A 54,983-nucleotide genomic window follows, 5' to 3' on the forward strand; every position below is an offset into this window, starting at 1 on the left:
AACCAACAAGAGCCAATCTAAGCCAACATTAGCGGGGGTAGTCAGATAGGGTAAACCCCCGCCTGAACAAGGAAAACACCAGTTCAAGACGGGGGTAGAAAAAGCGCCCCCAGAAGGATTCGAACCCACTCCTGAATACGCCCTGACCAGCAGAAACACGCGCAAAAACCGGCAAACCGCTGCATTTCCGCTGCATTAAATCACGCCACGCAGCTGCTCATCCATCACGTCCGCCACCGCATCCAAATCCCCATCAAACAAATCCGCGTAGGTATCAAGCGTCATTACCGCACTCGCATGCCCCAACTGCGACTGCACAACCTTCACCGACGCGCCAGACCCAACCATCAACCCCGCCGCCACATGCCGCAGACCATGCGGCGTCACATACGGAAACCCCTTATTCGCCTTCATTACGCGTTCAAGGTTCCCGTAGTACCAATCCGGCTTCGACGGTGTCGGCAGTGGCCCGCCATTGCCTGCCGGCCACAACAGCGCATCCGGCAGCTTATCCTTCAGCAGTGGCTGAAGCATCCGCATGACCTTTTTCGGCACTGCCACTGTGCGCTGCTCGTGTGTTTTCGGTGTGCCGATAATGACTTTGCTGCCGACGGTGACGGCATTGCGTTCCACGTGTACACGGCCGCGCAGAACGTTGACGTCACGAACTCGTAGCGCTGCGGCTTCGCCCCACCGCAGCCCGGTGGTAGCGAGCAGCCAGATGAGCTCAGGACGCTTAGAATCTTTGGCTAGGGTCTTGACCTGCTCGGCGGTCAAATACACCTTTTTCGCCTTCGGTTTGCGCGGCAGGCGTACGCCACGCGCCGGGTTGGAAGCCAGCACTCCATCACCAACAGCGACATCGAGAACCTGCGCGAGACAAGCGTGCGCCTTCCTCACCGTCGACGCACCAGCGCTGAACTCGGCCAGCCAGGCTTGCACATCAGAGCGCTTAATCCGGCCAATCTGCCACCCACCCCAGTACGGCTCCACATGCACACGCCATGTGGACTCAGTGGTGCGATACGTCGACGGCTTGAGATGCGTCTGCGCCGCCAGCCACGCAGTACCAAGATCATGCACGGTGCGGCGACGCTCAGTTTCCGGCGACCAGGTGCCACGGCCGATGTTGATGGTGTTGGCTGCAGCCCACGCTTCGGCTTCATTCTTGGTGCGGAACCCTTGTTTTGACTGGTTGGACCCATCTGGTGCGCGGTACTGCACCCGCCACCCGTAGCCCTTGCTTTTCTTGTAGCGCTTAATGCTGGCCACTGCTAATCTCTTTCTTGTCGCTGGTTGGTTGAGCCACCCCCCCCCGGTTCCCACGGCGGCACTTGTGGGGGCGCTCCCTGATGTGGTGTCGGGTCGAGCGCCCCCTGCTTTTGCGTCTACTTATCTAAACGGCGCAGCAACAACGCTGTCCGATCATCGTCAATATCGAAGTCCACAGGACGCGCAGCACCGTCCTTATCGACAACCACGGCACAGTGATAGTAGTGACGCACAGGAGTGCCGAACCCGTTTACGAGGTCAGCTTCCCCATCTACCCAAACGGCATACTCGCCAGGTTCCGCACCTGCCGTATTCTCGTTTGCCCCGTCGGTGCTGTTGATGGCGGGCTCGCCGGGGTAGGTGATTCCTCCGGGGTATTTGGCGTATTGCTCGATTTTGTTTTTGCAGCTGGTGTACGCAGCGTCTTCGGCGTCCACGATCTTTTTGGCTTCGATGGCGCAGTATGCGAGGAACGCGAGGATGAGTGCGAGGATGACAGTGATGGTGATGAACCACCAGCGCTTATAGAACGGTTTCTTAGTAGTCGGCTGTGTGGTGTGGTCTTCAAACGTCATGTTCTTTGTCTTTCGTATGTGTCTCGCCATACGGCGAGTAGGTGAGTAGTTACGCCGAGCTCACGGGCAATAGCGCCCTGGTGAGCGCCGTAGAGCGCTTCCGCTGCGGCGTAGTCGGTGTGAGAGATAAGCAGTTCGGCGGCTATCTGGTCAGCCGCACGTTCGGCACGCGCATCGAAATGCGGATTACCGCAGGGGATGTCGCCCCGGATTGCGTGAGCCAACTCGTGGGCTAGGGTGCAGCGCCGGTTTACAGCGCCAAGTGTGGGGTCGAGCAGGATTAGCCGATGGTGGTGGATGTACCCGCCGAGGTCGCCGGGGTGCAGGTGCCCGTGGTGGTCGTCCTCGACGGTGATACCCAGGGTTTCGGCTAGCTGCTCAAGCTCCGTCTCCGTAATCGTCGTCTCCTTCCTCCGGTTCCGGTCTGCCGCGCTTGGCGGCGTACCTGAGATGTGTATCAGGTTGGGCGGATTCAGTGTTCGAACGTCGTTGCGCAACCTCATCGACAGGCTCATCAAAAGCCTTCGAGCCAGCCTTCAGCCTGCGTAGAACCTCATCGGTTAGCTGCTCATCGGATGCGAGACGGAGCGCGCCGGTGATGTTCGGCACCTTCTCCCACGCGCGGCTGATGATTTCGAAGTACAGCATCGTCTCGATTGGGCTGACCCCATAGGTTGATGAGATCTCCAGCAGGTTTTCAATGCTCGGTTTGTCGTTAGCGAGCTGGTATTGGAGCGTGCGCCGGGGGATGCCGGTACGTCGTGAAACTTCGGCTATTGAGTCCTCGGTGATGGTGGATAGCCAGTCTTGGAATGTCATGCCCTCATAGTAACCGCACTTAGGCAATTGCGCAATAGTTGCACACCCTACTACCTGCGGAAACAAGAACTTTCCGTGAAAGACTTGCGCTATTTGGCAACGGTGTGCAATGATTGCGTTGCAAGCGCAACAAATTGCGTCGATGGAATTACACAGGAGGAATACGGTGGACTACCTGCTAGACCCGTCAGTCCTGGATGATGCCCGTCGCCTGGGTGGATACACCTCGGATGAGAAGTTGGCTGCGGCAATCGGGATGACCGGTACGGCAGTGCGAAACTTGCGCCACGGGCGCAACTCTCCGTCGGTAGCCACGCTGGTGAAGCTACGTGGTATCTCCGGCAGGCCGTTGGATGGGATGTTAATCCAGCAGCCAAAAATCGCATAAGAAAAGCCCCGCCGAAGCGGGGCAATCCAAGAAAGTTAAAGAAAGTATAACACATGTCAGAACTAATCCCCATTCAAGATAATGAGGGTGTGCAGGCGGTCATGGGCCGCGACCTACACGCCTTCCTCGAAGTTGGAGCGGAGTACCGCCACTGGTTCCCGCGCATGGTCGCCTACGGCTTTGAAGAGGGGAAAGACTACACGGTCAAAAATGACCGGGTACAAGATTCCCTCGGTCGTGAGCGCGAAGCCATCAATCACATCGTCAGTCTGGACATGGCAAAAGAGATTTCCATGATCCAGCGTACCGATAAGGGTAAGCAGGCTCGCCAGTACTTCATCGAATGCGAGAAGAAGGCACGGGCGCAGGCCCCGGCTATCCCTCAAACCTATGCGGAAGCATTGCGCGCGGCAGCGGAGCAGTACGAGCGGGCAGAGGCAGCCGCGTTAGAGGCGAAGCGGAGCGCTAAGCGTCTCGAACTTGCAGCGCCCAAGATCGCTAAAGCGGATGCACATTCGGAGGTCAAAGAGTGGAAGCGCCGCCAAGACTTCTACCGCGAAGTGCAGCAATACGGCGACACGCACGGACTTGATATCAAACAAGGTGCTGTCCGCGACCTGCTGACCCGTAAGGGGATGCTGATTGCCGCGGGACGCTCGGATTCGGGGCAGATTACCCGGCAGGCCGCCCGCAGTGGTTGGGGCCGTAACTACAAAGGTGTTGCCGAAAATGGGCACGCATTCACAACACCGCAACTATCACCAAAAGGCCAGGATATCGCCTGGAAATGGATTGTAAAAGCAATTGATGAGTTTGGGGCTGAGCTGAACCCCAGGAAGGTCGCTTAAATGAAGGAAAACAGCCTATACCGTGCTCATATCGTCGAAGAACCACAGTTCGAGGCCTACTACGCGTTCGATGAGCGCTTCCCAGGGGAGCGCATCGAGTGGGGGAAGCCAATCGGGTGGGAGCCGTCGCCTGAGTATGTGGAGCGGTTTAAGACAAATAAGTGGATTGAGCCTGCCACTGATAAGTGGTTTAAGTCCAGGTCGTCTGCGGCCGCTCGTGTGAAGCTGCTTGAGGATGCGGGTTATCGGGCAATTGTGCAGAAGTCCGCTCCGGTGCAGTGGCCGAACGGTGACGCGAAGGCGGTCAGCGAGTCTGATGCGTCTGAGGTGTTGGACGCGATCAAGGTTCTTATTCGACATGGGGTGATTCGGTCTGCTGATGATGTTCTTTAACGTCACTGTGACGTAAATAGCCCAAGAGGTAGCCAGGCCTCCGTGGTTGGTTCAACGCCAGCCGTGGGCGCTGGAAATAGAACACTTGTTCGGTTTCCGTGTGTTATTTGAAGAATTTCATAGGGAATAGCGCCGATTGATACTTACCGGCCTGCGAGCAGAACTGCAGCTGTATGCGCTGCCATAACCAGGTTTGGGCGTTGGAACTCACATGTAAACGCAATCCGTGTGAAGGGAACGAGTCGGCGCGGAAATAAATCACAAGGTCTTGAAAGTTGGTTTGCCCCCTTGCCTTTTGGCTCGACAACGGAAGCGGAGGGCGCGGGTTCGATTCCCGCCAAGACCACCAGGGCGCGTCAACGTCACCACCAGGCAACCCCTTTTTTCCTTGCTTTCAAGGGGGAATGGGTTGAGGACCGTCAGCCCCGCCTGCGTGGAGCGAAGCCGAGGCGACCTTCCCGCGTGGATCCTTTCAGCACGCGAGCCACGGCTGCGCGCCCTACCAAACCACAAGAAATATAAAGGAGGACAAATGTCTATCGTCGCAGCAATTATCAGCGTAATTAGTGCATTTATCAGCGGGTATTTCGCAATGAAACACCGACGTTAAAAACTCGGTGGTCTCACTGTTGGAATCCCAATGTCAGAGAAATCAAAGCACTGGCGGTCGGGTAGGCTGGCGCCTTTTCTGTAGACCTCGCAGCGGAGGTCATCCCCGGAAACAGGCCGCCTAATCAAAGGAACACTTTTAAATTCGCCTGCGCTGAGGTTCCTAATCTCTAACGGGTGTTTGCCGACTGCGTAGTTTTCGACAATTACGCGGTCTAAATCAGCTATTCCAGGATTCCAAATCCGCAGTGTGCTGTGGTCTGTGGAATCAACATGAAGGCGCTGATTAATTCTGGCTTCCTTCATGGCAACCGCATGCGCCTGCTTTTTAGAAGCATCAGCGCTTTGAGCATTAAGCGTCTGTGCTCGTGAAGATTGCCAGACAGAAACAGCGGCGAAGGCCGCCGAAACAACAGCCGCTCCTGCAGATACCCAAGCAGAGAGATCCATACCTTCAACTTTCAGAACTCGCCCCTCGTCCCTGCTGCAACCAGGAAACGAGGGGCTTCTTTTACTACCTAGAGAGGGGTAGCAATGAAAACTTTATCAGGGGTCAAGTATCTAAGCCCCAAGGAAGTCTCGGAAATTACTCAATATAGCGAGGCGGAAATCCGCAAGTTCTGCCGCGAAGGTGAGCTGGAGTACCGCCAGCGAGCACCGGGCTGCAACATCAACATCCCAGAGCACGCCATTGACCCGTGGCTCCAAGGGCGGACCTTCTACGGCGGTGATGCAGCATGAGCCAGCATGATGATTTGTTTGACCTGGTGGATGCGTGCGACCTGCGAGTACCGGACAAGCGGGCGATTGATGAGCGGCCGGACCTACTTGAGCTGTATACGCGACGTCCGCGTCGTATCGAACCGCGCCACATCAAATCGGACTGGTGGGCAGCCGTCGCGTTCTGTATCGCGTTCGGCACCATCATTTTCATGTCCCTGGTGATGTGCCTGTGAAAACCATGACCCGGCAGAAAACCTGCGCCATCCCCGGCTGCCACCGACTACCCGCAGCAAAAGGGAAATGCACCCACCACCTCGGACTGATTACTAACGGACAAATAGCAAGCCGTCACCTGCGAATGAAGGAGGAGACCATGGCGCCGCGACAATTTGAGTTTTTCGATGAGCCTCCTCGGAGCGTGAACCGCAGACAGGAGCTCACAGCAGAGCTACGTGAGTTTGCTGAAGCACTGCAGGCTAACGCTGGCCGGTGGGCACAGTTGCCCCCGGATTTGATTAATCCACGTTGGGATTCACTGACTGGTGAGGAAAAGGCGTCAGAGGTGGCACGTCTTACCCGGGCAATTACTAAGGGCGCTGCGTGGCGGATGCCTGGCGGCCATTTCCGTGCTTCCCGAGTGAATGGGAGCGTGTGGGCCACGTGGGTTGAGTATGACGGGGTGAGGCCATGACGCTCCGTCGATTAACCGACGCTGAGCGCGTGCAGATCCGCAGTGACTACCGGCAGCTCCGCCGCCAAAGATTATCTTTCCGCGGTACTGTGCGCCGCATTGCCGAAGCCCGCCAGGTGCTACCCGAGGTCGTCACACACATCTGCGGTGACCTCATCGACGCCGACCAACCACGAGGCGGTGACCGGTGAGCAAAGAAGCCTACGTAGAGCACCTGGCGCACCGCGCGCTCTACGACGAGTACGCACGCCCCGGAGTCGGCTGCCACCCAGTACTCAAACGTTTGCTGTATGAGCGCGGCTGGGCCGACCCAGCAAACGGGCGACTGACCGACGCAGGACGCCGCCACATGACCCATCTCATCAACCAGCACATCATCAGCGGTGCACCAATCCCAGGAGATCCATATGAATCCTGCTGAATTCCCCGATGTCCGCCCGCCGGCTGGAAGGCACTATCCCGAAGACGACGTGTCTGACATCGCTGTGTCTATCGGCTGCTCGACCGCAGTGGTCGCAGCCATTTTGATTGTCATTTTTATCTCCAATTTGTAAAGGAGCCGTCGTGCAGAGTTACAGGAACCGCAGTGGTGACGTCGTTATCGATGAGCATTTTCTCGATGAGGACGTGGTTGTCACTGCTACCAGTCAGAAGGTCACGTGCCCGGTGTCCGTCTATCTCGGCGACAACAGCCACGACCTGACCTCAGGAGAAGCTCGCTGGCTTGGAACCGCCCTGATTAAATCAGCGAACCTAGCCGAAAGGGGAGAGGAGTGACACAGCTTCAAATCCCCAACCGGCTGCACGTTGTGAAAGACCCGGCGCCACCCGGCACACCTGAGTGGGCTCGCCTGGTCACTGCATCGAAGGTCGCCGGCATTGTCGGCGAGTCCGCCTACGCGACGCCGTATAGCGTGTGGAACACGATGCGGGGCATCAGGGTTGAGCCTTCCGGTATGGAGGACCGGTTCTTGACTGGCCATGCGATGGAGCATGCCCTGGCCTACTGGTGGGCGCAGAAGAACCCAGACTGGCGACTATCGAGGGGAGAGGTGCAGGTCACCAACCCGCACCTACCGTTCCCTAACGCTGCCACGCTTGACCGCATTGCCACCAGGAAAGGTCACGTCCGTAGCCCGAAGCATTCCCGGTGTGTGCAGTTCAAAACTGTTAGTGGCTGGGAGGAGTATCAGAATCTGACGCCGGAGACGATTCCAGCGGATTGGCTCGTCCAAGAGACCATCGAGATGTTGTTCTCCGGGCTAGTACAGATGTCTGCGCTGATTGTGGTGTGCGGGCCGTTCTACGAGTGGAAGCAGCTGGAAGTGCCGTGGCTACCCGAGTTCGCCATCGAGCTCGTTGAGTCGACGGAGCACCACCTGGCACTCGAGGAACCACCAGCCCCGACCGCACCGAACGATTACAAGATCGCGAAGCTTCGTCACCCGGATATCGACGATGACGCCGACCCGGTAACCATCGATGCGGATACTGCTGCCGAGTGGGATGTGCAGAAGACCGCGGCGAAAGCAGCTGGCACCACGCAACGAGCAGCCACTAAGTCCGCTGAGGTGGCCGGGGCGAAACTACTGGAAGCAATGGGTACAGCCGCGACCGCCATCAACCCGGACGGATACGTCATCGCTAAGCGAGTCGCCACGAAGAAGGGCGTGCAGCTACGTCACGTGCCGCTGCCGGAGGAGAAATAAATGACACAGAAACCAACCACCACAACTACCCGCGCTGAAAACAGTGCGGGTTTTCCTATCCCAGAAGGAGAAACCATGAACCTACCAGCGACAACAGGTAACCAGGGTGCCCAGATGCCGGCGCAGACGCTCATGCAGAAGGGCGTCGAGAAACTCCGCCAGCACGCTGAGCTCAAGCAAATGGCATACGACTACGCCGAGTTCATCACCAAGACCGGAGCGTGCCCAGCGATCTATAAGAACAAGCCGATGGATGCCGCGGCAGCGATTATCCGCGGCACAGCCCTTGGTTTCGACCCAGACGGCGCACTCGAAGCGTTCTTCGTCATCCAAGGCAAGACTGGCATGTACGCCCGAGCGATGATTGCCGTCGCAGAAAACGTTGGCTGCCGAGTGTGGGAAGAAGAGGCCACCGACGACTCGGTCACATGGTGCGGTATCCGCCCAGGAGATGACAAGGTCGAGCGTGTCACGTGGACGATGGAACTTGCTGAACGCGCAGGGTACACGCGGAATGCGAAGTACAAGACGAATCCTCGGGAGATGCTGCGCGCGAAGTGCCAGGCTGAGCTTGCCCGTATCGTCGCCCCAGGCGCATTGATGGGGTTGGTGTCTGAAGCGGAACCGGATGCGCATAAGCCGGTGCGTGCTGAGGCAACACGGGTTGATACCCAGCAAGGTGGCGCGTTGGGGGCGTTGGAGGCGGCACGACAGCGGGTCCACGCACGCCGCCAACCAGAACCAGAACCGGAACCGGCGCAGGACACGGACGTGGTCGATGTCGTGGACGGTACAGACATTGAAGATCTCGTCAACGCTTTCATCACTGATATTGATGCCGCCTCCACGATGGAGAAGGTTCTCGAGATTGCGAGCGAAGCCAAGGCCAGTAAAGAGCAGGGAATCTTTACCGACGCCCAGTATGAGCGCATCAAGACGCGCGGCAACGCAAAGGCAAACGAATTGAAGGAGCAGTAATGGCGCGAGGAGACATTAACGTCACGGTTGTTGGGAACCTTACGGCTGCCCCAGAACTGCGGTACACCAACAACGGCACGCCGGTAGCGAACTTCCGTGTCGCGTCGGTGCCGAGCGTCTACCGCGACGGCCAATGGGTTGATGGTGACGGCGTGTATATCAACTGCTCGGCGTGGAAGCAGGTAGGGGAGAACATGGTCGAGTCGCTGGTAAAGGGTACGCGCGTTATTGTCACCGGTCGCCTGAAGCAGCGTAGCTGGGAAAAGGATGGCGCCAAGCGTACGGAGACTTACATCGAGGTTGATGAGGTTGGGCCGTCGTTGAAGTTCGCCCGCGCCCAGGTCGCCAAGGGCCAGCAGTCGAAGCCGAAGGGCGAAGGGTGGCTGTCCCAGCAGCAGAACCAGGCCCCGGCCAGCGGCCCGTGGAACAGCAGCCAGCCACAGCTCCCAGACAACGAGCAACCACCGTTCTAGAAAGGAGCGCTCGAATCAATGGTTTGGTTCAAGGTTGACGATGGTTTTTATGACAATCCGAAAGTCGCCGGGATCTCAAATGCTGCTGTTGGGTTGTGGGCTAAGGCTGGGTCGTTTTGCGCGAAGCATCTCACGGATGGGGTCATTACAGCCCAGCAGGTTCGAGCGCTTAAGGGGACGGAGGCGCAGATTTCTGCGCTGATTCGCGCCGGGTTATGGGTTGAAACTGAGTGTGATTTGGGTGTGAAAGCGTACTCATTTCGCAACTGGTTTGAGTACCAACCTACTCGCGATTCTGTTGAGGAATCACGCCGAGAGTGGTCTGAAAAAAAGCGCAAATCGCGCGAGCGAAAACGCGCTGAACAGCAGGAACGCGGAAATGTCCCCGGGGGAGTCACCCGAGAGTCCCCTAAGGGGACATTTGAGGGAGTCACCGAAATGTCCGGTACCATTCCCGACCCGACCCGACCCGACCCGTCCTTATCTATGGTTACTGTAAGCAAGCAAGCTACAAGTAGTACCGCGCGCGACGAATGGGCAGCAGCAAAAAACATCCCCACCGAACTCCACTCGGCAGCAAACCGCGCCCTCGCCAACGGGCACCCCGAACAAGCCATCCTCCTCGCCGCCCAGGAATGGCAAACCCGCCCAGGCCACAAAACCCCCGGCCTCCTCGCCCCACTCATCCGCGACGCCGAAACCAGGCTCGAAGCCGAAGCCGGCCAACAACGCAAACACGACCAAGCGCAAGCCCGCCGTGACGCGATCACCAACTGCGACATGTGCGACCCGAACGGCTACATCCTCGGCCTGGACGATGCTGTCCGCTGCCGACACGACTACACGGCCAACGACGCGCTGATGCGCCACCTTGAGCTAGGCGAGCAGCCAGAAGCTGTGAAAGGCCCATTCTGACCCCCGCAACCCGTATCGACCGCGCTCTCGCAGCGCGGTTTTTTCATGCAAGGAGAAACCAATGAGACGAAACCGAGCCTCCGCCAAAAAAGCCGGAGCCGCCTTCGAACGCCAAGTAGCCGACTACCTAGCCGCGCATGTTGATGACCGCATCGACCGGCGCGTCAAAACCGGAGCCAACGACTGCGGAGACATCGCCGGAGTCCGCACCCCCTGGAACGACCGCGTAGTCATCGAATGCAAAAACACCACCCGCATGAACCTCGGGTCATGGATCAACGAAGCGGAAACCGAGCGTGCCAATGACGGCGCGTACATCGGCGTGGTTGTCCATAAGCGCCACGGCAAGGGCGACCCGGCGCAGCAGTTGGTGTCGATGACATTGGAGACGTTCGCGAAGCTGCTGGACGGCAAAACCGACGGGGGAGCGCTGTGAACCGATTTAAGCCGTCGAACCTTGGCGTGTGGGTGTGGGTGGCGCTCGGCCTGTCCTGGTCGCTCTACGAGCACGCTAGGGGGCAAAAATGAGCACAAACAACACGAACAACCACGAACATGACACTGATTTCCCATGCGCCACCTGCAACCGATGGTCACAACACTGCTGCGGCCCCTGGGAAACACCAGACGAACACGCAAACGACTAGGAGAACCAAATGACCCCAGAAGAAGCCAAGGAGCTACTCGCCGGAATGACCACCGAGTATGCGATTCAAGGAAGCTACGGAGAACCCAAGGAATGGTTCAGGCTCACCGAGTGGCAAGAAGATATGCCACCCCAAGGAACGCTTCGCGCTCTCGTCGATGAGGACACAGGCGAACGGTGGCAAATCGACACACGCATCGTGAAGCGCTACGTCACCGCACCCCAGCCACTAGGAGAAAACCAGTGACCCCCGACATCATCATCTTGATTTTGACTGACCCTGGTTTCGCGATCGGCTACCTGGGCGAAGCCGCCAACCACCTTGTGAACGGAGCACCACTGTGAACATCGACGTAACAGCAGACGATGACGGCACCATCTTCGACGCGGGCGACCTCGGCACCGCCTGGCTCCCATACACCGAGCCACGCGCACAAGACCTCGAGCAGCTGGCCATCGCCCTCATCCAACACGCGGCAACCATGCCGCAAGGCGACCACACTGCTGCTCTTGAGGAAATCTCCGATGAGTACCGCAACCATTGCCTAGCCGTCGGCGACGACAACACCGTCGCGTGGATAGACCGCAAGAGGGGAGAACTCGATGCCGACTAAACCCCGCGTGCGGAAAGCCGGACAAAACTGCTGGGCAGTCACCACCAGCTACTACTGCCAAGAACTCGACCAGATGATCTACACCACCAGGCTGCTCCGAACCTGGCGCGAAGCCATGCAGCACGCAAGGGGGCAGCGATGACGGACGTGCTCGCCCTAGCGCAGTCCCTGCACCAACGCTACGAGGACATTCAAGTGCGCAGGAATTGGCCGTTCAGCCGGCGCGCGTGGAGCCAACTCCCACCCAACTGCCAAGCCGAGTTCATCGGCATCGTCAACGCCGTCCTCACCCACCAACCCACCTACAACGGCATACCCGTACCCCAATGGGTAAAAGACCACATCAAGGAACACAGCACGAAAGAATGACAACGAAAGATGTCCACATTCAATATCCCCAGAGCGCTCAAACGAAGTCCCAGGCTGGCAAGAAGGCACTATTCACAAGGGGAAATTCAAGTAGTCCAAAACGCTAACAGCGTAGTAGCGGAATCAGTTACAGGACGGAGCGCCGAAGCAATCCAGACAAAAGCAAAACGGCTTGCCCAAGGCCTGTCGAACGGTGAGCACGAACGTGATGGAAGCCGAAAATACCTAGATCAAGAAGCGTCCCTAGCCACTGCCACCCGCCACAAACGTCCGTGGGAGCAATGGGAGATTGACTTCCTCATCAACGCCTACGACGAAGGATATACCCCGTTGGAGCAGGCCATTTTTCTCAAGAGGACGTATCGGGATGTTGAGGATAAACGGAAGAAGATTTGGCGGGAAATCGATAGGAGCCGCGCAGCATGACCGCAGTTATGTGGGGAGAGCCAGGCGGAGAAATCCGCTGGCAACCACAACTCCCCAACGGGAAAAGACTCTGGGTTGACCGTGGCTACTCCGGAGACTTCAGGTTCGGAACCTACTGGGCCACCAAACCAGAAGGGCAACACCACCCCCAGAGCTCTACCGCAGCCATGTCCTCGCCAACATCCGAGCCTGGATAGGGAACCGCAGCCGCAGAAAGGACTGGAATCAACTATGACCGCTATCGTCGAGCTTGAATTCTGCATCAGAAGCACTCAAACCGTCATTAAAAGAGCCGAAGCCACCCTCGAACGCCTCAATGCCGAACTCACGGAACTCAAGGCGCAGGCGCAAGAGCAGCAGGAGCCGGAAAGCCTGTTCGGGCGCTGGGCAACGCACCCCGAACGCGGACGCGGAATCATTGTCTCCATCAAGCCGGACGGTGACGGAGAATTGCGGTTCGCCTACCTAAACAGCAGTTACACGGACGGCGTGAATACGCGTTTCGTACGCCCTGAATACCTCGACCTTGACCCGCTCACCCTCATCACCGTGGAGGACTACAGGGACGCGCCAGACGGCACCATTGTCGAAGCTGCCACGGAACCACACGACGTTTACGTGAAAACCGGGAAGCGTTGGTGGGTGGCCGGAGAGCTCGCCGCAACGGACCCAACGCACATGCCGACCTGCCGCGTCATCCGATGGGGCAACGGCAAATGACCACGACAGGAGGCGCCACGAACAAGCTGAACACAGCCGAATACCCAGATTCAAAGAGCTGCCCACGAACCTGGCTATACCGAGCCAACGACGTGACGGGGGTGGCCATTACAGGAAAAGGACGGACATAAGTAACCTTATGAAGTAGATTTGCAAGCGAGGGTAGGAGGCGGAGTGCCACCAGGATTTCCTACCTGTTCACATAAGACACTCGAGAAAATTATTAAGAGACACTGCGGGAAGCATCTTCGCCAAAAAGGTAGCCATCGTGTCTACAAGTCTCCATATACCGGAACTACATTCGCCTTCCCGACACGATCAAAAGACTTTAAAACAGCAACCGTCAGAAAGATACTTGTACGAGACCTTGGTCTTTCTGAAGAGCAAGCAAAAGAGGAGGTTCGAAAAGGATGAACACAACCGAACGAGTAGTGTTCCGCTGCTACGAGAACCAGTCCCCGCAGTGGGAAGCCTACGGAATTGATAGCGCTGTCTACGGCTCTGGAGAAAAACTGAACGATGCGCGAGCGGACATCAAAAGCGCTATCTCCCTGCTCCACGAAGTGGACGAAGAGAGCATCGAACTCGATGAGTTCCAGGAACGCCTCGCGCGCCCAGGAGACGACCAATACCCAGATATATGGGTCCGAGCTCTCCACGACTACGACACAAACCGGATGCTAGCCCGTCGAGACGTGCAGGAGCTTGTTAAGAATTTTCTCCGAGAGCATCCAGAATATGTCCACACCTTTAGCAACGGAGTCGCATCCACAGGCGACATCATTGCAGTGGTAGCTCTCGAAAATGACATGCTCTACGACATAATGGAGCAGATTGGAAGCACAGACTTAATTTACCTGTGCATGCCAGACTGGCCAGCGCTTTACTGGCAGACCCTCTTCACAAGCGAAGCGCCAGTCCACCCAGGAGTCGCACGTCGCGTCGCTGATCTCGGATTGGGAGACTGCGCCACAGTCGGCGACTTCATGCGTGCAACCCATGCGACAGTTGACAAGGCAGAGAACTTTTTAGTTTCAGCCTGACTGCCTGCTTGCTGGCGTATTGGCCATGCATTTAGCTCTAGTCAAAGTCAGCTGAATTGTAAGAAGCCCGCAACCTGGTTAATTCCAGGTGCGGGCTTCAGCCATACCTAAAACAAATAGTACGAAAACACACGAACCCCCACGTCGCCCGTACCCCGGGATGAAGACATGGGGGTTATTTTTATGCCCCTCCCAAAAAAAACACACCCCCGCCCCTTGTCGAAGGACCCCATGCCACCACTAACACCACCACAAATAGAACAACTCGGACGCACCCTCACCGCCATCGAAACACTCGCCCCCACCCTCACCGACATGATGACCCCCTCACCACCAGCCTCCGGGACCAACGCAGGACGCCCTCCAAAGACCCGGCAATCCCGCCCACCACTACCCATCCACCTATTAGACATCGAGTACGCAGCCGAACTGTGCCTATGGGACTGGGCTCAGGCGCTGGCCTACGAAGTCCAATGCCGACCACCAGCCAGCCGGCGCCTCGAGTACGTGGCTCGCTGGCTCCACGATCGCGTGCACGACATCGCTGAACGCGCATGGGCAGACACACTGCTCATCGAGGTCGAACATCATCGGCGGGTGATAGGCGATAGGGTGAGTCCACCTGAGCCGGTAGCGCGGCGGGAGATTCCGCAGCAAGGCTCAGCACGACAAGTCGCCGACGCACTCGCAGTACTCGGCGTGCGCGTCAGTCACACGTCGTTGAGGAAGTGGGCGAAGCAAGGTGAGCTTTCAACAACGCTGAGCGCTGAAGGTGTGGAACTCTTCACCATCACAGACTGCATGCGCGCAGCCGCAGCACATCAATGTGGCGACGACACACGGTCGACAGGGTAGAACGTCATGACCTGCGGTTTACAGTCCGTGTGCTAAGCTACGCTTGACTGAAGCGCATGCTCTTAAACCATCTCATTTGAGATTGTGGTTTGAGAGCTTTTGCTTTACGTCAACACATTCACGATTGCCTAACACGAGTTCCGCTAACGGCAACAAACGGTCGCGGTAGAAAACCGCAGAGTCCCACCTGGACGACACCACCGCTTCAGTAACCCCTAGAGGTCAGCCGGTAGCCCCCAGCCGCCACTCGCCCCAGGAGGTACCAGACATGCCAGGGTGGAAGTCGAACTCCCAGGGCCCCAGATCCAGAGGCGTACCAAAAACCTTAGCAGACCAAGTCATGGCGCGCGATCACTACGAATGCCAAGCACAACTACACGGCTGCACTATCATCGCCAACGAAGTGGACCATGTGGTGCCGGTCTTCGAAGGCGGCCAAGATGAGTTAGAAAACCTCCGGGCTATCTGCTCGTCATGCCACAGGAAAAAGACCGCCGGGGAAGCCACCCGCGCCCGGCAGCGACGCCGCCAGCCCATATGGGCCAAGCCCCACCCAGGCCTACTGTGAGGGGTGGGGGAGGACCCTCGTTTCTAGGTTCCGGCCAGGGCGGAGGGCATTGCTTCTGAGTTTGTGTACGGGTTCCAGTGTTTCGGGTGAGGGGGCGTAATTGGCGGCTGTAGTCGCTTCTGGCTGGTTTTTGCTGGGGTGGTGCTGAAAGTTGGCATAGGCGAGTTTTTAGCGCCGCTAGTGGCGTGACCATACTGTTACGTTCTATAGGTGCTGGTAGGTCGCATAAGTCGTAACGCAGATGGTAAAATGAAGGTATGAAAACCACCTGTGACCAGTGCGGATGCGACTTCGATGCCACCAACCGGCGCGGCATCACCCCACGCTTCTGTTCTACCGCTTGCCGCCAAAAGGCCTACCGTGCCCGCCAGCGCAACCGCTACCCACAGGAGATGACCAATGCCTGTCGTTGGGCTGCAGCCGACGGGAAACGCCCCATGCAGGCCAACGGTAAGCCAGCGTCATCAACCAAGCCAGAAACATGGGCGCAGTTCCGTGACGTCAAAAAGAAGCCGCACGGTTTCATGCTCGGTGGCGGGTTCGCATGCATCGACCTGGACAACTGCTTCATTAACGGGCAACTCCACCAATGGGCACGCCGAATCGTTGACGCCGCGCCGGGCGCATTCATTGAGCGCTCAGTCTCCGGCAAAGGACTCCACATCTTCGGATTCCTACCGGAAGGCAGGGGGCGCAACTACGGATGTGTCGAGGTCTATTCGAATGCCCGGTTCATTCGGACAACATCAGACGTTTGGACAACGGGCAATCTAGTAAATCTTTCCAATGCAGCTTTGACCGTCCAGGCGATGAGTGCCGCGGGGGAGCTGCCGAAGAAATCATAAGGAGGTGCGCCGATGCCAGGGCCAGTACCAAAGCGGTCGGATCAGCGTCGCCGCCGGAATAAACCTGATGGGCTTCCGACAGTGAAGGCAGCGGGGGCGGGCTCGGTGAAGCCGTTAGCGGAAGACCGTAATTGGCATGTCAGCGCGAAGCGTTGGTATCGCAGCTTAAAGACCTCTGGGCAGTCGGTGTTTTTCGAACCGTCAGACTGGGCGGCCGCGCACATCTGCGCGACGATTCTGTCTGATGAGATGAAGCGTCCGGAACCGGTCAGGGCGAACATCATCGCGCAGGTTAACTCGATGATGGACTCGCTGCTGACCACAGAAGGGGCGCGTCGACGGTTGCGGATTGAGCTGCAGCGCGCCGATACGGATAAGCAGCTTGACGACAATACGCAGGCAGCCATTTTGATGATGGATAGGTACAAGAAGAACTTGGCCGGTTAGGTGGAAAGGCGGTGACGGTTCGGTGGTCGCCGCCGCAGATAGGCTTATCACGTTGCCGGAGGGTATTCCGGAACGCACTCTGGGTTGGAATGCGCTCGCTTGGGCAGCGAAGTATCTACGCCACCCGAATGGTATTCGTGCTGGTAAGCGCTGGGAGTTCACTCGCGAGCAGGCGCGCTTTATCCTGTGGTTTTACGCGGTCGATGATGAAGGCCGGTTTGTGTACTATCACGCGGCTCGTCGGCTGGCTAAGGGCTCCGGTAAGTCGCCATTCGCTGCCGTCATGGCGCTTATTGAGCTGCTTGCTCCTGTCCGGCTGGACCATTTCGACGACAATGTCCTTGGTGGTTGTGTCGGCAAACCGCAGCCCATGCCGCTTGTGCAGATTGCGGCGGTCTCCCAGGACCAGACCGAGAACACTATGCGTATGGTTCGAGCGATGGTCGCTAAGCGCGCCGCACCTCAGCTCAACCGCGACTACCAAATCGATGCGGGTAAAACACAAATCAATGTGGAGCCAGCAGGGAAGCTGGAAGTTATCACGTCGTCGGCGGCGTCGGCTGAAGGTGCGGAAGCGACGTTCATCATCGGCGACGAGCTCGAGCACTGGACCAACTCCAACGGCGGAACCGAACTACACCGCACGCTCCTGGATAACCTCGCCAAGTCCGGCTCCCGCATGCTGGAGACCCTCAACGCTTGGAAACCAGGCACCGGCTCAGCCGGAGAAGAAACATTTGAAGCCTGGACGCTACAGGAAGACGGTCGCACCAAATCCGACCGCAAAATCCTCTACGACGCACGCCAAGCCCCACCAGACACCGACCTCGCCGATGAAGCCAGCCTGCGCGCCGGGCTGGCTTTTGTGTATGAGGATTGCCCGTGGGCTGACTTGGACGCGATTGTGGCGCGTATTTGGCACCCGAAAGCGCGGCCTGATGATTCGAAGCGGAAGTATTTGAACTGGCCGACTGCGTCGCTGGACTCGTGGTGTGATCCGCAGGACTGGGCGCAGATGTCCAGGCCTGACCGTGAACTCGTCGATGGCGAGCAGGTTGTGCTGTTCTTCGACGGTTCATTGTCGAATGACCACACCGCACTGATTGGCTGCTGCATGGACGATGGGCACGTTTTCACCGCTGGCGTGTGGGCCCCGCCGCCGGACGGCGTCGTCGACGTCGAGGCGGTAGATGCAGGCGTGCAGCGGGCGTTTGACCGCTTCGAGGTGCTGGCATTCTTCGCAGATGTCCGTGAGTGGGAGAGCTTCGTCAAGGTGGATTGGCCGGAGCGCTACGGCGACCAGCTGCGCCTGTGGGCAACACCTGGGGTGCGCAACCCCGAGCCGATTGCCTGGGACATGCGCAGCAAGGACTTTCCGTTCACACAAGCATGTGAGCTTGCGGCCGCCGAGATTGTGCAGCATGCGTTCACCCACGACGGCAACCCGCTTTTGAGTGAGCATGTGCGCAACGCTCAGCGGCATCTTGGCCGTTATGGCGAGACGGTGCGGAAAGAGTCCCGTGCATCACAGAAGAAGATTGACGCGGCGGTCTGCATGATTGGCGCTCGCATGGTCTACCGCATGGTCAAATCCGACCCGTCACTTAAGGCAGAGCCGGTCGATGACACGGCATTTTTCTACTAGGAGGGCACGTTATGAATGAGTCTCAGGCACGTGACGCAATCCGTGCTCTTTTGCAGGACCACTCGGTGCAACGACATCATTTCGATGAGATTAACCGGGCGGTGCAGCCGTGGTCAGACACAGAGGCGGCGCGTCGTATGGATGTGGCGCAGGGGAAGAACTATCACCGTCATCTGCAGATCGCGAAGATGTCTCAGACCCCGTTTCTTGGGCTTGTGCTGGACACCTATGGACAGTCACTCAAGGTAGAGAACTATTTCTCGGAAGGCTCAGTGCAGGCCAGGTCGTGGCACCACTGGCAGACCAACCGAATGGATGCGCGCCAAACCGGTCTGCACCGTGCGGCGCTGCAGTATGGCACTGCGTATGCGTCGGTGCTGCCGTCGACGCTTAACGGGGCGCGTATCGGCGTGCATTCGCCTCGCCGGCTGGTTGCTCGCTATGGGGAGGAAATGACGTGGCCGGATTCCGGGGCGGCAACGCAGACGGAATTCCCGATAATCGCCATGGTCATCGACAACGGCCACCTGTGCCTCTACGACGAAGAGCGTGTTTACTTCTTCGGAGTCGAAAATGCCCCGGATGAGCCGGCGGCGTGGCAGCAGCGCTACTACCTGTCCCCGGAGAATCTTCCGTTCATCGAGTATCGGGAGCACAACGTTGGTGTGACGCCCATTGTCCGATATCAGGACCGCATGATGGCTGCCGGCGAAGAAACCAACGGCATTATCGAGCACCTGCTCGCGTTGTCGGCCCGCATTGACCGCACTAACTATGAGCAGGGAGTCGCGCAGTACTGGGCGGCGTTTAAGCAGCGTTATGTCACCGGTTGGGCTCCGAAGTCAGAGTATGAGGCAATGCGGCAGGCCATCAGTGACACGTGGACGTTTGCGAACAAGGACGTGAAGGTCGGCCAGTTCGATGAGACGGACCTGACGCAGTACATCAAGGCGCGTGAATCGAGTGTGCGCGACTTCGCTGCAGTCGCCCAGGTTCCCGCACAGTCACTTGGTGCGAATGCGATTTCCAATATTTCTGCTGACGGTTTGGCGGCGTTAGAGACCTCCAAGGATCGTAAGGCTTCTGAGATTCAAACCTCACTGGGTGAGTCGCATGAGCAGATGCTGCGCCTGTGTGCGCACATCGCTGGCGATGAAGAAGAAGCCGGTGACTTCGCCTCTGAGGTCAAGTGGGCGGAAACGTCGGCTCGCTCGTTCGCCCAGACGGTTGATGGGCTCGGCAAACTCGCCACCATGCTTGGTGTACCACCAGACGAGCTGTGGTCGGATATCCCGGGCTGGACGCACGAGCGCGTCAAGCGCGCCAGGGAAGCACAAGCAGGCCGCGGAAGTGGCCTATTCGACGTCAATGAGCCGGACGGTGGTCAGGAACCGCAAACCGAACCATAACGGCATCACAACAATCGACATGCGGGGAGGTGAAGGTACATGCCAACGCAGGACGCGAAACTCCGTGATATCCAACGCCGACTACAGCGTGACGTTGCAGCGAAGATTGATGAGTTCGGTGTGCCCATGGATACCGACGCGGTCTATGACATCACCGTCGAGCTGCACCCCATCGTCGTGAAATACCGACAGGAGGCCTACCGCGCCTACGTCGAGCAAATGGGACTCGACATGGCACAGCTCGGTTTAGAAGTAGCCCCGGCACGTATCCAAGGCTACGGCCCCCACGCGACCTACGACGCGCTGGCTAGAGCTGCCGGGTTCGGAGATGAGCCGTCAAACATTGTCCTCGAGCTGGTTGACGATGAGACTAAGGAACTCATCAAGAAGTCAGTACCGGCCTTTGCATTCCCTAATCACCAGCGAGTTATCGAGCAGATGAGTGCCCGTCTGACTCGCACTCTTATGCGCCATACCCTCAATGCTGGGCGCAGGGCAGTGGAAGATACAGCCAGACTCGGGCGCGTCCGCAATGCAGTGAGCAAGAAGCCCGTCACACAACGAATCGGGTACGCGCGAGTACTAACGGGGAATGAATCATGCGCCTTTTGTGAAATGCTTGCGTCCCGTGGGCCTGTGTACTCAGAAGATACCGCCACGCGCCGGGCTGATGGCCGCCGGTACCACGACGGGTGCGACTGCCGCGCTGTTCTTGTGGTGGAAGGTCAACCATGGCGCGGCGAAGAAGAATATCTGCGGCTCGAAGCCGAATGGCGCGACGTCACATGGAACGACGGGGCGCCGGTAGCAGATCAGTGGTCTCAATGGAAGCAACACGTCGCAGCTCGTGCGAAAGCTGACTAGCAGCGCTGCCCTGGTGGGTGTTGAGCATTGTTCGATTCATGCCAGCGCACTGCCCCGCACCACATCGGTGGTGGCGGGGTTTTCTTATGCCCGAAAACAGATTCACCCAGGAGGTAAATCGTGTCTGAGGAACTCGCCGCCACCGAAACCAGCGCCGAGCAGGTGGCGCACACCGGAGCCCAGGAGGAACCGGACAATACTGATGCGCAGCCCGTGCCAGAGCACTTCCGCAAGGAACTCGAGGAAGCACGACGCGAAGCAGCACGCTACCGCACCGAACGCAACGAACTGCGCGCGGACGCGGAGAGCTGGCGCACACAGCAGGAAGCGGAAAAGACGGAACTGCAAAAGGCCACCGAGCGCCTAGCCAGCCAAGAAGACGCAGTCAAGGCCCTGGAGGCCGAAAACACCCGCCTGCGCCTAGCAGCCCGCTACGGCATCGCCGAGGAAAACCACGATCTTCTGGGCTCAGGTAGTCCGGAGGAAATCGAGGATCGCGCTAAGCGACTCGCAGCGATGCAGAAGGAGCAGACCCGACCGCCGTCAAACACGCCGGTGGAACAGCTCGGCGCCGCAGTCCGGCCAGAGCCGGATACCCCGCCGAATGCTTTCCCTGCAGGTTGGCCAGTCTAAACCGACTGGCCATTTTTCATATCAACCAGATTGGAGGACGCAATGGCAACCACGCCGATGCATTTCACCCCAGCAACCAACATCACCGGCAAGGCCCAGGGCGACATTGCCCAGGGCACCTTTGTCATCATCGCCGCTGACATGGAAGGCCGTAACCCTGTCGTCAAGGCCGCAACTGCCGACGCTGATGCGTTCGGTGTCGCAGCACACGACGCCAAGGACGGTGAGCACTTCGCCATCTACCGCCTCGGTGTCTACGAGCTGGTCGCCTCCGGCGCTATCGCCGCGGGAGACAAGATCTCCACAGCCGCTGGTGGCAAGGCGAAGAAGGCAACCGACGGCCCCGTCGCCGGTGTCGCTGTCACCAAGGCCGCTAACGGCACCGTAACGGTCGCCCTGAACTAAGGAGGAAACACAATGGCACGTGACCCAATGTTCCCGCTTTCCGGCCCCAACATTGAAAACGGGGCTATCACCATCGACATGATGCTCAACGAGCCGACCCGCATCGACAACTATGCGGCACAGCTGGTTGAGCGAGACCTCCTGTCGAAGGTCATCTTCGGCAACGTCACCACCACCGGCGGTGCGCTGCTGTTTGACCAGCTGGTCAAGAACACGCCGACAGCAACCGACAAGCCAGGCATTGTCGCTCCGGGCGCTGAGTTCCCGGTGCTGCACACCCCGGACGGGGAGCCGGTTGTTGCTCGTGTCCAGAAGACCGGTGGCAAGTTCGGTGTCACCGATGAGGCACGTATCCGCAATGATGCGATGCTGCTGCAGCGCAAGATTTCCCAGGTCTCCAACACCATGGTGAAGGATTTGGACGAGCGCGGCATTTCGGCGCTGACAGAGGCAATCGACAAGATTGACGGCACCCTGAGCGTGACATCTGGTGGTTGGGATAAGGCCGCCGAGGTCGCCGCAACCGCGAAGACCGCGAAGACCGGCGAGGGAGAAGTCATCAGCAACCTGCTGGACGCGCAGCTTGCTATCGAGCAGACTGACCTCGGCTACAGTGCTGACACTCTGGTGCTCAACCCGGTTGACGCTAAGAACCTGAAGCTGCTGCTCGGCGTCGCCAACTACCAGGAGATGCTGGGCACCTTCGGCCTGACTCTGCACTCCACCAACGCCATGAAGAAGGGCGAGGGTCTGGTGCTGCAGGCTGGCATGGTCGGCGTCATGGGTGTGGAGTCCCCAATCTCGACTGAGACCTGGCGTGACGCCTCGACTCAGACGACCTGGTCCCAGACCTGGGCGACCGTCGCGTTTGGTGTCACCGACCCGCTGGCCATGGTGAAGCTCAACGGCCTGTCTGTGGGGTAGCTTATGTTTGCCACCTATAGGGATGTTCGCTTGCGGTGGCAGACCGCCCCCGCTTCGGTCACAGATGACGCCATCGAGGCTGTCCTAGACGACGCGGAAGCATGGCTGCGGGCAAGCTACCCGCAAATCCCGGCTACCCCGGACGAGAATCTGCGGAAAGTTCTCGCGCTGGTGTCGGTGTCTATGGCGAAGCGAGCGCTGGCCGCCACCGACCGAGGCGGTATCACGCAGCAGCAAGCCACTGCGGGGTCGTTCTCGCAGTCCACGTCGTGGCGGAATCCGGACGGAGACTTGTTCCTTTCCGGCCAGGAACGGCAGATGCTGGAATCCGCGTTGCAGGATTTCAGCGCTGACAGGGCAGTGAGTATGGAGGCAACCGGATGGTAGATGGCGCATATCCCTGCACGATTCCTGTGACGGTGCACCGCCACGAAGACGGGGCAGAAGACCCGTATGGCAACCCTCTTCATCGCTACACCAAGGACAAGGTCATGGTGTTTGCGGTGCAAAAAGGCGGCACACCGGCAGTCACCGCGTCGCACCCTGAGGCCGCGGAGTTTGATGCGGTGGTCTACGCCCCTGTGGAAGCTGGCATTACCGACCGAGACCGCATCGAGGTCGATGGAATGGTCTACGAGCTGACCGCCCCGCCGGGGAATTGGGACTCCAACCCGTGGTTTTCGCCGGGGCTCGTCGAGTGCCGCTGTAAGCGAATGGAGGGCTAGATGAAAATCAAGTACAACATCAAGGCATTTGAGGAGATTCGTCGCCTGCCCGCAGTGGCGGCGGAGGTTGACTCACGTGCCGCGCGTATCGCTGACGCTTGCGGCGACGGGTACGAATCCAGCCCGTATGAGGGCAAGTCTCGTCACCGCGCATCGGTCATCACGACTAACTACAAGGCTGCTCGCGATAACGCGAAGAACAACACGTTATTGAGGAACATCAATGCGGGAAGCTGACCCACAAGCCCAAAAAGCGTTTATCGACCTGCTGCACCGAATCTGCGGCGGTATTCGAGTGAGCACTCGGTACCCGCGGCAGCCGAAGTTCCCGCATGTCGTGGTCACGCGGGTTGGAGGGGCGACACCGAACCGTATCACCGATGCGGCAACGATGTCGGTCCAGGTCTATGCAGAAACGGAATACGAAGCTGAGCAGGTCGCCGGGCTGATTCGCCAGGCGCTCCGCGATGAGTCTTGGAGGGGCATGCGCCTTTCCGGGCACAGGTTGCGGGGGTGGCGGGAATACGCTGCGCCACAGCGGTTCCTCGACCCCGACCGGGAGAACCTGGTGCGGTTTCAGTATTCCGGCCAGTTCCTCATATCGCTGCTGACTAACCAGTAACCAACGATTCGTTTACTTAAGCCCTGCGCGTCGCGTGGGGCTTTTCTCATGCCCCAAGGAGGCAAAAATGGCAAACGTCAACAACATCACGTCAACCAACCCCGGCAAGAACGGTGTGCTGTTCCGCGCACCGCTGAACACCGCCCTGCCGGAAGACACCATGTCCGAGCTTGACCCGGCATTCGCTGATCTCGGCATCGTCGGCGAGGACGGCCTGACCCAGGCCATCACCCGTGATACCGAGGACAAGAAGTCCTACGGCGGCGACATCGCCTACACCCTGCAGACCGACTACGGCCAGGAGCTCACCGCCACGCTCTTCGAGTCCGCCAACATCGACGTACTCAAGACCGTCTTCGGTGACGACAACGTCCAGGAGACGAGCGAGGGCTTCAAGGTTCTGCACAACAAGAAGAAGCTGCCGCGCTCCGTCTTTGTTGCTGAGCACCTGACCGACCAGGGCACCAAGCGCCAGGTCATCCCGATTGGCCAGGTTGTCAACCTGGGTGACATTCAGAACACTCACCAGGACATCGTGATGTACGAGGTCACCACCAAGTGCTTCCCAGATGCCGACGGCAACGTGATGTACGAGTACTACTCGATCAGCACCGCCGACGGTGAGGTAGCACAGTTCGGTATCACCACCGCTGTGATTTCCCCGGCCACCCAGGGCAAGTCGTACACCGCCACCCTGCAGGCCTCCGGCGGTGACGGTAACTACAAGTTCACCGCAGTCGGCTCCCTGCCGGCAGGCCTGACTCTCGCTGAGAACGGCAAGCTCTCGGGAACCCCGACCGGCTCCGGTGAGGAGTCCTTCACTGTCCGTGTCGCCGACGGTGCTGGCGCTACCGCGCAGCGCACCCTCACCCTCAAGATCAACCCGACGGAGTCCTAACCGTCGCTCTCACCCCAGGCCACTGTGTGTCGTCAGCTTTTCATGAGGGGTTCGGCTGACGACGGTCTGGGGTGACCCCATCAAACCCCTCATGTAACCCCTCCAGTTTTTTTCTAACTCTTATTAAGGAGACCCCTCATGGCTTTCGAATTCGTACCAGCATGGGACGCCCGTACTCAGTTCACGTGCGAAATCCCGACCAAGGACGGTAAGTCGAAAACGTTCTCTGTGCCGCGCATGGAGTTCATCGACGATGAGACCTACGCGACGTTCGCTAAGTGGTTTAAGGACAACCCGGACGACAAGCTCCTGGAAGACGGCCGCCGACCGGTCAGCGAAGCGTTCGACTTCTTCATCACCGAGCTGGGTATCGACGACGCACAGTGGTTCGTTGACAACCTCGTTTTCGGTGAAAAAGTCCAGCTGTGGAATGAGTGGAATCGACTCACTGATGTTCCGCTGGGGGAATCCTAGTCCTGGCCGGGCTTCTACACCGACCAGGGTTTAAGACCGCGCTGACCTACGACCTCATTGAGAAAGGGCGCTCGATTCACCAGCTCGGAAGCCCAGCATTGTCGTGGGCTGAGCTGAAAGCGTTCCTCGCATGGGCGCCGGAGGGCAGCGCGGTGAGGCGTCTTGATGATCCGCTCGCGGAGTACAAGGCGCCGCAAAACCAGCTGTTGATGAACACCATCGACACGCTGGCATGGGCGAACTGGCAACGAGCGCGTAGGAAGACTGCGCCGAAGCCACGCCCAGTTATCGACCAGCTGAAAGAAGCTGTTGAGCGGCAACGACGCGCCAGGAATGGTCCGAAGAACGCTGCCGAACTGCAAAATACCCGCGCCGAACTCGCACGCCGGAGGAAACTCCAGCGGCAAAACAAGCCCTAGGAGGACGCCATGGCCGTCGAAATCGCAGCTGCCTATATCTCCATCATCCCGGAGACCAGCAAAATCGCCCCGGGTATTACCAAGGCGATGGGTGGGGCGGAAAAGTCCGCGTCGAAGTCGGGCGAATCGATGGGCCAGAAGCTGTCTTCCGGCATGGGCAGCGCCCTGAAGAAGTCCGCTGTCGGTGTCGGTGTGGCAGCTGGTGCCGCTATCGGCGCCGGGCTTACCAAGGGCATTGGCCGGTTGAATGGTATCGAGCAGGCGGAAGCCAAGCTCCGCGGTCTCGGCCATTCTGCGTCGTCTGTGGGGTCCATCATGGACAACGCGCTGGCGTCGGTGAAGGGAACCAGCTTTGGGCTTGAAGAAGCCGCCACCGCTGCCGCAGGCGCTGTCGCAGCTGGTATTAAGCCTGGCCAGGAACTCGAGCGCACCCTGAAGGTCGTTGGCGATACCGCCACCATCGCGGGCGCGTCGATGGGTGAGATGGGCCAGATTTTCAACTCTGTCGCAGCCCGCGGCAAGCTGCAGGGCGACGACATGATGCAGCTGCTTTCCCGCGGCGTTCCTGTCCTGCAACTCCTCGGGGAAGAACTCGGTAAGACCTCTGCAGAGATCAGCGACATGGTCACTAAGGGGCAGATTGATTTCGCGACGTTCCAGAACGCTATGGAACGTGGCATGGGCGGCGCTGCGCTTGAAGCGGGTAATACCGTCGAGGGCGCGTTCCGCAACATGGGCGCTGCGGCCGGCAGGCTCGGTGCCACTATCGCAGGACCATTTTTCAACCAGGCCGCCGGCGGTTTCAAGGGTGTCACCGACGCGCTTGATGCGATGAACGCGCGCGCTAAGCCGGTCATGGAAACGTTCGATAACTATCTGACGTCGAATGTGGTGCCCGGGCTGCAGAATCTCGCCAGTTCGGCGGTGGATGCGTTTCAGGCGTTCATGCATTCTGCGACTGTTGCTCGCACGACTGAGGTGTTCCGTCAGCTGTGGGAAGCCGGTAAGGGGCTTGCTCCGTCGTTGGTGAGTATTGGTACGTCTGCGGCACAAGCTGCTGGTGCGCTCGGCGTGGGTACCTGGAACTTGTTCTTGACTGCGCTGCAGACCACTGCTGTCGCGGCTAAGGCGTTGACCCCGCCGCTAGAGGCGATTTCGTCGTTCATGGAGTCGCACCCAGCGGCCGTGACTGCCGCTGTGGCAGCCTGGGCAGGGTTCAAGACACTACCGAGTGTGGTCGGCAAGGTCACCGATGCGGTGACGAAGCAGAAGACCGCTATGTCTGAGTCCCGCGCGTCGATGCAGCAGGGCGTTAAAGACATCCAGGCCTACTACCGTGCTAGTGGGCAGGAAATCACCAAGTTTGAGGCGCAGCTACAGTACCTGGGCACATCGTCGAATGTAGCGATTCAGAGTATGGCGCGCGGCTATGAGCGTGGCTCGGTGTCGCTACTGAAGATGGCTAAGGCGCATAAGACCGCTGCTGTTGAAGCGCGGATTAATGCTATGTGGTCTAAGGACGCTTTCACCACTATTGACTACATGGCGCAGTCTGTAGGCCACACGGCCGCGGCTAGCCTGCAGCGGTTCGGTTCTGTAGCCGGTGGTGTCGCTGGCGCTGGTCTGCAGACCATGAAGACCGGAGCCAAGGGCATCATCAATCTGTTTGGTGGCCCGTGGGGTGCCGCGTTGGCCGCTGGTACAGCAGTTGTGACGACGCTTATCGCGGAGACCCAGAAGTACAACCGTTTCCAAGACGAGGCTGCCCGCTCCGCCACCCTTGCATCCAGCGCGTTTCGCGACATGTTTAGCGCCATGGCTTCCGGCGGCGACGTTGTCGCTGCAATGGGCAGCAGTGTTCAGGATGTGCAGTCGCATCTGGAGCAGCTGGCCAGCAACGGCCCGGGCTGGATGTCCCGTGTCGGCATCGCCGTGAACGAGGCGGGGCACAACATTGGTAAGGCCATGGGAACGATTTCCCAGGAGACGAAGTTCGCTGAAGAGCAGTGGCGTGATTCCTCTGATTCGGCTGGCCGTGCAGCGGAAGCTATTAAGCGACTTGGCCTGTCCAATGAGGAGCTTGCCCAGCAGCTGACGGGTTCGTCGGCTCAGTTTGAGGCTTTCAAGCGGAAGCTGATTGAGTCTGGTGAGGGCGGTGCTGAAGCTGCCGCACAGATGCAGAAACTGCGTGACGAGTACAACCGTGCGCAGGGGTCACTCGATCGTGTGGGGCCGGCTGCTGCGAATGCTGCCGCCACGATTGAGGAACTTGCTGGCAAGACGGGTGACGCAGGCGACCGCGCTAACAAGCTGAATCGTGCGTTCATGGAACTCGCTGGCGTGGAGCTGTCGGCCGCTGACGCCTCGGCGGAACTGACGAAGGTCGTGGACCAGGTCTCCGGCAAGATGGAAACGTTTGCTGGTGCCACCATGAAGGCAAACGGCCTGCTGGATACGACGACAACAGCTGGCGCTGCGGCTCACAATGAGCTGGAAACCCTTGGTAACACCATGCGAGATAGCGTTGCTGCTGGCAATGACATCAAGGATGTGTGGGCGCAGTCCTCCGGTGTGCTGGATAGCCTGCAGCAATCGCTGGGGTTGACTAAAGACGAGTTCCAGAAGCTGCTCAAGGCCTACGGGATGACGCCGGAGCAGATTCAAACGATTGTGGATCTCAAGGCTGACGGGGCGAAGATGGAGCTCGCGTCGGTAGCTGCGAAGTTCCAGGAGCTGGACGGCAAGTCTCTCGAGACAAAGATGATCGTCAAGGACGAGGGCGCCCGCAAAAAGCTTGACTCATTTGGCTTGAAAGTCTCTGGCATCAACGAGCAGACCGGCGAGGTCACCATCACCGCCAAGGACGAACAGGCAGTTGCCCGCTACGACTGGTGGGTCAACCACGGAATGCCGAACATGGACGGTAAAACCGCCCAGATGGACGCGTTCCTCAACACCGACCAGGTCAAGGTGTCCTCGGAAGAGGCACGGTCAATCCTCGACCAGCTGGACGTGTCAACCACGAACCCGACGGCACACCTCATCATGGATGAGTTCCGCCGCGACGGTGAAATCGCCCGCGGTGACCTGGAATGGCTGTCGACAATGTCGGCTAACCCCAAGGTTGACCTCGACACGATTCTGCTGGACACCAAGACTGGCACGGTTAATACGACCATCGACAACCTGAATGGTAAGACTGCTCGCCCGAAGGCAGACCTGGACGCCATGCCGCTGTTTGCAACGAATGAGTTTGCAATCGCGCAGCTGGCTACGCTGGATTTGAAGCGCCCGATGCCGTGGGCCAGCATGAACATCGACGGCCTGAACGCTCAACATATTGATGCGTTGAACAAGGTTGGTCTGCTCGATGGCCAGCGCCCGACCCCGGCTGCAAACCTCAACATCGAGGATTTGACTGCGGAGCAGCAGATTGCGCTTGCCCAGATCTTCGACCTCGACTCCCAACGCCCCACGCCACTGGCTGACCTGACTAAGGAACAGCTGGATACCAAGGCTGCGGAGGCGAAGCGCAGGCTGCAGGAACTCCATGATAAGAAAACCGAGCCGAAGGTCACCGCTAAGACCAGTGACGCAATGACAAAGCTCGGTGGCGTGCGTGACCTCCTTGGAAAGCTGGTAAGCAAGACCATCTTCATTGACGTGTTCCGCCGCGACCACAAGTCCGGCAACCGTCATGGTGGTCGCTTCGCTCGAGGCGGGCGCTACCCACGGTTCGCGCACGGAGGCACCTACCGCGATGCACTGTCCACCAAGGACCAGCCACATGACGGGTACCGACTTCCCACTGCAGGGCCGGGCACCAACGAAGTCGACGGGTTCCTGGCCTACGACTCGTATGGCATGCCCGCGGCGCGTCTTGACGCTGGCGAGTGGATCATCAACCGCCGCAGCTCCGCCAAGTACGACAAGGAACTGCAGCAAATCAACAACGGGACTTTCCCGAAGTTGCCGGGCTACGCCGACGGCGGAGTTTTCGACGACATCATCCACGCCGAAACACCACCAACCGCGCAAGAATACCGCGCGTTGGTCGACGGCAAGATGGTTCGTGGAGTGCAGGCCGAGAGGCCACTCGACGGCGCGCCGTACGAGAACTTCCCGAATCGCCGTGGCGCGTGGGGCGACTGCTCCTACACGCAGGGAATTCTGGCAGCGTTCGGTCTTGGCATGGACCCGTGGCCGCGCAAATTCTCCACCAGCACGCAGCTCGCGTGGTTGCAGCAGCACGGGGCGAACATCGGTATTGGTCCTGCGGGTAGTTTCCGTATGGGCTGGTACGACAATGGTGGCGGCCAGTTTGGCCATACCAGTGGCACGTTGCCGGACGGCACCAACGTGGAGATGGGCGGTGGGCCGGGTGGCGGCAAGGTTGGCCCCGCAGCAGCAGGGTTCAATCATCCGCAGTACACGCACCATGCGTGGATTCCAGCTGGAAGCGGCGCACCAGCCGCATCTAGCGCAGCGGAAGCGCCGGACGAAACGCACACAGGCGAAACGCACACAGACGATGAGCTGACGCCATCAGCAACAGCGTCATCGTTTGAGTCCGACCCTGACGTCGCACCACTGTCTCCGGCTGCATCTGCGTCCGCAGACTCGCTGCAGGCCACCCCACCTAGTGGCGACTCACTGTCCGGCTACGCCGGCAGCGTCGTGGCGGCTTTCGTCTCCGGCCATATCGGTGACGCTCTGCAGATCGCTGGGTTCCCTGACCAGATACCGCCGATTTTCAAACTCGGCAGTGTCTGGTTCCAGGCAGTCAACGGTGGAGCTGAAAAGCTCCTCAACTACCGCAAAAACGACGACGCCATTGTCGAAGCCGGGAAAACAACCGAAGCAGTGCCGGAGGGCCAGCAGGCCGCGCCGGGCGCTGACGGTTCGGTAATCGATGAGGGCAGCCTCGAGGAAGCAGTCGATTCTGCGGTCGAATCCCCGGATGTGCAAGGGGAGGAGGCAGAACAGCCGGAAGAGAAACTTTCGGGTGTGGATGCGGTTAAGGCCGCAGTCAAGAAGTCCCTGAAGGCGTTTGGTTGGGATACCGGTGAGCAGTTCGACTCGATTGATTTCATTGTCGAGCATGAGTCGAATTGGGACCCGAATGCGGTGAACCCGTCATCGGGTGCGTTTGGTCTTTTCCAGCTGAACCCGGCGTCGGGCACACTGCAGCAGTACCTGCCGGATAGGTCACCTGACCCGGAAAAGCAGGGTGAAGCGGGTGCCCGGTATATCCAGGACCGGTACGGCACACCTGTTGCTGCTGCCGAGTTTTGGCGTGCCAACAATTGGTATGACTCTGGTGGTCGCGCCACCGGTGTTGGTCATATGTTGAAGAACACCATCAAGCCGGAGCGTGTGCTTTCGCCGGAGCAGACGAAGGCGTTTGAGGACCTGGTGTACAACCAGATTCCTGCGATGCAAGATACCCAGCCGCAGGGCCAGCCACCGCAGCCAGCGGAGCAGCCACAGGACGCGGCGACGGTAACAGGCCAGGAGCCGGAGAAGACACAACCAGAGAAGGCGACTGGCTCGTTAGAGAACATGGTCAACGAGGCGCTGCCGATGGTCATGGCTCAAAACAGTTGGGCGGACGCGGCGAAGCTCGTTACATCCTCGGCGGTCAGTTTCGCCGGAAACCTGGCGACGTCTGCGGCCTCAGGGCTGACAGACTCCGCGTTCTCCGCAGGCATGTCAGCGCTCGGCATGGCGGGCACGCCGACCATCGGCGCGCTGGTGGGTTCTGCCACCGCACCAGTAACCGGGGCGCTTGGCCCAGCAGGTGGCGCGGCAGCCGGTATGGCCGCAGCACCGCTGGGAGCCATGCTGGGGCAAGTCATGCCTATGACCCCCGGTGACGTTGTCGGAGCAGCTGGCGGGGCAATGACCGACCTGGCCGCGTGGTACTCCGGCGAAGTCGCATGGGGCGTGACGAACGCGTTCGAAGAGTACTCGAAGGACATTTTCGGAAGCGTGCTTCTGCCGTTCCAGGACATGAAGCAGATCGTGGAAAACCCGGTCGGATACATGGCGCAGCAAACCGGCCTGGATGCGCCACTAGCTATCGCCCAAGAGCATCTGGGGCCAGCGATGTCTGCAGTTAGCCCTGATGGTGCCGCCGTGGTCAACAACTTCATTGCCAATGACACCGACGGCATTTTCGCGAAGTACCGCGTGGAGCAGGCCAAAGCATCGGCCGGAAAGATTGGAGTGCATTAATGGATGACATTCGGGAGTTCGGCCTGACCGTTATGGGCTGTGACGGCAGTATGTGGCCTATCCATGGCCCTGAGTCATGGGGCAGGAGTGTTCGCCTGATGGAGGGCGACATGGGCGAGTTTTATGAGCCGCCAATCAAGACGGTTCACAAAGCTCGTGTAGGGCAGCCAGGCAGCAGCTATGTGGGCTCGAAAACCATGGAGCGCCATGTCGTGTTGAATGTGGACTTTTTCGGCGAGGATTGGGCGCATGACAAGTCACGGTTCATGCGCGCGTTCGCCCCGGATAAGGACACGAAGCTGGCCGTCACAACCCCCATGTCCGGCAAGCGACTCCTGACAGTCCGCCTGGAAGAGGGCCCGAAATACTTGGATAATCGTGACCCTTTTTCGCTGGCGGCTGCGTCGTACCAACTGGTCGTTATCGCCCACGACCCGTTTTATTACGAGCCGGTGCCATTTCGGCACAAGTTCGTATTCAACGGCTCGAACTGGGCGGGCGACGGCATCACCGTCAACAATCATGGCGATGTTGAGTCGTGGCCACAGTGGGTGCTGACATCGCCGGCGAAGTTTGGTCTTCCAGACCAGCCTATCGGTGAGGCTTTTGACACTGACCGCATGATTTTCATGCCCTGGCAACCCGTCGGCCGCACCATGCTGGTCGACACTAACCCAGGTGCGGAGATGGTCGTGGCCAACGACAACACCCAGGCGTGGGCTGATTTGAATGGCCAGTTTTTCAAGCACCCAATCCCGCCAGGCACCCCGGATACCAGACTGCCAGTCTATGTTGACCCGTTCCCGCTGCTCGATATTCCGCTGCCGTACCAGTGGCGCATGTGGATTGCCCAAAAGCTCCGCGAGCTCGTAAAGGCAATCGGCCTGGATGCGTTCCTGGCAATCACGCCGGAGGAAATCGGGAAGAAGATTTCCGAATGGATGAAGGGAAACGTCCCTGACTGGGTGCCGATTCTCTCTGATGACCTCATTGCAGATTTCACCGGCGACATGATTGCCTACGGCATCCGCCAAACCTACGGTTCCTTCGCCAACATCGCCGGTGCGACTGCGGAAATCAGAATCCCAAGGAGGTGGCAATCACCATGGCTGTGACCGTACAAGGCGCATCGGATGAGCAACTCGACGATATCTATGAGCAGGCTATCGCCGCGCGGGAAGAACGGCGTCGCCGCCGTGACGAGCCGCCTCTGATCCGGATTTGGGAAAACAAAACGGTCGGCATGGTGCTCCGCGGTGTGGTGGCCGCCGAGTACGCCGGCTTTTTCGAAATCGAGGTCAATGAGACCGCCCCGGCGCAGCTCGTTCTCCCGTTTGACCATCATCTGGCGAAGTTCTGCTGGGAACGACGCAAACGCGAAAAACAAAACGTGGTTTTGACCATTGACGCCGCGGGGGAGCGGTGGGGCGGGCTGATGAGCAACTGCACCCTCACGCAGGACGAAGACCTAGCCCGAACCGTCACCGTCGACTTCGTTCACGACTATGAGATGTTTAAGCACCTACCGTGCTGGGCGAATCCGCTTTCCCCGCCGGCGTTGCAGATACCCAATTCCTGGTCGCTTTTTGCAAACGCAATCTGGGGACTAAAGGTCACGCTCTTCGCCAATCTTCTCCGGCTCAACGGGTCACTCTGGCAGCTCCCGGATGACCCTCTCGACCCGGAGTCATGGGTGGCGACACTGGACTATAAACGCTGGCAAATGGTGGTCAAGCCCTCGCTGCTCACCACGGACACCAGCCCGCTGCGGTACATCCACTCGGAGTTCGAGAATTTCCACGACGTCGCCAAACCAATCTTGGAAGACTGCGGGCTGATGGTTACGTGCCGTCGGTGGCTGATAGGTGACCCGCAGCCGTGGCCAGGCGCTGGGTTGAAACGCAACGGCCAAATCGTCGTCGACATCGTCGACAAATCCGGCTGGTACGGGCAAACCTCCACTTTCGGCAAGATTGGTTCTGGTCTCGTCCGCACTGGCCTGGAAATCGCCGATAACCTCGTCGATGAAACCCGCATTATCCTGGATAAGCCACGCCGAGCACCGCAATATAGCGTCTCCGGGTTTCTGGGCGTCGCCCCAGAACAACCCTGGGTTGTCTACCGCACTAACGGCAAGACCAGCACGGTCAACAGCGTGTCAGCCAGCTACAAGCCCGCTTCCGTCGCGCAGGTCACGGTCGGCGGTAAATCCGCTCCGGGGGTCAATGAGCTCATTAGCGCGAACATCAAGCTGATTTTCAACATCATGGGCTCGTTCATTCTCCAACCAGCGCTCGGCTCTGTTGTTGAATCAATCATCCGCCCTTGGTTTGAAGACCGGCTCTTGGCGTGGATGAGTATCAAATCTCCGCTCCGGTCGAAGAAGCTCGGTTGGGCGCACTTTCCAGAAAACGTCGTCCATCACTCCGGGCAGGCCTACACGTTGTCGGCGCTGCTGGCGATGAGGAAAGAGTTCCGCGACACCAACGAACAGTGGGCTTTCGAGGTCAACATCGGTGACGGTGCGCCCTACCTTATCGGCGCGCCGGGCTTTGGTCATTGGACGATTGGTGACCGTATTGGCTGTGAGGAGCCGGGAGCAGATGACGGCTACGTGCAGGTGCTGCAGTGCCGCAAGCTTCGCCTTGAGTGGGATGCGGATACTCCGAAGGAGTGGACGGCAACGTTGGGTGTGCCACCGTTGCGTGACCCGGTCGAGTGGGCGGTTGACCAGATTAATACTGTGACGTCGAGTTTTAAGAAACATGGGTGGTTGTAAATGAGTTTGCCAACGCTGGAAACAACTTATGACAAGGATGACCCGACACAGTTCATGCTGTGGGCGTGGGTGAAGCTCACTACCGGTAAGGGGGATTTCGGGGTTCCGGAGGAAACGGCCGCTGAGCTTTCGCAGATTTTTTGGCGCCGCGGGTTCCGCCATCATCCGGAGCTGCAGATGGAGTTTTATAAGCCTCCGTTTGATGGGGCTGGGTGGTGGCAGGGCCAGGCCGGTCTGTGGTTGCCGGCTGATGAGCCTGGCGTGCCACCGGAGGACGTGGTGTCGAGGCCTGCAGAAATCGACGTGATTATGGCGGCGTTGACACCTGAGCAGAAAACAGCGCTCCGTAAGAAACTGCACGAGGAGGGACAATGACGACGCCAGAACCAAAAGACTATAAAGTACCAGCCGGTGCGATGCGCCCGGGTGACCTGGGGAAGCTGCAGAACATCAATGGCGACTCCATTAATTGGGGTCAGCTGACAGGTATCACGGCAGCAGCAGAGGAAGCCCGCAACGGGTTCCTGCAGGGGCTAAAGAGTTCCATCATCAGCCCTCTCGTGAAGGCGTTTACCGGTTCTGAAGGTGACCTGCCGGATCTCACGACCGCTATCACCGACCAGCAGAGTAAAACGCAGAGCCTGTGGGACGAGCGTGGTCGCGGGCATGTATTTAGCTCACGGAACTTGACGTACCGTGGCGACCAAACTGCAGGGACGCGCATGCAGATTCCCTTCACTGAGCAGGTCGGGCCTCTCATCGGTGTGGAAATCGATACGGATGGTGGGCTGATTCTAAAGACCCCGGGTTCGTGGCTGATTACAGCTAAGTGCGGAGTGTCCGGAACCAACGCGCTGGGCGGGGATTGGCAGCGTGTTTGGCTGGAAGCCTACCGCGCTGATGGCTCACTGCTCGCTGAGTCGTGGGCTACCGGGTGGGCGGCGAAAGACCAGGCGACAGTGATGGACATTTTGCCGCTGGTGATTAGCCCGTATGAAGCCCAGGACGGTGTGACTGTCAGGGTGTTTCAGGACGCAGGCCGCTGGCGTTACCTGCTTGGAGGGCATGGGTACACGTTCCTCCTTGCCCAGAAACAGTCCAGTACTCGTGTGATGTCCAGTGTGAATCCGGGTGACCCGGGAATCTTTGGCCAAGAAGAAGTAGGTGAATCATGACCATTCTTTATGGAACCTTCATCAATGAAGCCCGCGAGCGTTCGAGGGGCAGTGTCACGGTCTCGTCGGTGGAGTCACGGCCATCGTATGAGGGCACGGAGATTGTCACCCGGGAGCTGCACAGGCAACGCCTCGAAGAAGGAAGCTTTGAGACTCCGGAGCTTGACCCTGGTCGTATTCGGGTGGAGCTGGCGGTTTCTGGTGTGTATGAGGTGTGGGAGGTTGACCTGCCGTTGTCTGGGCGGGTGAATCTGAAAGACCAGCTGGACGCGAAGGTGGATTACTCGCCGGACGTGACTGGCCGTGTCGAGTCTGCACTAACGAAGATTGCTGAGGCGGAGCAGCGTATTGAGGCTACGGTCGCTGATACTGCTGACGCTATCGAGACCAGGCTGCAGGAGTCGATGTCCGCTCAGGTTGCTGCTGCGAAAGACGCTGCAGCGCGTGCTGAGGCTGCAGCCCAAAACACTGTGGTCGGCGCTCCGGAAACTGGGTGGGCGCGCAACCAGCTATCCGGCGATGTTCAATCGTCGTTGGCTAAGGCTGATGAGTCAGTCTCGGCTGCTGGTGTGGATGAGCGAGTGTCTAAGGCTGTGGAGCCTCTGGCGCAGTCAAGTAGCGTGGACGCACTTTCGAAGCGGGTATCTGCTCTGGAAGGTGCGGATATGCCTGATTTTTCTGGGTACGCAACCCGCGAGTGGGTCACGGAGCAGGTGAATGCGAAGGCAGAACGGTCGGCGGTGACATCGTTGCAGCAGCTGGTGGAGAATCAGCGTCAGCAGATTCAAGCGCTTCAAGGTCAGGTAGCCGAGTTGGTTGCATCTGCTTCTGTGCGCCGCATTGAGTTGGGTACTGGCTCGGATACGTCGACTCTGTACATTGAGGGGGCGTAGATGCCGCAGTTAAGTGACGCGAAAGCGGTTTCATTTGGTGGCAGGCCGGTTAAGGCTTTGTGGCTTGGTGGCCGGAAGGTGTGGCCGACTGCCCCGGAGGTTGGCGACTGGCTGCTAGGGAATCAGGCTGTGCGGGCGTATTACCGCAACAACTTGCTCGATAAGAGCCTCGCAGATCCACCCAAGTCCGGGAAGACCAGCGTCACGCTGTCTGTGCCGGATAGGTCATTTGTCGAGTTCATGGTGTGCCTTGCTGATGGTGGCAGCGTGACCTGGACTGATGGTGGCCGGGTGGCGCTGAGAGTGTCGCGTCGTGGTCGTCAGGTGCGGGTGGAGTCAACCGCTACCCGCGGTACTGTGACTGACTTTTCGTATACCTGCGAGGATGTCCCGTGGGTGTGGATGGGTGTGAAGTCATCTCGCCACTGGTACGGGTACTGGCTTGATTTGTTTGATGCTGATGGAAGCAAGCTAGACGGGCGCGGTAATTCTCATGGTTTGAAGTTGCCTGAGAAGATGTTTAGTGGCGACCAGATGACCGTCAGCATCAACGGTGCCGCGTGTTACCCGTTGAATGGCCTGCACGGTGGGACGAAATTCCGCGAGCTACTTTCGAGCAACCAGATTGTTGATGTTTTCACTATGTCGCAGTCATGGAAGCGGCGCCACATGGACCCCGGTGGCACAACCATCGGCTATCTGGTCGGTGGTGGACAGGGCGGTACAGGCGGCCAGGGAGGCCAAGGCGGACAAGGCGGCCAGCACGGCATGGAGAAAGCGCGAGGCGCAGCCGGCCGTCGCGGTGAAACCGGAGAGATGGGTGGGCCAGGTAGCCGCGGTTTATGCCTTGTCATTGACGGTATGCCTGAGATCGCTTCATTGACTGTCGGACAGGGCGGTGCGGGTGGTGTCGGTGGCTCTGGTGGCGCCGGTGGCGCCGGAGGCGGTGGGTTTTGGTTCAGCCCTCAGCTCGGGTCATTAGGCGAACGTGGACTGCCAGGAAAACCAGGAGCAGCCGGAACCGAATCAGAACTCGCAGAATTCACCTCGACCAGCGGCCAACTACAGCCAACAGACACACCGAGCGCCGTACTCAAAGTCGGTGCCGGTGGTGTCGGCGGTGCTGGTGGCGCCGGTGGCGCCGGAGGTGCTGGCGGAGAAACTCAAGACACCAACGGGTACCCCGGCAAACCCGGTGGCCAGGGAAGCACAGGCGGAACTGGTGGCGTCGGCGGCCTCGTCGTGGTCTACGACTGGAACTAAAAACCCACCACAAAAAGGGAGGAAACAAGAGATGACAATATTCGGCGTCGACGTCTCAGAACACCAAAACGGCATGAGCCTCACACAAGCCAAGAGCGAAGGCATAAGCTTCGCAATCCTACGGCTGTGCGACGGCACCTACCGCGACAAAGTATTCCACTCGCACCTCAAAGACGCAGAACGCGCCGGGCTTCTGATTGCGACCTACTGGTACCTGCGCGCACCGTCCGAAGGCACGACGATTGCCCAGCAGGTCGATGTCATCGACCAGCAAATGGGCGGTCGACGTGACCTGCCGGTGTGGATTGACGTAGAGAGCGTCGCAGGGAACCGGAAACTGCTCACCGAAGCAGACGTGTGGGTGGCCAAACGGGAGCTAGAAAAACGCGGATACCACGTTTCCGGTATCTACTCGGGCGCTTGGTACTGGGAGAACATGCCAGGCGGTGAACCGTCAATGTCCGGACTCGGTGCTCTGTGGGTATCCAACTACGGCCGCAACCGAACACTGCCATACCGCGCCGCATACGACGGTGACGGCGGCGACAACCACAGAGGGTGGGGCTACCCACTCGGCAACAAGAAACCAGACATTCTGCAGTACGGCTCAAACGGCCTCGTCGCTGGCTTCAAGGTCGACGTCAACGCGTACCGGGGCACCATCGACCAACTCAAACACCTTTTTACAGGCACCCGCGCAACACCGCCTACTCACCAGCCGGAACGAGAAAGGAAACCCATGGAAAAAATGCTCGACTACCGGCGTGACCAGATCTGGCAAGACACCGGCTACAACTGTGGCGCCGCGTCGGCTCAAACCATCATCAGAGCCGCCACCGGTGTTCTTTTGCCAGAGGCGACTCTGGCACGTGAAATGGGCACAACGACGCGGGGCACCGACTGGATTGGGCAGATTAAGCCCGTGCTCGACAAGCACGCGCCTGCGGGGAAGTGGGCTTTGGCGGAAATGCCGAATGACCCGCCAACCACGGCGCAGCGCGATCAGCTGTGGCAACGGGTCACCGCCAGCATTGATGCCGGTTTCGGTGTGTTGGCCAATATTGTGGCCCCACCGTCGAACTATCCGCGTGCAAGCTACAAGAGTCGTCAGAATCTCGCGTACTCGGGAGGCACGGTCTACCACTACCTGTGCGTGATGGGCTATGCCGTCGATGATGCGGGGCAGCGGCATGTGTGGCTCGCCGATAGCGGCTTTAAGCCCTACGGGTCGTGGGTTACGTTCGAGCAGCTTTCGACGATGATTCCGCCCAAGGGCTATCTGTATTCCACTGTGGTGAAGAAAAAGGAGGCACCTATGACCGCACCGCTTACACTCAACACTCCGTGCAAGAGCCATGTTCCTGGCTCGAAGCACATCGCACCGCTTGCTGACTACATCATGTATGCGGACGCGGGAGTGTTCGCTCTCAGACAGCAGGTAGGAGAGCTACAGAAGCAAAACGCCGAAGTACTCAAGCAACTCGATGAGCTCAGGCAGCTCGTCGCTAACAACAAGTAAGCACCCCGCCGGGGTGCTTTTCTTTTGCCCGCGTGACCGTCACGTGGGCAATTTTTCATGCCCAAAGGAGAACCATCATGGAAACCATTCGTAATTTCATCCCAGCGTCTGCTCGTGCCACCTGGTACGCGGTCGCATCCGCGCTCGTCGCAGCACTCGTATCCTGGGGCGTCCTAGACGACACCGCAGCACCAGCCATCACCGGCGTCATCATCGCCACCGTCACCCTCATCTTCGCCCTGCTGCACTCTGACACGCCGTGGCGTCAGGCCGTCTACGGCCTCGCCGCTGCGCTCGGTGTCCTTGGCGTGTACCTCGGTTGGGGCAGCGAAGTGCAGATGGACGCGCTGCTGGCGGTTATCGCCCCGGTTCTCGGCCTGGGAACCGCTGCAGCGACCACTAACCCTGGCGAGTATGTCGGTGAGCACCGGCTGGGCGAGTAGGAGCTGGCGCGGTGACGGAAAAACTGTTCAACCCGCGCCTGATTGCCACAGTCTGGGCAGTCTACGCTGCAGCCACCAGTTACGGCTACTACGGGCATTCGGTGACCGCGCTCACACCAGTTGAGGCGGCGCTGCCGGCCGGTAGTCCGGCGTTGGCATGGGCGGCCGCATCGCTGCTTCTGGCTATTGGTGCGGCCACCTCTCCGAGAGGGAAGTGGGCAGCCCTTGGCGGAGTCAGCAGAACCGCAGGCATTGCAATCTGCGGCGCGTTGCTGACAATGTGGGCGAGCTCGTATGCGATTGACGCGATCCACGACGGGTCACGAATGTGGGTGAGCGCGAAGAATTATCTGCTGTTGGCTATTACTGCGGCTGCGTCTGCCACAGTGATGGGGCGAAACCGCTCCCGTGGGGAGGTTGCGTATGGAGATCAACTGGGGAAGTCTCATTAATTCGATTCCGGGTGCTGTGGTTGGCATTATCGTGGCGTGGATTGGCTGGAAGGGCCGTAAAGAAGAGTCTTCGGTGACGTTCAACGGAACGCTGCTGCAGAGCCAGGACAATCGGATTAAGAAGCTCGAGGACCGACTCGATAGTGTCGAGAGTCGCCTGCGGGACACAGAGGCGATGCTGCGAGTGGAGGAAGACCGGACGCATCTTCTTCGCCGTGGTCTCACGGACGCGATTGATTGGCTACGAGAGTTCATTGACTGGGCGCGTTGTGGCGCGGAGGGCGCCGCACCGCAGCCGGACTTGGCGAGACTAACCGGGATCGTGGGGGATTCGCAGGTTTTGCCGACGGCGCGGAACCCACCGACCGAGGAATAAATCAAGAATCTTTGCCCCGCTGGTTTGAGTTGTTCGGGATTTCCGAACAGTTCACTGGCGGGGCGTTTTTTCATGCCCAAAATCCGCTGCATTTCCGCTGCATTTAAACCAACAAGAGCCAATCTAAGCCAACATTAGCGGGGGTAGTCAGATAGGGTAAACCCCCGCCTGAACAAGGAAAACACCAGTTCAAGACGGGGGTAGAAAAAGCGCCCCCAGAAGGATTCGAACCCTCGACCAATCGGGTAGAAGCCGACTGCTCTGTCCACTGAGCTATGGAGGCTAGCTAAGAAAAGCATTGTAGCGTCTCTAATGTAGCCAATCACAACCGGTTCTGTTCTAGGGACTTTGGTGGCTAAGCTTAGGGCTATGACTGCCACAACCAAGGCCGAAACCTCTCCGCCTGTTAGCAAGGATAAGAAAGTCCGTAAATCTGCTGGTTGGTACGTTGTTTTTGTGCTTATCGGCGGCGTTCTAGCTGGTTTGCTCTCGATGGCGTTCAACATGGATTCGCGCGCCACGTTGGGTATTCCCGATCCCGGCACAATCACCACCTTCGGGTTCCCGTTCGCGAAGGCGGCCGGTGAGCTGCTCGCCTGCCTCGGCGTAGGTTCGTTTATGCTCGCCGCTTTCGGTACGAAGCAGCGTGCCGACGGCACTTTAGGCCTTGACGGCTACACGGCATCCCGCACGGGTATGTGGGCCATGCTCGGCTGGGGCCTCATGGCCTTGATGGAGATTCCGCTGGTGCTCTCCGATGTGTCGGGCCAGCCGCTATCGACGACGATTCAGCTGAGTAACTGGGCTGTGTCGTTGGAGCAGACCAAGGAGGGCTTGGCGTGGCTGTGGGTAGCTATTTTTGCGGGCATTGTGGCGCTTGGTTCATCGCTGACTCGTAAGTGGATTTGGCAGCCGGTGTTCTTCGCCATCAGCTTGGTGTCGATGATGCCGCTGGCGGTTGTAAGCCACAATGCCTCCGGTGGTGCCCATGACTACGGCACTAACTCCTACATCTGGCACTTGACCTTCACTGTGTTTTGGGTCGGCGGTTTGATGGCGCTGGTTGGCCACGCGCGTCGTCGCGGTGAATGGATGCCAGAGGTAGTGAAGCGCTATTCTTTCGTGGCGTTGGTGGCTTTCATCGCCATGTCTGCCTCCGGCTTCATTAACGCAGCCATCAACATTGACTGGTCTGACCTGGTCAGCAACAACTACGGCATCATGGTGCTGGTCAAGGCCGTTCTCACTATCTTGCTGGGCCTATGCGGCTATGTGCACCGCAAGATCACCATTCCGGAGATTGAGCGCGCTCAGTCGAATCGTCCATTCTGGCGTCTGGCCATTGTCGAGGTCATCATCATGGCGCTGACAATCGGCGTTGCCGTAGCTCTGGGCCGTACTCCGCCGCCACCGAATTTCTCTGAGCAGGCCGGCGGTGAGGGCCTGCCGTCGATTACGCAGATGCAGGTCAAGCTCGGTTACAACCTGGAGATCCCATTCGGTTGGGAGGCCATGTTCACGCAGTGGCGCTTTGACATCTTCTTCGGCTCTGCCGCCATCATTGCCGCGTGGATTTACTTGTACTGGCTCTACTTGCTGAAGAAGCGCGGCGGTACCTGGCCGCTGTCCAACACCCTGTGGTGGCTCGCCGGCTGTGCCACGCTGCTGTTTACTTCGTGCAGCGCGCTGGGCGTGTACATGCCGGCTCTGTTCTCGGTTCACATGATCGCCCACATGCTTTACTCCATGGGCATTCCGGTCATGCTGGTCCTGGGCGGTCCAGTTACGCTCGCGCTGCGTGCGCTGAAGCCGGCCGGCCGCGATGGTCTGCCTGGTATTCGTGAGTGGCTGGTGGTCTTCATCAACAACCCGGTGTCGCGTTTCCTCACGCACCCGGTTGTGGCAACGGTGCAGTTCGTCGCGGGCTTTTACCTGCTCTACATGACACCGATTTACGACTTCCTGGCTGATGAGCACGCGGGCCACGTGTTCATGAACATCCACTTCTTGATCTCCGGTTACATCTTCTACTGGGTCATTATCGGTGTCGATGCTGCACCACAGCAGATTGAGCCGTCGGTCAAGCTGGTCACGCTGATGGGGTCGTTGCCGTTTCACGCTTGGTTCGGTATTTCGCTGATGCAGTCGCAGCAGGTGCTTGCCGAGGCCTATTACGCCAGCCTGGATCTCCCTTGGGCAGTGAATCTCCTGGAAGATCAGAACGTTGGTGGTGCCGTCGCGTGGGCTGCCGGTGAGGTTCCGCTCTACATCGTCACCGTTGCGCTGTTTGTACAGTGGCGGCGTTCCGATGAAAAGGATGCAGCCCGCTACGACCGCGTCGCAGACCGCAACAATGATGAGGAGTTGGCCGCTTACAACGAAATGCTCGCTCGCATGAGCCAGCAGGTCGGTGTTGGTGGCGAGGATGAGCGCGATTACTACACCTCGGAGGTTGACGCGCAGCATCCGGTGCACATGGATAATCCGATTGATGCCTCGAAGAGGCGCGGAAGGTAGCGTCGTTAAGCTGATTTTGCATGCTTGACGACGAGGATTGCCGCGACTTCGCCCCTCAACTTCATACGTAGCCTGTGGATAGTTGTCTTTTCGACAAACTTATCCACAGGCTTTTTATGTACCTCTTTCATTTGTTTCTCGAAGCCGGAAAAGTAATTGGCACGGCACGAATGAGACACCTTCGAATTATTCGGCCGCAGTAGGTAAACGCTTTCTTTGGGGGAGGAGCCCGATGTCTGAGGCAGTTATTACCGTGGTGGGCAATGTGGTCCATCATGTGGAAAATCGAAACACCAATTCTGGGGCAAAGGTCTGCAAGTTTTCTGTGGCATCCAGCAAGTCATGGAAGGGGGAGAATGGTTGGGAGCAGTCGGAGACGTCGTATTTTGATGTTGAATGTTGGGGCAAGCTCGCCGAGAACGTGAATAACACGGTGTGGAAGGGCCAAGCCGTCATTGTCCACGGTCACGTTCGTACGGATCGCTGGGAGGGCGATGATGGTACGAAGCATCAGCGCCAGAAGATTATTGCTAAGGCGGTAGGTCCGAATCTGCGCCGTCACCTGGCAACGGTGAAGACTATGACTGAGAAGCCGCATGAGTCGCCGACCGGTCTTGGTGAGGCATCGACTGGGGATTCGGAAGCTTCGGTTACTGAGACAGTCGCGTCTCAGGCCGGGGCCGTGCGCACCTTCACTGCTAGTACGGGCGGCGCTGGTGAGGCGGGGAACACAGGTGCAGCTAGTTCGGAGCAGCAAGAAATGGCTGATGCAGGAGTCAGTGCGCCGTTCTAACCCAGGAGCCAGTACATCGTTGTAGAGCGGAATGAGGGGGAGCCGCTGAAAGAGCGGAATGAGGGGAGGGGTAATTACTGCACGTGAGGTGACGCTGCTGAGAAAGGGGAGGGATTGCATACGATTCGGCAGCGTTATCTCGCAGCTAGTTTTGCTAGCAGCCTGGCAGAGATTTTGGTGGGAAAGGATTGCGGGTACGCCCATGTAGATTGTGCCTTTTGGTTCCTATGCGTAACCTCTACAGGGATTGCTTATTTCCTTTCTACGAGGGGACGAAATTCCACCATGGGTGAGTTCATCTACCAGATGAAAAACGTGCGCAAGGCGCACGGCGATAAGGTTATTCTCGACAACGTCACCATGGCGTTTTACCCGGGCGCAAAGATCGGCGTGGTCGGTCCGAACGGCGCAGGTAAGTCGTCGATTCTGAAGATTATGGCTGGCCTGGATCAGCCGAGTAACGGTGAAGCTTTCCTGGAGCCGGGCGCCACTGTCGGCATCCTCCTGCAGGAGCCTCCGCTGAATGAGGAGAAGACCGTTCGCGGCAACGTCGAGGAGGGCCTCGGCGACATCTTCGAGAAGAAGGCTCGTTTTGAAGCCATCGCCGAGGAGATGGCCACCAATTACACCGACGAGCTCATGGAAGAAATGGGCAAGCTTCAGGAGGAGCTCGACGCCGCTGATGCTTGGGAGCTGGATTCCAAGATTGAGCAGGCAATGGATGCGCTTCGCTGCCCGCCGGCGGACGAGCCGGTTACTCACCTCTCCGGTGGTGAGCGTCGTCGTGTAGCACTGGCGAAGCTGCTGCTCTCCGAGCCGGACCTGCTGCTTCTCGACGAGCCGACTAACCACCTGGACGCCGAGTCCGTGCTGTGGCTCGAGCAGCACCTGGCTAAGTACCCGGGTGCCGTCCTGGCCGTGACCCACGACCGTTACTTCCTGGATCACGTCGCTGGCTGGATCTGTGAGGTCGACCGCGGCAAGCTCTACCCGTACGAGGGCAATTACTCGACTTACCTGGAGAAGAAGGCTGAGCGCCTCGAGGTTGCAGGTAAGAAGGACGCCAAGCTGCAGAAGCGCCTGAAGGACGAGCTGGCGTGGGTCCGCTCGGGTCAGAAGGCTCGCCAGGCCAAGAACAAGGCCCGCCTCGAGCGCTACGAGCAGATGGTGGAAGAAGCCGAGCAGTACAAGAAGCTCGACTTCGAAGAAATCCAGATTCCTACCCCGCCGCGCCTGGGTAACCAGGTTGTCGAGGTCAAGGACCTGGAGAAGGGCTTTGATGGCCGTGTCCTGATTAAGGACCTGTCGTTCACCCTGCCGCGTAACGGCATCGTCGGTGTGATTGGCCCGAACGGTGTGGGTAAGTCCACCCTGTTCAAGACAATCGTGGGTCTCGAGCAGCCGGATTCCGGTGAGGTCAAGGTCGGTCAGACTGTTCAGCTCAGCTACGTTGACCAGGGTCGTGAAAACATCGATCCGGAAAAGACCGTCTGGGAGGTCGTCTCTGATGGTCTCGACTACATCGTGGTCGGCCAGAACGAGATGCCGTCTCGTGCGTACCTGTCTGCATTCGGTTTCAAGGGTGCGGACCAGCAGAAGCCGTCGAAGGTTCTTTCCGGTGGTGAGCGCAACCGTCTGAACCTCGCGCTGACCCTGAAGCAGGGCGGTAACCTGATCCTCCTGGATGAGCCGACTAACGACCTTGACGTCGAAACCCTGTCTTCGCTGGAAAACGCACTGCAGAACTTCCCGGGCTGTGCTGTGGTCATTTCCCACGACCGTTGGTTCCTGGACCGCACCTGTACCCACATCCTCGCATGGGAAGGCAACTTCGAAGAGGGCAAGTGGTTCTGGTTCGAGGGCAACTTCGAGGGCTACGAGAAGAACAAGATTGAGCGTTACGGCGAGGAGGCTGCACGCCCGTCGCGCGTCACTCATCGTCGCCTGACTCGCTAATCTGTTTTCTCGCGAATCTGATTTTTGCCAACGGCAAAGTCCGGAACCTTGTGGACTGGCTCGCACCAGTGCACAGGTCCCGGGCTTTCGCGTTTTTCGCAGGATCGTAGCTCCAGAAAACGCCTATAGTTCTGGGTATGACTGAATCAGCACCATTTCGTACCAACGTCGCTATCCGCTGGTCTGATTTCGATCAGTATGGCCACGCTAACAACACCGCTTTCCTGGAATACGCCCAGCAGGCTCGTCTGGACTTTGTGATGCGCGGTCTCGGCGGCGGGGCAGGGATGCCTGCGGCAGTGGTGCGTCGCCTGGAGATCGACTACGTCCGCGCTATTTTGCCGGACACCCAGGAAGTTGTGGTTGAGACCGAGATCATCAACTTCGGTCGCACCTCTTTCACACTTCGCCAGACAATCTCCGACCAGCATGATCACATCGTTGCTGTGCTCGAAACCGTGATGGTGATGTTTGATCTCAAGACTGCGAAGGCAGTCGAGCTCTCCCCGTCTGCCCGCCGTGAACTGGAGCGTTTTGCAGCTCCCGCAATCGAAGACAACAAGGAAGACCAGGACAAGTAATTCGCCGTGACTACTTCTCATCCCGCTGCCGAGCTGACCTTCGGCACTCCCGATGCCCTGAAGAACCTGGGCGTCCTGGCCCATAAGGCCTACGCCCTCGACGAGAGCACGTTGCTACGCATCCGAGCACGTAAGACCACCACCGCTGGTATCAGTTCCTCGTCGGCACCTAACGCTGCGCCCGCAATGTCGCAGGTATGGGTGAAGACCCCAATCGGCCCGCTCGCCATGCGCACGATTGCGCTGCACGCGCTTCCCGACGACATCATCGTCACCGCCGCGGAGATTAAAGACATCGCAGTGCGTGCCTTTGCGCAGGCAAAAACTGCTGAGGACGAAGAGGAGAAAGAAGCTTCGCTCACCGCGATGCCATACCGCGTGCATGCGCAGTCGGCGTCCTCCTGGCCGGGATTCCTGCCAGTGCCGGAAGGATGGCAGGTGGTCGACTATGTTCCAGCGACTGCTTTCCGGACTCTCGAGAAGCAGGGGCGCGCGGTCGCCGTCGAATCTTCCGGCCCGATGGGCATGCCACCGTCTCTGCTGGACCAAAAGGTTCTCACTGTCAGCGGCGGTACCGGTGAAGCCACTGTTGATACAGGGGAGGGGCAGTCGCAGGAGACGTCGAAAAGCGTGGTGGACGTGACCATGCGGGACGTGTTTGCGCTGTGCACGATGGGCTTTATCCCGGAGCAACCGGATGAAAAAGAGCCGGTGCGCGTGTCCACAAAGGGACGGTGGCACCGGCTGGATGGGCGGTTTGGCTCGATCTTTACGCTCGAGTCCTTTGGCGTGCTGCCGCTGCTGAACTAGCGGGGCAGGGGCCTAATTCCTACTGCGCGTCGAAGCGGTTGATGAGCATGTCAGCAACCTGCACCATGTGGTTCCACATGGCTTCGCGCTGGGGGCGGGGGAGCTCGTCATCGGAAATGTCTGCGAGTGAGGCGCTCATGATTTCCAGCCAGCGGTCGCGTTCGGCCTCGCCTATGGAAAACGGCATGTGGCGCATGCGCAGGCGCGGATGACCACGCTGTTCGCTGTAGGTACGCGGCCCGCCCCAGTACTGGACGAGGAACATGCGTAGTCGATCCTCGGCGCCCTCCCAGTCATCGCTGGGGTACATCGGGCCGATGAGGTCATCGGAACGCATGCGCGTGTAAAAACCATGGACGATGCGATTGAAGACATCCTCGCCGCCGACGGAGTCAAAGAGCGTCTGAGAAGTTGTCATGGCACCAAGTCTATCGACTTGATGCCACGAAAACGATAACGGCCAAAGTGCCGACCAAAAACAATTGTTACTTCGCGTCGAACTCGCGGGCGCGGAGAGCGAGCTTCACCAGGAACTGCTGCTCAGAAATGATGCGCTTGACCGGCGATGCGGTCTCGTCGCTGTCGAGCAGGCGCTGAGCGGCCGCAGTTGCCTCATCGCTGATCTCCCAAGTGGGGTAGAAGCCCTCGAGGAGAGTCTGGGCCGTCTCGGAGGAGAACTGCTTCCACCAGCTATTGGCAATAGCGAAGAAGTGCTCCGACAGCGAGGCTGCCGACTGCTCCGCGTTGATGGTGACACGGGAGTCGTCGTCAAGCGCCTGCGCGAGCACCGCACCCGAGCCCGGCGCGTTGAAGCCGGCCAGTAGGTGGCGAATGACAAGGTTCGACGGGGCGTCGTCGCCGGAGACCGTCGCTTCAGCCCAGACGCGGGACTTGTTGGCGAGCGTCGGCACAGAGGCGCGGCAGGCGATGGCAGCCTGCGCGCCGAGTGCTGAGTTGTCGGTCTTTTCAAGCTCTGCGATGGCGTCCTCGCCTTCGAGACCGGCGGAAACTAGAGCCTTCAGGGCGCGCCACTGCATGTCGGTGTCGACAGTGACAGCGGGGAAGCCAGCCTTGTCGGCGTCGCCGGCGTAGATGGTGCGCAGTGCGTCCACGACATCGCTATTCGACGAGCCCACGGTAGCCAGAGCGTTAACGAAAACCAGGGCGCGGTCGGCGTCGGTTTCCTTCTTCGCGTAGTCCAATAGGCCCTGTGCCAGCAGATTGCGTCCGGTGGAGTCGGCCCACTGTGGATCGGCGTAGACGTTGACAGCGCTGACCGCCTGAGCGATGACGCGCTCCAAGACGGAGAGCTTGTCCTCGCCCGGGATGCCGCGGAGCACGAGGTTGACGAAGTCACGAGCGCGCATCTGGCCTGCGCGAACCATCTGCCAGGTGGCGGACCAGCACAGTGTGCGTGCCATCGAATCGGTGAAAGCGCCGATGTTGTCGATGACGGTGGCAAGCGAGCCCTCGTCCAGGCGAATCATGCTGTAGGTGAGGTCGTCGTCGTTAACCAGCACGACGTCGCCAACTGGCGTGTCGACTAGTTCTGGGACATCGGTGCGGGCACCGCGGACGTCGATTTCGACGCGCTTGGTGCGCTCAAGTACAGCGTCCGCACCGGTGCCGCGCAGGTTGTAGATGCCCACGGCGATTCGGTGATCACGGAGTTCACCGGCACCCGGCTCGGCGCCTTCCTGCGTGACTGCGAAGGAGGTGTACTTGCCGTCCTCTTGATGGAACTCTGGCGCCAGGGTGGTGATGCCGGTGGTGGTCAGCCACTGATCGGCCCAGCCAGACAGATCGCGACCGGAGGCCTCGGAGAGCGCCTCCAACAGATCCGCGAAGGTGGCGTTGCCAAAGCGGTGGCGGGCAAAGTGAAGGCGGGCACCGGCGAGGAAGGCGTCCTGACCAACGTAGGCGGCCAGCTGCTTGAGGGTGGACGCGCCCTTGGCGTAGGTGATGCCGTCGAAGTTCTGCTCGACGGTGTCAATGTCGCTGGCATCGGCGGCAATCGGGTGCGTCGACGGCAGCTGATCCTGCTTGTAGGCCCAGGCCTTCTCTACGTTGGCGAAGGTGGTCCAGGCGTGGCTGTAATCGGAAACTTCAACCTGTGCGGCGGCAGCCGACCAGGTAGCGAAGGACTCGTTGAGCCAGAGATCATCCCACCACTGCATGGTGACCAAATCACCGAACCACATGTGAGCCATCTCGTGCAGGATGGTGTCGTTGCGACGCTCGTAGAGGTAATGGGTGGGCTTGGAACGGAAGACATACTCGTCGCGGATGGTCACGCAGCCGGCGTTTTCCATCGCACCCATGTTGTATTCCGGGCAGAAAATCTGGTCGTACTTGCCGAACGGGTAGGGCTCGCCGAAGTGCTTGGCGTAGAAGTCGAAGCCTTCCTTGGTCTCCTTGAACAGAGTGTCGGCATCGAGGTACTCGGCGATGGACTGGCGGCAGTAGATCCCTAGCGGAATGGTCAGCTCGCCGTCCGGCTGGTGCTCGGCAGGGGTTTCCGGGTGCGGTGCGACAATGCCGGTCCACGAGTCAGTGACCTCGTGCCACGGGCCCGCACAGACTGCGACGAGATACGTCGACAGCGGAACATCCACTGAGAAGTCGAAGGTGTCGGCCTCATTGCCATGGACATCGGTGGTGGTGCCGGTCTTGGCTACCGAGTTGGAAACAACCTTCCAGCTCTTCGGTGCCACGACGTGGATTGAATACGTCGCCTTCAAATCCGGCTGGTCAAAGCAGGCGAACACGCGCTTGGCATCGGCAGTTTCAAACTGCGAGTACAGGTAGGTTTCGCCATCGGCGGGATCCTGGAAACGGTGAATGCCCTGGCCGTTGTTGGTGTAACGACAGTCCGCATCGATAACGACGGTGTGGTCACCTTCGGCCAGGTCCACGTTAATGCCGGTCTCGCTGTCATAGCGAGCGGCCTCCGTGGCGTCGACGCCGTCGATGGTCACACTCTTGACAACCGCATCACGCAGGTCAATAAAGGTGGAACCAGCGCGCTTCGCTTTCAGAGAAATTGTGGTCTTGGAAGCGAATGTTGGTGCGCTGTGCGGCCCACCGACAGGTGCGGTCGTAAGGTCGAGCGAGATGTCGTAGTGGGACACCTCGAGCATGGCCGCACGGTCGGCGGCCTCGGTCCTGGTTAGGTTCGTGGAAGTCATGCGACAAGTGTAACCACGACCCCGGATTGGGAATCGGGCAGTAGCGGGGTGGGCGGGGTGACCTCGACTTCCTCGCTCATTGCGTGTCGATTCGGGCGGTCGATTGACGGTCGATTCGGCGAGATTTTGGCTTCTTTGGCATGCGAGCAAAGCCGAACGTGAATACACTTCGTTTCATGTACAAACTCAGTGATGATGCAAGCAAGGTTGAACGGGTCAACGCGGCGTGGGATCGCATTGAAGCAAAGCTTGGCGACGATGCTCTGGAGGCCCCGGCGACAGAAGCGGAACTGGATCAGCTTGAGGCTGACCTCGGAGTAAAGCTGCCAGACTACGTGCGAGCTTCGTGGCTGCGGCACGCGTCTGTGGACGGTGAGCCGTGGGACGGTGGCTGGATTGCGCCGCCTAAGTCGATTCTGAACGACTACAAGCTGTGGACTCAGCTGCAGGCAGACGGCGAGTTCGATGATTTTGAAGCCGAAGGCATGGACAGCACCGACTCGGATGGCAAGTGGTATCACGAGGCATGGATTCCTCTGGTCATGGACTTCGGCGGAAACAACTACTGCCTGGACATGCGCTCGGGGAAGATGGTCTCCATGGACCATGAGGTGGGCTCGGAGTTCCTGGACTACGCAGATTGGCCTGCCTACCTGGAAGCTGCCGCTGACTCGCTGGAGGCTACGGGCTTGCCCTGGAACGGCTAGGTAAGCAATCTGGACGGCGTCCGATGGGGGGGGGGAGTCAGTTAGCACCGGGCCCGATAGAACTTCGGACCCATCCGAATTCATGAATGCGAACCGAAAAATTCCGCCCTATAGTCGTTGATAAGTCAATCAATGCTTTAGGAGGACTTTCACATGAGCAATCGAGACAAGGTCACTTTTTACTTCGACGTTTCCTGCCCGTTTTGCTGGGTGACGTCGCGCTGGATTAAGGAAGTCGAAAAGGTCCGCGATATCGAGGTCGAGTGGAAGCCGATGAGCCTGTCGGTACTCAACGAAGGTCGCGATGAGCTGCCGGAAGACTACAAGTTCATGATGCAGTGCAACTGGACCCCGGCACGCCTGTTCAACGCAGTGTTCTCCCAGGATGGTCAGGAGGCCGTCGACAAACTCTACACCGCGCTGGGCACGAAGATTCACAACGAAAGCCGCATCGATCGCCACGCGCATGTCGACGAGCCGGAGCACGCATTCGACGAACTGATTAAGGAATCCCTCGCAGAGGTTGGCCTGCCGGAAGAGCGTCTGGCCCAGGCCCTGACTACAGAGTTTGATGAGCTCATGCGTGAAAACCACGCGGAGGCCATGAAGGAGGTCGGCAACGACGTCGGCACTCCGGTGGTCAAGCTCAACGACGTTGCCTTCTTTGGCCCGGTGCTGACCCGCATCCCGCGGGGTGAAGAAGCGGGCAAGATTTTCGACGGCTCGGTCGCCCTTGCCAGCTACCCGTACTTCTTCGAGATTAAGCGCTCCCGCACTGAGAGCCCGCGCTTCGACTAAGAAAGCTGTAGCAGCTGGGGCGTGCAGCTAAGAGGGCTGACCCGCCCCGACGCCAGCATTTTGCCCGGTGGAGGCCTGCCGTTCTTCTTCGCTCATGGCAGCCCACCGTGGCGGGATGTAGATGCATGTCGGATCGGATGCCGTGTAATCCCCGGTCAACGCGTACGCAGTCGAGCGGGACCCACCGCATACGCTGTGGTATTCACAGACGCTGCACTTGCCGTGCCAATTATCAGGATCGCGGAGAGCCTTAAAAGCCGGCGAGTTGGAATAAATCTCTTGGAAGGGTGTTGCCTTTACATTACCGCAGTGAAGCGGCAGGAAACCATTGGGGTAGACGTCGCCGATGTGGTCAATGAAGGCAAAACCTGACCCAGAATTGACGGCCATGGGGGAGCGCGGCCGGCGTGGCTTTTCCGGCACAGCGCCGAGAAGCTTTGTCGTTTCCTCGGTCAAGTAGCGGTAGAGCTCGCCGCCCTCATAGGGTGGCAGCCCCTTTTCCTTCGCTTCCTCCTGCTGCATGACGACGCGCCGATACTGCGGCGCCTCCGTCGTTTTAATGGCAATTCGGTTGGACACATCCGATAGCCAGTGCAGAACGTCCTCGCGTTCCTCCGGCGACAAAGCGCCCAAATCCGCACCACGACCAGTGGGAACGAGGAAAAAGACGTACCACATCTTGGCCTGCATCTCCATGACGGTCTTCAGCAGCGCTGGTGCCTCATGAATATTTCCCTTGGTCAGGGTTGAGTTGATCTGTAGCCGGTAACCGGCCTCGTTGATGTGCGGAGCCATCTCGAGCGTCTTTTCAAAAGTGCCCGAAAACCCGCGGAACTTGTCATGGGTCTGGGCAGCCGCGCCATCGAGCGACATCGACATCGCCTTGCCACCGGCCTCACGCAGTGACTGAATCCGCTCCGGCGTCAATCGCGGCGTCACCGATGGCGACAGCGACATATTCAGGCCCTGTTCCGTGCCGAACCGAACCAATTCTTCCAGGTCATCGCGCTCAAACGGATCACCGCCGGTGAGCACTACAAGAGGCTTCGGCTTGCTATACGACGCTAAGGTCTCCAGCAGCATCTTGCCCTCGGTGGTCGAAAGCTGGTGAGGATGCGGCTCGTGCTGTGCATCTGCACGGCAGTGCTTGCAGACCAAGCCACAAGCCCGTGTGACCTCCCAAATGACAATAAATGGCTTCTTATTGATGTCATGTCGAACCGTTCGCACCACCGGTGCGTGATGATTCCCATGGGAGCCATGGGCTTCCGGATCGACTTGGAAGTGAGCTTGCGGCGCAGGAGACACGGTAAAAGCACCCAATTTCCGGTTTCGAAGACGTGCTGAGACGCAAATACAGTCACTTTTCACCCTATTCGGCTGCGCAGGGGGACGTCGTCAAGCACTACCTAAAACGGGTGCAGACGCCGTGGAATCCGTGGGAACCGCTAAACTTGCTGCCATGCGTATTTACCTTGGTGCAGACCACGCCGGTTTTGAAATGAAGAACCTGATTAAGGCCCACCTGGAGAAGGCTGGCCACGACGTCGTTGACTGCGGCGCTCACACTTACGACCCTGCAGATGACTACCCAGCATTCTGCATTGAGGCGGCTTCCCGTACCGTCGCCGATCCGGGCAGCCTGGGCATCGTGCTCGGCGGTTCCGGTAACGGCGAGCAGATCGCTGCTAACAAGGTCAAGGGCGCTCGTTGTGCGCTGGCTTGGTCGGTGGAGACCGCAAAGCTTGCCCGCGAGCACAACAATGCTCAGCTGATTGGCCTCGGCGGTCGTATGCACTCTGAAGAAGAGGCTCTGGCCATCGTCGATGCTTTCGTTTCCCAGCCGTGGAGCGAGGAGGAGCGCCACCAGCGCCGCATCGACATTCTTGCAGAGTACGAAAACACTGGCGTCGCCCCGGAGCTGCCGAAGGCTTAAGAGGCCACTGTTCTCCATCTGGGGGATAGGTATAGGAAAGGATAGGGGCTGTTTCCAGAATATTCTGGAAACAGCCCCTATCGTGTGCTTAGGCGGAGTAGGAATTGGCCTATGGCAAATCCGGAAGCACACCGCCGAGTAACTGTTGTACTGTTCCCCGGGTTCGAACTCTTAGACGTTTTTGGGCCGGTTGGCCTTTTTGGTCATGTCCCAGAGATTGAGGTCGAATATGTCGCCGACATTGCCGGTTCGATAACCAGCGCTCAGGGGGGCGGAGGTTATCGCCACGCGCTGCACCGCTGAACTCGAGGCAGTCGATATTCTCCTGGTGCCCGGTGGAGCAGGGAGCAGAACACTAGTTGAGGATGCAGAGTTTTTGGACTGGCTTAAGCACATCGGGTCCCGGGCGCGGTTAGTGGCATCGGTCTGCACGGGGTCGGCACTGCTAGCTGCGGCTGGGCTACTTGAAGGAAAGCGAGCAACTAGTAATAAGTTGGCTTTTAATTGGGCTACCTCGTTCGGAAACGAAGTGACGTGGGTGAAAGAAGCCCGATGGGTTGAAGACGGTAATCGGTGGAGCTCATCAGGAGTTGCAGCAGGTATGGATATGGCTGTT

Annotated in this window: 68 protein-coding genes and 2 tRNA genes (1 of these 70 running past the window's edge); 60 read left to right on the top strand and 10 right to left on the bottom strand. The window is 59.0% G+C overall.

Annotated elements, in window-relative coordinates; genetic code table 11:
* Positions 1-195: 195 nt before the first annotated feature.
* The 4 genes from NQ014_RS00005 to NQ014_RS00020 all read right to left on the bottom strand — a co-directional run bounded on the left by NQ014_RS00005 (position 196) and on the right by NQ014_RS00020 (position 2,666).
* Positions 196-1,272, bottom strand: coding sequence for a site-specific integrase (locus NQ014_RS00005; protein WP_257072921.1), 1,077 nt, complete (start codon positions 1,270-1,272; stop codon positions 196-198).
* A 116-nt stretch (positions 1,273-1,388) separates the two neighbouring features.
* A complete protein-coding gene (locus tag NQ014_RS00010) occupies positions 1,389-1,847 on the bottom strand; it encodes a hypothetical protein (RefSeq protein ID WP_257072923.1) in 459 nt (152 codons plus the stop codon).
* Positions 1,844-2,344, bottom strand: a complete 501-nt coding sequence (locus NQ014_RS00015) for an ImmA/IrrE family metallo-endopeptidase (protein ID WP_257073344.1) — start codon at positions 2,342-2,344, stop codon at positions 1,844-1,846. Before NQ014_RS00015 ends, NQ014_RS00010 begins: the two co-directional genes overlap by 4 nt.
* Positions 2,226-2,666, bottom strand: coding sequence for a helix-turn-helix transcriptional regulator (locus tag NQ014_RS00020; RefSeq protein WP_257072924.1), 441 nt, complete (start codon positions 2,664-2,666; stop codon positions 2,226-2,228). Before NQ014_RS00020 ends, NQ014_RS00015 begins: the two co-directional genes overlap by 119 nt.
* Before the next feature lie 166 nt (positions 2,667-2,832).
* Here NQ014_RS00020 and NQ014_RS00025 point away from each other — a divergent pair, with 166 nt between their 5' ends.
* From NQ014_RS00025 to NQ014_RS00040, 4 genes are all read left to right on the top strand, one after another.
* The gene (locus tag NQ014_RS00025) at positions 2,833-3,054 is read left to right on the top strand and encodes a helix-turn-helix transcriptional regulator (RefSeq protein ID WP_197914169.1); all 222 of its coding nucleotides are present in this window, start codon (positions 2,833-2,835) and stop codon (positions 3,052-3,054) included.
* Positions 3,055-3,107: 53 nt separating this feature from the next.
* Complete coding sequence (locus NQ014_RS00030) at positions 3,108-3,902, top strand: antA/AntB antirepressor family protein (RefSeq protein WP_257072926.1); 795 nt, start codon at positions 3,108-3,110, stop codon at positions 3,900-3,902.
* Positions 3,903-4,295 carry a hypothetical protein gene (locus NQ014_RS00035; RefSeq protein WP_257072927.1) on the top strand — a complete coding sequence of 131 codons (393 nt, stop codon included), beginning with the start codon at positions 3,903-3,905 and terminating at the stop codon, positions 4,293-4,295.
* 264 nt (positions 4,296-4,559) lie between these two features.
* Positions 4,560-4,644, top strand: a tRNA-OTHER gene (locus tag NQ014_RS00040).
* 257 nt (positions 4,645-4,901) lie between these two features.
* Here NQ014_RS00040 and NQ014_RS00045 read toward each other — a convergent pair.
* Positions 4,902-5,354 (bottom strand): hypothetical protein, encoded by a 453-nt coding sequence (locus NQ014_RS00045; protein ID WP_257072929.1) that lies wholly within the window; start codon positions 5,352-5,354, stop codon positions 4,902-4,904.
* 84 nt (positions 5,355-5,438) lie between these two features.
* Here NQ014_RS00045 and NQ014_RS00050 point away from each other — a divergent pair, with 84 nt between their 5' ends.
* The 14 genes from NQ014_RS00050 to NQ014_RS00115 all read left to right on the top strand — a co-directional run bounded on the left by NQ014_RS00050 (position 5,439) and on the right by NQ014_RS00115 (position 11,653).
* Positions 5,439-5,645, top strand: coding sequence for a helix-turn-helix domain-containing protein (locus NQ014_RS00050; protein WP_257072930.1), 207 nt, complete (start codon positions 5,439-5,441; stop codon positions 5,643-5,645).
* A complete protein-coding gene (locus tag NQ014_RS00055) occupies positions 5,642-5,860 on the top strand; it encodes a hypothetical protein (RefSeq protein ID WP_257072932.1) in 219 nt (72 codons plus the stop codon). Before NQ014_RS00050 ends, NQ014_RS00055 begins: the two co-directional genes overlap by 4 nt.
* Positions 5,861-6,000: 140 nt before the next feature.
* A complete protein-coding gene (locus NQ014_RS00060; protein ID WP_257072934.1) occupies positions 6,001-6,318 on the top strand; it encodes a hypothetical protein in 318 nt (105 codons plus the stop codon).
* Complete coding sequence (locus NQ014_RS00065) at positions 6,315-6,509, top strand: hypothetical protein (RefSeq protein ID WP_257072935.1); 195 nt, start codon at positions 6,315-6,317, stop codon at positions 6,507-6,509. Before NQ014_RS00060 ends, NQ014_RS00065 begins: the two co-directional genes overlap by 4 nt.
* The gene (locus tag NQ014_RS00070; RefSeq protein ID WP_257072936.1) at positions 6,506-6,739 is read left to right on the top strand and encodes a hypothetical protein; all 234 of its coding nucleotides are present in this window, start codon (positions 6,506-6,508) and stop codon (positions 6,737-6,739) included. Before NQ014_RS00065 ends, NQ014_RS00070 begins: the two co-directional genes overlap by 4 nt.
* Positions 6,726-6,872, top strand: coding sequence for a hypothetical protein (locus NQ014_RS00075; RefSeq protein ID WP_257072937.1), 147 nt, complete (start codon positions 6,726-6,728; stop codon positions 6,870-6,872). The genes NQ014_RS00070 and NQ014_RS00075 overlap by 14 nt, the downstream gene beginning before the upstream one ends.
* A gap of 10 nt (positions 6,873-6,882) precedes the next feature.
* Positions 6,883-7,095 carry a hypothetical protein gene (locus tag NQ014_RS00080; RefSeq protein ID WP_257072938.1) on the top strand — a complete coding sequence of 71 codons (213 nt, stop codon included), beginning with the start codon at positions 6,883-6,885 and terminating at the stop codon, positions 7,093-7,095.
* Complete coding sequence (locus tag NQ014_RS00085) at positions 7,092-8,027, top strand: hypothetical protein (RefSeq protein WP_257072940.1); 936 nt, start codon at positions 7,092-7,094, stop codon at positions 8,025-8,027. The genes NQ014_RS00080 and NQ014_RS00085 overlap by 4 nt, the downstream gene beginning before the upstream one ends.
* Entirely contained in the window at positions 8,028-9,005 is a 978-nt protein-coding gene (locus NQ014_RS00090) for a hypothetical protein (RefSeq protein ID WP_257072942.1), read from the top strand. It abuts the gene before it with no gap.
* Positions 9,005-9,478, top strand: coding sequence for a single-stranded DNA-binding protein (gene ssb / locus NQ014_RS00095; protein WP_257072944.1), 474 nt, complete (start codon positions 9,005-9,007; stop codon positions 9,476-9,478). Before NQ014_RS00090 ends, ssb begins: the two co-directional genes overlap by 1 nt.
* A gap of 18 nt (positions 9,479-9,496) precedes the next feature.
* The gene (locus NQ014_RS00100) at positions 9,497-10,393 is read left to right on the top strand and encodes a hypothetical protein (protein ID WP_257072946.1); all 897 of its coding nucleotides are present in this window, start codon (positions 9,497-9,499) and stop codon (positions 10,391-10,393) included.
* Positions 10,394-10,454: 61 nt separating this feature from the next.
* The gene (locus NQ014_RS00105; RefSeq protein WP_257072947.1) at positions 10,455-10,829 is read left to right on the top strand and encodes a hypothetical protein; all 375 of its coding nucleotides are present in this window, start codon (positions 10,455-10,457) and stop codon (positions 10,827-10,829) included.
* Between the two features lie 220 nt (positions 10,830-11,049).
* On the top strand, positions 11,050-11,286 hold the full coding sequence (locus NQ014_RS00110; protein WP_257072948.1) for a hypothetical protein: 237 nt from the start codon (positions 11,050-11,052) through the stop codon (positions 11,284-11,286).
* A 94-nt stretch (positions 11,287-11,380) separates the two neighbouring features.
* Positions 11,381-11,653, top strand: a complete 273-nt coding sequence (locus NQ014_RS00115; RefSeq protein WP_257072950.1) for a hypothetical protein — start codon at positions 11,381-11,383, stop codon at positions 11,651-11,653.
* 156 nt (positions 11,654-11,809) lie between these two features.
* Here the strand turns inward: NQ014_RS00115 and NQ014_RS00120 are convergent, their stop codons facing one another.
* Positions 11,810-12,007, bottom strand: a complete 198-nt coding sequence (locus NQ014_RS00120) for a hypothetical protein (protein ID WP_257072951.1) — start codon at positions 12,005-12,007, stop codon at positions 11,810-11,812.
* A gap of 24 nt (positions 12,008-12,031) precedes the next feature.
* Between NQ014_RS00120 and NQ014_RS00125 the strand changes: the two genes are divergently transcribed.
* From NQ014_RS00125 to NQ014_RS00270, 32 genes are all read left to right on the top strand, one after another.
* Positions 12,032-12,448 (top strand): hypothetical protein, encoded by a 417-nt coding sequence (locus NQ014_RS00125; protein WP_257072952.1) that lies wholly within the window; start codon positions 12,032-12,034, stop codon positions 12,446-12,448.
* A gap of 231 nt (positions 12,449-12,679) precedes the next feature.
* Positions 12,680-13,168 (top strand): hypothetical protein, encoded by a 489-nt coding sequence (locus tag NQ014_RS00130; RefSeq protein ID WP_257072953.1) that lies wholly within the window; start codon positions 12,680-12,682, stop codon positions 13,166-13,168.
* 174 nt (positions 13,169-13,342) lie between these two features.
* Entirely contained in the window at positions 13,343-13,582 is a 240-nt protein-coding gene (locus tag NQ014_RS10940) for a type II toxin-antitoxin system HicA family toxin (protein WP_373467687.1), read from the top strand.
* On the top strand, positions 13,579-14,211 hold the full coding sequence (locus NQ014_RS00135; protein WP_257072954.1) for a hypothetical protein: 633 nt from the start codon (positions 13,579-13,581) through the stop codon (positions 14,209-14,211). Before NQ014_RS10940 ends, NQ014_RS00135 begins: the two co-directional genes overlap by 4 nt.
* 315 nt (positions 14,212-14,526) lie before the next feature.
* The gene (locus NQ014_RS00140) at positions 14,527-15,066 is read left to right on the top strand and encodes a hypothetical protein (RefSeq protein ID WP_257072956.1); all 540 of its coding nucleotides are present in this window, start codon (positions 14,527-14,529) and stop codon (positions 15,064-15,066) included.
* Between the two features lie 340 nt (positions 15,067-15,406).
* Complete coding sequence (locus NQ014_RS10945) at positions 15,407-15,634, top strand: HNH endonuclease signature motif containing protein (RefSeq protein WP_347890927.1); 228 nt, start codon at positions 15,407-15,409, stop codon at positions 15,632-15,634.
* 257 nt (positions 15,635-15,891) lie between these two features.
* A complete protein-coding gene (locus NQ014_RS00145; protein ID WP_257072958.1) occupies positions 15,892-16,479 on the top strand; it encodes a hypothetical protein in 588 nt (195 codons plus the stop codon).
* Positions 16,480-16,491: 12 nt separating this feature from the next.
* Positions 16,492-16,926, top strand: coding sequence for a hypothetical protein (locus NQ014_RS00150; protein WP_257072959.1), 435 nt, complete (start codon positions 16,492-16,494; stop codon positions 16,924-16,926).
* A 22-nt stretch (positions 16,927-16,948) separates the two neighbouring features.
* Positions 16,949-18,571 carry a phage terminase family protein gene (locus tag NQ014_RS00155; RefSeq protein ID WP_257072961.1) on the top strand — a complete coding sequence of 541 codons (1,623 nt, stop codon included), beginning with the start codon at positions 16,949-16,951 and terminating at the stop codon, positions 18,569-18,571.
* Positions 18,572-18,582: 11 nt separating this feature from the next.
* Positions 18,583-19,980 carry a phage portal protein gene (locus tag NQ014_RS00160; RefSeq protein ID WP_257072962.1) on the top strand — a complete coding sequence of 466 codons (1,398 nt, stop codon included), beginning with the start codon at positions 18,583-18,585 and terminating at the stop codon, positions 19,978-19,980.
* A gap of 39 nt (positions 19,981-20,019) precedes the next feature.
* Positions 20,020-20,844 (top strand): hypothetical protein, encoded by an 825-nt coding sequence (locus tag NQ014_RS00165; RefSeq protein ID WP_257072964.1) that lies wholly within the window; start codon positions 20,020-20,022, stop codon positions 20,842-20,844.
* A 120-nt stretch (positions 20,845-20,964) separates the two neighbouring features.
* Positions 20,965-21,477: a hypothetical protein gene (locus tag NQ014_RS00170; RefSeq protein WP_257072966.1), complete on the top strand. Its 513-nt coding sequence runs from the start codon at positions 20,965-20,967 to the stop codon at positions 21,475-21,477.
* A 42-nt stretch (positions 21,478-21,519) separates the two neighbouring features.
* The gene (locus NQ014_RS00175; RefSeq protein WP_257072968.1) at positions 21,520-21,882 is read left to right on the top strand and encodes a DUF2190 family protein; all 363 of its coding nucleotides are present in this window, start codon (positions 21,520-21,522) and stop codon (positions 21,880-21,882) included.
* A 12-nt stretch (positions 21,883-21,894) separates the two neighbouring features.
* Entirely contained in the window at positions 21,895-22,806 is a 912-nt protein-coding gene (locus NQ014_RS00180) for a major capsid protein (protein ID WP_257072969.1), read from the top strand.
* Between the two features lie 3 nt (positions 22,807-22,809).
* On the top strand, positions 22,810-23,193 hold the full coding sequence (locus NQ014_RS00185; protein ID WP_257072970.1) for a Gp19/Gp15/Gp42 family protein: 384 nt from the start codon (positions 22,810-22,812) through the stop codon (positions 23,191-23,193).
* On the top strand, positions 23,187-23,531 hold the full coding sequence (locus NQ014_RS00190; RefSeq protein ID WP_257072971.1) for a hypothetical protein: 345 nt from the start codon (positions 23,187-23,189) through the stop codon (positions 23,529-23,531). The genes NQ014_RS00185 and NQ014_RS00190 overlap by 7 nt, the downstream gene beginning before the upstream one ends.
* Positions 23,532-23,768: a hypothetical protein gene (locus NQ014_RS00195; RefSeq protein ID WP_053412714.1), complete on the top strand. Its 237-nt coding sequence runs from the start codon at positions 23,532-23,534 to the stop codon at positions 23,766-23,768.
* Positions 23,755-24,153: a DUF3168 domain-containing protein gene (locus NQ014_RS00200; protein WP_257072972.1), complete on the top strand. Its 399-nt coding sequence runs from the start codon at positions 23,755-23,757 to the stop codon at positions 24,151-24,153. The genes NQ014_RS00195 and NQ014_RS00200 overlap by 14 nt, the downstream gene beginning before the upstream one ends.
* A gap of 67 nt (positions 24,154-24,220) precedes the next feature.
* Positions 24,221-25,051 carry an Ig domain-containing protein gene (locus NQ014_RS00205; protein ID WP_257072973.1) on the top strand — a complete coding sequence of 277 codons (831 nt, stop codon included), beginning with the start codon at positions 24,221-24,223 and terminating at the stop codon, positions 25,049-25,051.
* A 138-nt stretch (positions 25,052-25,189) separates the two neighbouring features.
* Positions 25,190-25,525 carry a hypothetical protein gene (locus tag NQ014_RS00210; protein ID WP_053412711.1) on the top strand — a complete coding sequence of 112 codons (336 nt, stop codon included), beginning with the start codon at positions 25,190-25,192 and terminating at the stop codon, positions 25,523-25,525.
* 98 nt (positions 25,526-25,623) lie between these two features.
* Complete coding sequence (locus NQ014_RS00215) at positions 25,624-25,944, top strand: hypothetical protein (protein WP_070767174.1); 321 nt, start codon at positions 25,624-25,626, stop codon at positions 25,942-25,944.
* Positions 25,945-25,953: 9 nt separating this feature from the next.
* Positions 25,954-32,181, top strand: a complete 6,228-nt coding sequence (locus NQ014_RS00220) for a tape measure protein (protein WP_257072975.1) — start codon at positions 25,954-25,956, stop codon at positions 32,179-32,181.
* Positions 32,181-33,296: a phage tail family protein gene (locus NQ014_RS00225; protein ID WP_257072976.1), complete on the top strand. Its 1,116-nt coding sequence runs from the start codon at positions 32,181-32,183 to the stop codon at positions 33,294-33,296. The genes NQ014_RS00220 and NQ014_RS00225 overlap by 1 nt, the downstream gene beginning before the upstream one ends.
* Positions 33,287-34,960 carry a phage tail protein gene (locus tag NQ014_RS00230; RefSeq protein ID WP_257072977.1) on the top strand — a complete coding sequence of 558 codons (1,674 nt, stop codon included), beginning with the start codon at positions 33,287-33,289 and terminating at the stop codon, positions 34,958-34,960. The genes NQ014_RS00225 and NQ014_RS00230 overlap by 10 nt, the downstream gene beginning before the upstream one ends.
* Positions 34,961-35,335, top strand: coding sequence for a DUF2744 domain-containing protein (locus tag NQ014_RS00235; RefSeq protein ID WP_053412706.1), 375 nt, complete (start codon positions 34,961-34,963; stop codon positions 35,333-35,335). It begins immediately after the preceding gene.
* A complete protein-coding gene (locus tag NQ014_RS00240) occupies positions 35,332-36,135 on the top strand; it encodes a hypothetical protein (RefSeq protein ID WP_257072978.1) in 804 nt (267 codons plus the stop codon). Before NQ014_RS00235 ends, NQ014_RS00240 begins: the two co-directional genes overlap by 4 nt.
* Entirely contained in the window at positions 36,132-37,028 is an 897-nt protein-coding gene (locus tag NQ014_RS00245; RefSeq protein WP_257072979.1) for a hypothetical protein, read from the top strand. The genes NQ014_RS00240 and NQ014_RS00245 overlap by 4 nt, the downstream gene beginning before the upstream one ends.
* Positions 37,029-38,291 carry a hypothetical protein gene (locus tag NQ014_RS00250; protein WP_257073367.1) on the top strand — a complete coding sequence of 421 codons (1,263 nt, stop codon included), beginning with the start codon at positions 37,029-37,031 and terminating at the stop codon, positions 38,289-38,291.
* 31 nt (positions 38,292-38,322) lie between these two features.
* Positions 38,323-39,810 carry a GH25 family lysozyme gene (locus NQ014_RS00255; protein ID WP_257072980.1) on the top strand — a complete coding sequence of 496 codons (1,488 nt, stop codon included), beginning with the start codon at positions 38,323-38,325 and terminating at the stop codon, positions 39,808-39,810.
* Positions 39,811-39,887: 77 nt separating this feature from the next.
* A complete protein-coding gene (locus NQ014_RS00260; RefSeq protein ID WP_257072981.1) occupies positions 39,888-40,253 on the top strand; it encodes a hypothetical protein in 366 nt (121 codons plus the stop codon).
* Positions 40,254-40,264: 11 nt separating this feature from the next.
* Entirely contained in the window at positions 40,265-40,705 is a 441-nt protein-coding gene (locus tag NQ014_RS00265) for a hypothetical protein (protein WP_257072982.1), read from the top strand.
* Positions 40,677-41,081 (top strand): hypothetical protein, encoded by a 405-nt coding sequence (locus NQ014_RS00270; RefSeq protein WP_154844012.1) that lies wholly within the window; start codon positions 40,677-40,679, stop codon positions 41,079-41,081. The genes NQ014_RS00265 and NQ014_RS00270 overlap by 29 nt, the downstream gene beginning before the upstream one ends.
* Positions 41,082-41,291: 210 nt before the next feature.
* Here the strand turns inward: NQ014_RS00270 and NQ014_RS00275 are convergent.
* A tRNA-Arg gene (locus NQ014_RS00275) sits at positions 41,292-41,364 on the bottom strand.
* Positions 41,365-41,450: 86 nt separating this feature from the next.
* Between NQ014_RS00275 and NQ014_RS00280 the strand changes: the two genes are divergently transcribed.
* The 5 genes from NQ014_RS00280 (at position 41,451) to NQ014_RS00300 (ending at position 47,738) form a co-directional block, all read left to right on the top strand.
* The gene (locus tag NQ014_RS00280) at positions 41,451-43,598 is read left to right on the top strand and encodes a cytochrome c oxidase assembly protein (protein WP_049189874.1); all 2,148 of its coding nucleotides are present in this window, start codon (positions 41,451-41,453) and stop codon (positions 43,596-43,598) included.
* 232 nt (positions 43,599-43,830) lie between these two features.
* The gene (locus NQ014_RS00285; protein ID WP_257072984.1) at positions 43,831-44,391 is read left to right on the top strand and encodes a single-stranded DNA-binding protein; all 561 of its coding nucleotides are present in this window, start codon (positions 43,831-43,833) and stop codon (positions 44,389-44,391) included.
* A 285-nt stretch (positions 44,392-44,676) separates the two neighbouring features.
* Complete coding sequence (ettA, locus tag NQ014_RS00290) at positions 44,677-46,347, top strand: energy-dependent translational throttle protein EttA (RefSeq protein WP_016422285.1); 1,671 nt, start codon at positions 44,677-44,679, stop codon at positions 46,345-46,347.
* Positions 46,348-46,484: 137 nt separating this feature from the next.
* Positions 46,485-46,928 (top strand): thioesterase family protein, encoded by a 444-nt coding sequence (locus NQ014_RS00295; RefSeq protein WP_016422286.1) that lies wholly within the window; start codon positions 46,485-46,487, stop codon positions 46,926-46,928.
* A 6-nt stretch (positions 46,929-46,934) separates the two neighbouring features.
* Complete coding sequence (locus NQ014_RS00300) at positions 46,935-47,738, top strand: hypothetical protein (protein WP_257072988.1); 804 nt, start codon at positions 46,935-46,937, stop codon at positions 47,736-47,738.
* Positions 47,739-47,757: 19 nt separating this feature from the next.
* Here NQ014_RS00300 and NQ014_RS00305 read toward each other — a convergent pair whose 3' ends face one another.
* Positions 47,758-48,156, bottom strand: a complete 399-nt coding sequence (locus NQ014_RS00305; RefSeq protein ID WP_070546401.1) for a globin — start codon at positions 48,154-48,156, stop codon at positions 47,758-47,760.
* Between the two features lie 67 nt (positions 48,157-48,223).
* Positions 48,224-50,926 (bottom strand): aminopeptidase N, encoded by a 2,703-nt coding sequence (gene pepN / locus NQ014_RS00310; RefSeq protein ID WP_257072990.1) that lies wholly within the window; start codon positions 50,924-50,926, stop codon positions 48,224-48,226.
* A 176-nt stretch (positions 50,927-51,102) separates the two neighbouring features.
* On the opposite strand from pepN, the gene NQ014_RS00315 reads away from it, so the two are divergent.
* Positions 51,103-51,633 carry an SMI1/KNR4 family protein gene (locus tag NQ014_RS00315; RefSeq protein WP_257072991.1) on the top strand — a complete coding sequence of 177 codons (531 nt, stop codon included), beginning with the start codon at positions 51,103-51,105 and terminating at the stop codon, positions 51,631-51,633.
* A 153-nt stretch (positions 51,634-51,786) separates the two neighbouring features.
* Positions 51,787-52,431, top strand: a complete 645-nt coding sequence (locus tag NQ014_RS00320) for a DsbA family protein (RefSeq protein ID WP_257072992.1) — start codon at positions 51,787-51,789, stop codon at positions 52,429-52,431.
* A gap of 27 nt (positions 52,432-52,458) precedes the next feature.
* Here the strand turns inward: NQ014_RS00320 and NQ014_RS00325 are convergent, their stop codons facing one another.
* On the bottom strand, positions 52,459-53,664 hold the full coding sequence (locus NQ014_RS00325; RefSeq protein WP_257073346.1) for a TIGR04053 family radical SAM/SPASM domain-containing protein: 1,206 nt from the start codon (positions 53,662-53,664) through the stop codon (positions 52,459-52,461).
* A gap of 229 nt (positions 53,665-53,893) precedes the next feature.
* On the opposite strand from NQ014_RS00325, the gene NQ014_RS00330 reads away from it, so the two are divergent.
* The 3 genes from NQ014_RS00330 to NQ014_RS00340 form a co-directional block, all read left to right on the top strand.
* Positions 53,894-54,367 (top strand): ribose-5-phosphate isomerase, encoded by a 474-nt coding sequence (locus tag NQ014_RS00330; RefSeq protein ID WP_070857118.1) that lies wholly within the window; start codon positions 53,894-53,896, stop codon positions 54,365-54,367.
* Positions 54,368-54,478: 111 nt separating this feature from the next.
* On the top strand, positions 54,479-54,670 hold the full coding sequence (locus NQ014_RS00335) for a hypothetical protein (RefSeq protein ID WP_257072994.1): 192 nt from the start codon (positions 54,479-54,481) through the stop codon (positions 54,668-54,670).
* Positions 54,671-54,695: 25 nt separating this feature from the next.
* A protein-coding gene (locus tag NQ014_RS00340) for a DJ-1/PfpI family protein (protein WP_373467688.1) crosses the window boundary here: on the top strand, positions 54,696-54,983 show its 5' portion. Its footprint extends 114 nt past the window's final position; only the first 288 of its 402 coding nucleotides appear in the window; the start codon lies at positions 54,696-54,698; the stop codon falls past the right edge of the window.

The sequence above is a fragment of the Corynebacterium sp. 5QC2CO genome, assembly GCF_024580435.1.
Classification (GTDB): domain Bacteria; phylum Actinomycetota; class Actinomycetes; order Mycobacteriales; family Mycobacteriaceae; genus Corynebacterium; species Corynebacterium jeikeium_D.

Excerpts from the sequence above, each read along its gene's own strand:
- NQ014_RS00010 (WP_257072923.1), bottom strand. The coding sequence starts at position 1,847 with ATGACGTTTGAAGACCACACCACACAGCCGACTACTAAGAAACCGTTC.
- NQ014_RS00020 (WP_257072924.1), bottom strand. The coding sequence starts at position 2,666 with ATGACATTCCAAGACTGGCTATCCACCATCACCGAGGACTCAATAGCC.
- NQ014_RS00030 (WP_257072926.1), top strand. The coding sequence starts at position 3,108 with ATGTCAGAACTAATCCCCATTCAAGATAATGAGGGTGTGCAGGCGGTC.
- NQ014_RS00035 (WP_257072927.1), top strand. The coding sequence starts at position 3,903 with ATGAAGGAAAACAGCCTATACCGTGCTCATATCGTCGAAGAACCACAG.
- NQ014_RS00045 (WP_257072929.1), bottom strand. The coding sequence starts at position 5,354 with ATGGATCTCTCTGCTTGGGTATCTGCAGGAGCGGCTGTTGTTTCGGCG.
- NQ014_RS00050 (WP_257072930.1), top strand. The coding sequence starts at position 5,439 with ATGAAAACTTTATCAGGGGTCAAGTATCTAAGCCCCAAGGAAGTCTCG.
- NQ014_RS00055 (WP_257072932.1), top strand. The coding sequence starts at position 5,642 with ATGAGCCAGCATGATGATTTGTTTGACCTGGTGGATGCGTGCGACCTG.
- NQ014_RS00060 (WP_257072934.1), top strand. The coding sequence starts at position 6,001 with ATGGCGCCGCGACAATTTGAGTTTTTCGATGAGCCTCCTCGGAGCGTG.
- NQ014_RS00065 (WP_257072935.1), top strand. The coding sequence starts at position 6,315 with ATGACGCTCCGTCGATTAACCGACGCTGAGCGCGTGCAGATCCGCAGT.
- NQ014_RS00075 (WP_257072937.1), top strand. The coding sequence starts at position 6,726 with ATGAATCCTGCTGAATTCCCCGATGTCCGCCCGCCGGCTGGAAGGCAC.
- NQ014_RS00090 (WP_257072942.1), top strand. The coding sequence starts at position 8,028 with ATGACACAGAAACCAACCACCACAACTACCCGCGCTGAAAACAGTGCG.
- ssb (WP_257072944.1), top strand. The coding sequence starts at position 9,005 with ATGGCGCGAGGAGACATTAACGTCACGGTTGTTGGGAACCTTACGGCT.
- NQ014_RS00100 (WP_257072946.1), top strand. The coding sequence starts at position 9,497 with ATGGTTTGGTTCAAGGTTGACGATGGTTTTTATGACAATCCGAAAGTC.
- NQ014_RS00105 (WP_257072947.1), top strand. The coding sequence starts at position 10,455 with ATGAGACGAAACCGAGCCTCCGCCAAAAAAGCCGGAGCCGCCTTCGAA.
- NQ014_RS00110 (WP_257072948.1), top strand. The coding sequence starts at position 11,050 with ATGACCCCAGAAGAAGCCAAGGAGCTACTCGCCGGAATGACCACCGAG.
- NQ014_RS00125 (WP_257072952.1), top strand. The coding sequence starts at position 12,032 with ATGTCCACATTCAATATCCCCAGAGCGCTCAAACGAAGTCCCAGGCTG.
- NQ014_RS00130 (WP_257072953.1), top strand. The coding sequence starts at position 12,680 with ATGACCGCTATCGTCGAGCTTGAATTCTGCATCAGAAGCACTCAAACC.
- NQ014_RS00135 (WP_257072954.1), top strand. The coding sequence starts at position 13,579 with ATGAACACAACCGAACGAGTAGTGTTCCGCTGCTACGAGAACCAGTCC.
- NQ014_RS00140 (WP_257072956.1), top strand. The coding sequence starts at position 14,527 with ATGATGACCCCCTCACCACCAGCCTCCGGGACCAACGCAGGACGCCCT.
- NQ014_RS10945 (WP_347890927.1), top strand. The coding sequence starts at position 15,407 with ATGGCGCGCGATCACTACGAATGCCAAGCACAACTACACGGCTGCACT.
- NQ014_RS00145 (WP_257072958.1), top strand. The coding sequence starts at position 15,892 with ATGAAAACCACCTGTGACCAGTGCGGATGCGACTTCGATGCCACCAAC.
- NQ014_RS00150 (WP_257072959.1), top strand. The coding sequence starts at position 16,492 with ATGCCAGGGCCAGTACCAAAGCGGTCGGATCAGCGTCGCCGCCGGAAT.
- NQ014_RS00160 (WP_257072962.1), top strand. The coding sequence starts at position 18,583 with ATGAATGAGTCTCAGGCACGTGACGCAATCCGTGCTCTTTTGCAGGAC.
- NQ014_RS00165 (WP_257072964.1), top strand. The coding sequence starts at position 20,020 with ATGCCAACGCAGGACGCGAAACTCCGTGATATCCAACGCCGACTACAG.
- NQ014_RS00175 (WP_257072968.1), top strand. The coding sequence starts at position 21,520 with ATGGCAACCACGCCGATGCATTTCACCCCAGCAACCAACATCACCGGC.
- NQ014_RS00180 (WP_257072969.1), top strand. The coding sequence starts at position 21,895 with ATGGCACGTGACCCAATGTTCCCGCTTTCCGGCCCCAACATTGAAAAC.
- NQ014_RS00185 (WP_257072970.1), top strand. The coding sequence starts at position 22,810 with ATGTTTGCCACCTATAGGGATGTTCGCTTGCGGTGGCAGACCGCCCCC.
- NQ014_RS00190 (WP_257072971.1), top strand. The coding sequence starts at position 23,187 with ATGGTAGATGGCGCATATCCCTGCACGATTCCTGTGACGGTGCACCGC.
- NQ014_RS00195 (WP_053412714.1), top strand. The coding sequence starts at position 23,532 with ATGAAAATCAAGTACAACATCAAGGCATTTGAGGAGATTCGTCGCCTG.
- NQ014_RS00200 (WP_257072972.1), top strand. The coding sequence starts at position 23,755 with ATGCGGGAAGCTGACCCACAAGCCCAAAAAGCGTTTATCGACCTGCTG.
- NQ014_RS00205 (WP_257072973.1), top strand. The coding sequence starts at position 24,221 with ATGGCAAACGTCAACAACATCACGTCAACCAACCCCGGCAAGAACGGT.
- NQ014_RS00210 (WP_053412711.1), top strand. The coding sequence starts at position 25,190 with ATGGCTTTCGAATTCGTACCAGCATGGGACGCCCGTACTCAGTTCACG.
- NQ014_RS00220 (WP_257072975.1), top strand. The coding sequence starts at position 25,954 with ATGGCCGTCGAAATCGCAGCTGCCTATATCTCCATCATCCCGGAGACC.
- NQ014_RS00225 (WP_257072976.1), top strand. The coding sequence starts at position 32,181 with ATGGATGACATTCGGGAGTTCGGCCTGACCGTTATGGGCTGTGACGGC.
- NQ014_RS00230 (WP_257072977.1), top strand. The coding sequence starts at position 33,287 with ATGGCTGTGACCGTACAAGGCGCATCGGATGAGCAACTCGACGATATC.
- NQ014_RS00235 (WP_053412706.1), top strand. The coding sequence starts at position 34,961 with ATGAGTTTGCCAACGCTGGAAACAACTTATGACAAGGATGACCCGACA.
- NQ014_RS00240 (WP_257072978.1), top strand. The coding sequence starts at position 35,332 with ATGACGACGCCAGAACCAAAAGACTATAAAGTACCAGCCGGTGCGATG.
- NQ014_RS00245 (WP_257072979.1), top strand. The coding sequence starts at position 36,132 with ATGACCATTCTTTATGGAACCTTCATCAATGAAGCCCGCGAGCGTTCG.
- NQ014_RS00250 (WP_257073367.1), top strand. The coding sequence starts at position 37,029 with ATGCCGCAGTTAAGTGACGCGAAAGCGGTTTCATTTGGTGGCAGGCCG.
- NQ014_RS00255 (WP_257072980.1), top strand. The coding sequence starts at position 38,323 with ATGACAATATTCGGCGTCGACGTCTCAGAACACCAAAACGGCATGAGC.
- NQ014_RS00260 (WP_257072981.1), top strand. The coding sequence starts at position 39,888 with ATGGAAACCATTCGTAATTTCATCCCAGCGTCTGCTCGTGCCACCTGG.
- NQ014_RS00270 (WP_154844012.1), top strand. The coding sequence starts at position 40,677 with ATGGAGATCAACTGGGGAAGTCTCATTAATTCGATTCCGGGTGCTGTG.
- NQ014_RS00280 (WP_049189874.1), top strand. The coding sequence starts at position 41,451 with ATGACTGCCACAACCAAGGCCGAAACCTCTCCGCCTGTTAGCAAGGAT.
- NQ014_RS00285 (WP_257072984.1), top strand. The coding sequence starts at position 43,831 with ATGTCTGAGGCAGTTATTACCGTGGTGGGCAATGTGGTCCATCATGTG.
- ettA (WP_016422285.1), top strand. The coding sequence starts at position 44,677 with ATGGGTGAGTTCATCTACCAGATGAAAAACGTGCGCAAGGCGCACGGC.
- NQ014_RS00295 (WP_016422286.1), top strand. The coding sequence starts at position 46,485 with ATGACTGAATCAGCACCATTTCGTACCAACGTCGCTATCCGCTGGTCT.
- NQ014_RS00305 (WP_070546401.1), bottom strand. The coding sequence starts at position 48,156 with ATGACAACTTCTCAGACGCTCTTTGACTCCGTCGGCGGCGAGGATGTC.
- pepN (WP_257072990.1), bottom strand. The coding sequence starts at position 50,926 with ATGACTTCCACGAACCTAACCAGGACCGAGGCCGCCGACCGTGCGGCC.
- NQ014_RS00315 (WP_257072991.1), top strand. The coding sequence starts at position 51,103 with ATGTACAAACTCAGTGATGATGCAAGCAAGGTTGAACGGGTCAACGCG.
- NQ014_RS00320 (WP_257072992.1), top strand. The coding sequence starts at position 51,787 with ATGAGCAATCGAGACAAGGTCACTTTTTACTTCGACGTTTCCTGCCCG.
- NQ014_RS00330 (WP_070857118.1), top strand. The coding sequence starts at position 53,894 with ATGCGTATTTACCTTGGTGCAGACCACGCCGGTTTTGAAATGAAGAAC.
- NQ014_RS00335 (WP_257072994.1), top strand. The coding sequence starts at position 54,479 with ATGGCAAATCCGGAAGCACACCGCCGAGTAACTGTTGTACTGTTCCCC.